Source organism: Variovorax sp. P1_H12_2 (assembly GCF_056405335.1).
Map to the genome: position 1 here is coordinate 1 of NZ_JBFUCI010000004.1, position 56,029 is coordinate 56,029.

Annotated in this window: 55 protein-coding genes (1 of these 55 cut by a window edge); 16 read left to right on the plus strand and 39 right to left on the minus strand. The window is 68.4% G+C overall.

Going from position 1 to position 56,029, the window contains the following annotated elements:
- Positions 1-175 precede the first annotated feature (175 nt).
- Together AC1D2K_RS01020 and AC1D2K_RS01025 are read left to right on the plus strand one after the other, a co-directional pair.
- A complete protein-coding gene (locus AC1D2K_RS01020) occupies positions 176-559 on the plus strand; it encodes a hypothetical protein (RefSeq protein WP_478085597.1) in 384 nt (127 codons plus the stop codon).
- A gap of 12 nt (positions 560-571) precedes the next feature.
- Positions 572-808 carry a hypothetical protein gene (locus AC1D2K_RS01025; RefSeq protein ID WP_478085598.1) on the plus strand — a complete coding sequence of 79 codons (237 nt, stop codon included), beginning with the start codon at positions 572-574 and terminating at the stop codon, positions 806-808.
- A 1-nt stretch (position 809) separates the two neighbouring features.
- Here AC1D2K_RS01025 and AC1D2K_RS01030 read toward each other — a convergent pair whose 3' ends face one another.
- On the minus strand, positions 810-1,628 hold the full coding sequence (locus tag AC1D2K_RS01030; RefSeq protein ID WP_478085600.1) for an META domain-containing protein: 819 nt from the start codon (positions 1,626-1,628) through the stop codon (positions 810-812).
- 124 nt (positions 1,629-1,752) lie between these two features.
- On the opposite strand from AC1D2K_RS01030, the gene AC1D2K_RS01035 reads away from it, so the two are divergent.
- Entirely contained in the window at positions 1,753-3,078 is a 1,326-nt protein-coding gene (locus AC1D2K_RS01035) for an NAD(P)/FAD-dependent oxidoreductase (RefSeq protein ID WP_478085601.1), read from the plus strand.
- Positions 3,079-3,121: 43 nt separating this feature from the next.
- On the opposite strand, the gene AC1D2K_RS01040 is transcribed toward AC1D2K_RS01035, so the two are convergent.
- Both AC1D2K_RS01040 and AC1D2K_RS01045 read right to left on the minus strand, forming a co-directional pair.
- Entirely contained in the window at positions 3,122-3,622 is a 501-nt protein-coding gene (locus tag AC1D2K_RS01040) for a hypothetical protein (RefSeq protein WP_478085603.1), read from the minus strand.
- Positions 3,623-3,810: 188 nt separating this feature from the next.
- Positions 3,811-4,317: an H-NS family nucleoid-associated regulatory protein gene (locus tag AC1D2K_RS01045; protein WP_478085604.1), complete on the minus strand. Its 507-nt coding sequence runs from the start codon at positions 4,315-4,317 to the stop codon at positions 3,811-3,813.
- Between the two features lie 198 nt (positions 4,318-4,515).
- Here AC1D2K_RS01045 and AC1D2K_RS01050 point away from each other — a divergent pair, with 198 nt between their 5' ends.
- On the plus strand, positions 4,516-5,013 hold the full coding sequence (locus AC1D2K_RS01050; protein WP_478085606.1) for an SET domain-containing protein: 498 nt from the start codon (positions 4,516-4,518) through the stop codon (positions 5,011-5,013).
- 114 nt (positions 5,014-5,127) lie between these two features.
- Here AC1D2K_RS01050 and AC1D2K_RS01055 read toward each other — a convergent pair whose 3' ends face one another.
- A complete protein-coding gene (locus AC1D2K_RS01055; RefSeq protein ID WP_478085685.1) occupies positions 5,128-5,742 on the minus strand; it encodes an ABC transporter ATP-binding protein in 615 nt (204 codons plus the stop codon).
- Between the two features lie 26 nt (positions 5,743-5,768).
- Positions 5,769-6,893 carry a 3-deoxy-7-phosphoheptulonate synthase gene (locus tag AC1D2K_RS01060; protein WP_478085608.1) on the minus strand — a complete coding sequence of 375 codons (1,125 nt, stop codon included), beginning with the start codon at positions 6,891-6,893 and terminating at the stop codon, positions 5,769-5,771.
- A 153-nt stretch (positions 6,894-7,046) separates the two neighbouring features.
- Between AC1D2K_RS01060 and AC1D2K_RS01065 the strand changes: the two genes are divergently transcribed.
- Entirely contained in the window at positions 7,047-7,328 is a 282-nt protein-coding gene (locus tag AC1D2K_RS01065) for a hypothetical protein (RefSeq protein WP_478085610.1), read from the plus strand.
- On the opposite strand, the gene AC1D2K_RS01070 is transcribed toward AC1D2K_RS01065, so the two are convergent.
- From AC1D2K_RS01070 to nhaR, 3 genes are all read right to left on the minus strand, one after another.
- The gene (locus AC1D2K_RS01070) at positions 7,300-7,545 is read right to left on the minus strand and encodes a hypothetical protein (RefSeq protein ID WP_478085611.1); all 246 of its coding nucleotides are present in this window, start codon (positions 7,543-7,545) and stop codon (positions 7,300-7,302) included. The genes AC1D2K_RS01065 and AC1D2K_RS01070 overlap by 29 nt on opposite strands.
- Positions 7,546-7,641: 96 nt before the next feature.
- Positions 7,642-10,839 (minus strand): bifunctional cytochrome P450/NADPH--P450 reductase, encoded by a 3,198-nt coding sequence (locus AC1D2K_RS01075; protein WP_478085612.1) that lies wholly within the window; start codon positions 10,837-10,839, stop codon positions 7,642-7,644.
- A gap of 24 nt (positions 10,840-10,863) precedes the next feature.
- A complete protein-coding gene (gene nhaR, locus AC1D2K_RS01080; protein WP_478085613.1) occupies positions 10,864-11,772 on the minus strand; it encodes a transcriptional activator NhaR in 909 nt (302 codons plus the stop codon).
- Positions 11,773-11,904: 132 nt separating this feature from the next.
- On the opposite strand from nhaR, the gene AC1D2K_RS01085 reads away from it, so the two are divergent.
- Positions 11,905-12,600, plus strand: coding sequence for a Bax inhibitor-1 family protein (locus tag AC1D2K_RS01085; protein WP_478085615.1), 696 nt, complete (start codon positions 11,905-11,907; stop codon positions 12,598-12,600).
- A 2-nt stretch (positions 12,601-12,602) separates the two neighbouring features.
- The gene (locus tag AC1D2K_RS01090) at positions 12,603-13,535 is read left to right on the plus strand and encodes a TerB family tellurite resistance protein (protein ID WP_478085686.1); all 933 of its coding nucleotides are present in this window, start codon (positions 12,603-12,605) and stop codon (positions 13,533-13,535) included.
- A gap of 25 nt (positions 13,536-13,560) precedes the next feature.
- On the opposite strand, the gene AC1D2K_RS01095 is transcribed toward AC1D2K_RS01090, so the two are convergent.
- From AC1D2K_RS01095 to yccS, 14 genes are all read right to left on the minus strand, one after another.
- Positions 13,561-13,818 (minus strand): hypothetical protein, encoded by a 258-nt coding sequence (locus AC1D2K_RS01095; RefSeq protein WP_478085616.1) that lies wholly within the window; start codon positions 13,816-13,818, stop codon positions 13,561-13,563.
- Between the two features lie 103 nt (positions 13,819-13,921).
- Complete coding sequence (locus AC1D2K_RS01100) at positions 13,922-14,848, minus strand: dimethyl sulfoxide reductase anchor subunit family protein (RefSeq protein ID WP_478085617.1); 927 nt, start codon at positions 14,846-14,848, stop codon at positions 13,922-13,924.
- Positions 14,845-15,645 (minus strand): 4Fe-4S dicluster domain-containing protein, encoded by an 801-nt coding sequence (locus AC1D2K_RS01105; protein WP_478085618.1) that lies wholly within the window; start codon positions 15,643-15,645, stop codon positions 14,845-14,847. Before AC1D2K_RS01105 ends, AC1D2K_RS01100 begins: the two co-directional genes overlap by 4 nt.
- The gene (locus tag AC1D2K_RS01110) at positions 15,642-18,569 is read right to left on the minus strand and encodes a molybdopterin oxidoreductase family protein (protein WP_478085620.1); all 2,928 of its coding nucleotides are present in this window, start codon (positions 18,567-18,569) and stop codon (positions 15,642-15,644) included. Before AC1D2K_RS01110 ends, AC1D2K_RS01105 begins: the two co-directional genes overlap by 4 nt.
- A 163-nt stretch (positions 18,570-18,732) precedes the next feature.
- Complete coding sequence (locus AC1D2K_RS01115; protein WP_478085622.1) at positions 18,733-19,713, minus strand: quinone oxidoreductase family protein; 981 nt, start codon at positions 19,711-19,713, stop codon at positions 18,733-18,735.
- A gap of 120 nt (positions 19,714-19,833) precedes the next feature.
- Complete coding sequence (locus AC1D2K_RS01120; protein WP_478085623.1) at positions 19,834-20,091, minus strand: hypothetical protein; 258 nt, start codon at positions 20,089-20,091, stop codon at positions 19,834-19,836.
- 99 nt (positions 20,092-20,190) lie between these two features.
- Positions 20,191-21,141 (minus strand): 2-hydroxyacid dehydrogenase, encoded by a 951-nt coding sequence (locus tag AC1D2K_RS01125; RefSeq protein ID WP_478085625.1) that lies wholly within the window; start codon positions 21,139-21,141, stop codon positions 20,191-20,193.
- On the minus strand, positions 21,138-21,473 hold the full coding sequence (locus AC1D2K_RS01130; RefSeq protein WP_478085626.1) for an NIPSNAP family protein: 336 nt from the start codon (positions 21,471-21,473) through the stop codon (positions 21,138-21,140). Before AC1D2K_RS01130 ends, AC1D2K_RS01125 begins: the two co-directional genes overlap by 4 nt.
- Positions 21,474-21,483: 10 nt before the next feature.
- Positions 21,484-22,470: a tripartite tricarboxylate transporter substrate-binding protein gene (locus AC1D2K_RS01135; protein ID WP_478085627.1), complete on the minus strand. Its 987-nt coding sequence runs from the start codon at positions 22,468-22,470 to the stop codon at positions 21,484-21,486.
- 87 nt (positions 22,471-22,557) lie between these two features.
- Positions 22,558-23,343 carry a hydroxypyruvate isomerase family protein gene (locus AC1D2K_RS01140; RefSeq protein WP_478085628.1) on the minus strand — a complete coding sequence of 262 codons (786 nt, stop codon included), beginning with the start codon at positions 23,341-23,343 and terminating at the stop codon, positions 22,558-22,560.
- 16 nt (positions 23,344-23,359) lie between these two features.
- Positions 23,360-24,256 (minus strand): NAD(P)-dependent oxidoreductase, encoded by an 897-nt coding sequence (locus tag AC1D2K_RS01145; protein ID WP_478085630.1) that lies wholly within the window; start codon positions 24,254-24,256, stop codon positions 23,360-23,362.
- A gap of 71 nt (positions 24,257-24,327) precedes the next feature.
- Positions 24,328-26,040, minus strand: a complete 1,713-nt coding sequence (ilvD, locus tag AC1D2K_RS01150; protein WP_478085631.1) for a dihydroxy-acid dehydratase — start codon at positions 26,038-26,040, stop codon at positions 24,328-24,330.
- 77 nt (positions 26,041-26,117) lie between these two features.
- A complete protein-coding gene (locus AC1D2K_RS01155; protein WP_478085632.1) occupies positions 26,118-26,846 on the minus strand; it encodes a GntR family transcriptional regulator in 729 nt (242 codons plus the stop codon).
- A 239-nt stretch (positions 26,847-27,085) separates the two neighbouring features.
- The gene (gene yccS, locus AC1D2K_RS01160; RefSeq protein ID WP_478085634.1) at positions 27,086-29,329 is read right to left on the minus strand and encodes a YccS family putative transporter; all 2,244 of its coding nucleotides are present in this window, start codon (positions 29,327-29,329) and stop codon (positions 27,086-27,088) included.
- Positions 29,330-29,413: 84 nt separating this feature from the next.
- Here yccS and AC1D2K_RS01165 point away from each other — a divergent pair, with 84 nt between their 5' ends.
- On the plus strand, positions 29,414-30,202 hold the full coding sequence (locus AC1D2K_RS01165; protein ID WP_478085636.1) for an enoyl-CoA hydratase/isomerase family protein: 789 nt from the start codon (positions 29,414-29,416) through the stop codon (positions 30,200-30,202).
- On the opposite strand, the gene AC1D2K_RS01170 is transcribed toward AC1D2K_RS01165, so the two are convergent.
- Complete coding sequence (locus tag AC1D2K_RS01170; protein ID WP_478085637.1) at positions 30,144-30,734, minus strand: DUF6306 domain-containing protein; 591 nt, start codon at positions 30,732-30,734, stop codon at positions 30,144-30,146. The two genes, AC1D2K_RS01165 and AC1D2K_RS01170, sit on opposite strands and share 59 nt — an antisense overlap.
- A gap of 165 nt (positions 30,735-30,899) precedes the next feature.
- Here AC1D2K_RS01170 and AC1D2K_RS01175 point away from each other — a divergent pair, with 165 nt between their 5' ends.
- The 4 genes from AC1D2K_RS01175 (at position 30,900) to AC1D2K_RS01190 (ending at position 33,606) form a co-directional block, all read left to right on the plus strand.
- Entirely contained in the window at positions 30,900-31,799 is a 900-nt protein-coding gene (locus tag AC1D2K_RS01175; RefSeq protein WP_478085639.1) for a LysR family transcriptional regulator, read from the plus strand.
- Positions 31,800-31,901: 102 nt separating this feature from the next.
- The gene (locus tag AC1D2K_RS01180; protein WP_478085641.1) at positions 31,902-32,615 is read left to right on the plus strand and encodes an RNA polymerase sigma factor; all 714 of its coding nucleotides are present in this window, start codon (positions 31,902-31,904) and stop codon (positions 32,613-32,615) included.
- 20 nt (positions 32,616-32,635) lie between these two features.
- On the plus strand, positions 32,636-33,205 hold the full coding sequence (locus AC1D2K_RS01185; protein ID WP_478085643.1) for a ferritin-like domain-containing protein: 570 nt from the start codon (positions 32,636-32,638) through the stop codon (positions 33,203-33,205).
- A complete protein-coding gene (locus tag AC1D2K_RS01190; protein ID WP_478085645.1) occupies positions 33,202-33,606 on the plus strand; it encodes a c-type cytochrome in 405 nt (134 codons plus the stop codon). The genes AC1D2K_RS01185 and AC1D2K_RS01190 overlap by 4 nt, the downstream gene beginning before the upstream one ends.
- An 86-nt stretch (positions 33,607-33,692) precedes the next feature.
- Here AC1D2K_RS01190 and AC1D2K_RS01195 read toward each other — a convergent pair whose 3' ends face one another.
- The 8 genes from AC1D2K_RS01195 to AC1D2K_RS01230 form a co-directional block, all read right to left on the minus strand.
- The gene (locus AC1D2K_RS01195; RefSeq protein ID WP_478085688.1) at positions 33,693-35,171 is read right to left on the minus strand and encodes a M81 family metallopeptidase; all 1,479 of its coding nucleotides are present in this window, start codon (positions 35,169-35,171) and stop codon (positions 33,693-33,695) included.
- A gap of 65 nt (positions 35,172-35,236) precedes the next feature.
- On the minus strand, positions 35,237-36,622 hold the full coding sequence (locus tag AC1D2K_RS01200) for an amidase (RefSeq protein WP_478085646.1): 1,386 nt from the start codon (positions 36,620-36,622) through the stop codon (positions 35,237-35,239).
- A gap of 62 nt (positions 36,623-36,684) precedes the next feature.
- Positions 36,685-37,674 carry a P1 family peptidase gene (locus AC1D2K_RS01205; RefSeq protein ID WP_478085648.1) on the minus strand — a complete coding sequence of 330 codons (990 nt, stop codon included), beginning with the start codon at positions 37,672-37,674 and terminating at the stop codon, positions 36,685-36,687.
- A gap of 16 nt (positions 37,675-37,690) precedes the next feature.
- On the minus strand, positions 37,691-38,464 hold the full coding sequence (locus tag AC1D2K_RS01210) for an ATP-binding cassette domain-containing protein (RefSeq protein WP_478085650.1): 774 nt from the start codon (positions 38,462-38,464) through the stop codon (positions 37,691-37,693).
- Positions 38,461-39,438 carry an ABC transporter ATP-binding protein gene (locus AC1D2K_RS01215; protein WP_478085652.1) on the minus strand — a complete coding sequence of 326 codons (978 nt, stop codon included), beginning with the start codon at positions 39,436-39,438 and terminating at the stop codon, positions 38,461-38,463. The genes AC1D2K_RS01210 and AC1D2K_RS01215 overlap by 4 nt, the downstream gene beginning before the upstream one ends.
- Positions 39,435-40,274, minus strand: coding sequence for an ABC transporter permease (locus AC1D2K_RS01220; protein WP_478085653.1), 840 nt, complete (start codon positions 40,272-40,274; stop codon positions 39,435-39,437). Before AC1D2K_RS01220 ends, AC1D2K_RS01215 begins: the two co-directional genes overlap by 4 nt.
- Before the next feature lie 20 nt (positions 40,275-40,294).
- The gene (locus tag AC1D2K_RS01225; protein WP_478085655.1) at positions 40,295-41,227 is read right to left on the minus strand and encodes an ABC transporter permease; all 933 of its coding nucleotides are present in this window, start codon (positions 41,225-41,227) and stop codon (positions 40,295-40,297) included.
- Between the two features lie 40 nt (positions 41,228-41,267).
- Positions 41,268-42,713 carry an ABC transporter substrate-binding protein gene (locus tag AC1D2K_RS01230; protein ID WP_478085657.1) on the minus strand — a complete coding sequence of 482 codons (1,446 nt, stop codon included), beginning with the start codon at positions 42,711-42,713 and terminating at the stop codon, positions 41,268-41,270.
- A gap of 237 nt (positions 42,714-42,950) precedes the next feature.
- On the opposite strand from AC1D2K_RS01230, the gene AC1D2K_RS01235 reads away from it, so the two are divergent.
- From AC1D2K_RS01235 to AC1D2K_RS01245, 3 genes are all read left to right on the plus strand, one after another.
- Positions 42,951-44,072: a DmpA family aminopeptidase gene (locus tag AC1D2K_RS01235; protein ID WP_478085659.1), complete on the plus strand. Its 1,122-nt coding sequence runs from the start codon at positions 42,951-42,953 to the stop codon at positions 44,070-44,072.
- Positions 44,069-44,935 (plus strand): MurR/RpiR family transcriptional regulator, encoded by an 867-nt coding sequence (locus AC1D2K_RS01240; RefSeq protein WP_478085661.1) that lies wholly within the window; start codon positions 44,069-44,071, stop codon positions 44,933-44,935. Before AC1D2K_RS01235 ends, AC1D2K_RS01240 begins: the two co-directional genes overlap by 4 nt.
- 162 nt (positions 44,936-45,097) lie before the next feature.
- Positions 45,098-45,481 (plus strand): glutaredoxin domain-containing protein, encoded by a 384-nt coding sequence (locus AC1D2K_RS01245; RefSeq protein WP_478085663.1) that lies wholly within the window; start codon positions 45,098-45,100, stop codon positions 45,479-45,481.
- 2 nt (positions 45,482-45,483) lie between these two features.
- On the opposite strand, the gene AC1D2K_RS01250 is transcribed toward AC1D2K_RS01245, so the two are convergent.
- The 8 genes from AC1D2K_RS01250 to AC1D2K_RS01285 all read right to left on the minus strand — a co-directional run bounded on the left by AC1D2K_RS01250 (position 45,484) and on the right by AC1D2K_RS01285 (position 55,149).
- Positions 45,484-46,788: an NAD(P)/FAD-dependent oxidoreductase gene (locus tag AC1D2K_RS01250; RefSeq protein ID WP_478085665.1), complete on the minus strand. Its 1,305-nt coding sequence runs from the start codon at positions 46,786-46,788 to the stop codon at positions 45,484-45,486.
- Positions 46,785-48,416: a GMC family oxidoreductase gene (locus tag AC1D2K_RS01255; protein WP_478085667.1), complete on the minus strand. Its 1,632-nt coding sequence runs from the start codon at positions 48,414-48,416 to the stop codon at positions 46,785-46,787. The genes AC1D2K_RS01250 and AC1D2K_RS01255 overlap by 4 nt, the downstream gene beginning before the upstream one ends.
- 25 nt (positions 48,417-48,441) lie before the next feature.
- Positions 48,442-49,263, minus strand: coding sequence for an ABC transporter permease (locus AC1D2K_RS01260; protein ID WP_478085669.1), 822 nt, complete (start codon positions 49,261-49,263; stop codon positions 48,442-48,444).
- Positions 49,260-50,192: an ABC transporter permease gene (locus tag AC1D2K_RS01265; RefSeq protein WP_478085670.1), complete on the minus strand. Its 933-nt coding sequence runs from the start codon at positions 50,190-50,192 to the stop codon at positions 49,260-49,262. Before AC1D2K_RS01265 ends, AC1D2K_RS01260 begins: the two co-directional genes overlap by 4 nt.
- Positions 50,189-51,283, minus strand: a complete 1,095-nt coding sequence (locus AC1D2K_RS01270) for an ABC transporter ATP-binding protein (protein ID WP_478085672.1) — start codon at positions 51,281-51,283, stop codon at positions 50,189-50,191. Before AC1D2K_RS01270 ends, AC1D2K_RS01265 begins: the two co-directional genes overlap by 4 nt.
- Positions 51,284-51,366: 83 nt before the next feature.
- On the minus strand, positions 51,367-52,434 hold the full coding sequence (locus AC1D2K_RS01275) for an ABC transporter substrate-binding protein (RefSeq protein WP_478085674.1): 1,068 nt from the start codon (positions 52,432-52,434) through the stop codon (positions 51,367-51,369).
- A gap of 115 nt (positions 52,435-52,549) precedes the next feature.
- Positions 52,550-54,046, minus strand: a complete 1,497-nt coding sequence (locus AC1D2K_RS01280; protein WP_478085676.1) for an aldehyde dehydrogenase family protein — start codon at positions 54,044-54,046, stop codon at positions 52,550-52,552.
- Positions 54,043-55,149, minus strand: a complete 1,107-nt coding sequence (locus AC1D2K_RS01285; protein WP_478085677.1) for a mandelate racemase/muconate lactonizing enzyme family protein — start codon at positions 55,147-55,149, stop codon at positions 54,043-54,045. Before AC1D2K_RS01285 ends, AC1D2K_RS01280 begins: the two co-directional genes overlap by 4 nt.
- A gap of 120 nt (positions 55,150-55,269) precedes the next feature.
- Between AC1D2K_RS01285 and pdxR the strand changes: the two genes are divergently transcribed.
- A protein-coding gene (gene pdxR / locus AC1D2K_RS01290) for a MocR-like pyridoxine biosynthesis transcription factor PdxR (protein WP_478085678.1) crosses the window boundary here: on the plus strand, positions 55,270-56,029 show its beginning. It continues 761 nt past the right edge of the window; only the first 760 of its 1,521 coding nucleotides appear in the window; its start codon is at positions 55,270-55,272; the stop codon falls past the right edge of the window.

Sequence of the window (56,029 nt, forward strand, 5' to 3'; positions counted from 1 at the left end):
CGCGCGAGCAACTCGCCTTCACGATGACCCCGATCGGTCTTCGCATGCGGCTGCGCGTGCGCGTCTGAGCACATCGCGCCCGCGGGCCCGTCTTCGATGTGTTTGACATACGCCGCAAGCCACGCTCAATATCCACCGGCGACTCGATGCAAACGACTTATCGATGGAGAAGGCGATGACAATGAAACTGCAGATGCGCACCGCCGTGATCGCGGCGTGCATGACGCTGGCGATGGCCGCGATCCCGGCCCGGGCCGCCGAGCTTCCGCTGGTCACGGGCGAGCAATGGACCACCTCGAGCGAGGCCGTGAAGAAGGCGTACCTCATCGGCATCGCCAACCTGGTCCAGGTCCAGACCGCCTACTTCGCGGAGAACCCGCCGACGGACGCCCAGAACTTCGTGCCGCGCATGGCCAAGGGCATGCAGGGCCAGACACTGGACTCCGTTCGCGAAGGCCTCGACCGCTGGTACGCGGCCAATCCGGCCAAGCTGAAGCGGCCGGTGCTGGATACCTTGTGGTTCGAGACGGTTCTGCCCGGCCTGCAAAAGAACAAGTGAGGGAGATCGAACATGAAACGACTGGAATGGGTGTTGATCGTTGCGGCCATGACGCTCACGGCGAGCTGCACGGACATGACCCCGCGGCAGCAGGGAACGATGAGCGGCGCCGCCATGGGTGCCGCGGGCGGGGCTGGCATCGCGGCGATCTCCGGCGGCGACGCCTGGACGGGAGCGGCGATCGGCGGCCTCGCTGGCGGTGTCGCCGGGAACATCAGGGGCGGCAGGCAACAGCAGTCCGGATGGTGAGCTAGTCGGCCTCGCGGCTGCCGATCAGCGTGCGCGCGCCGTCGGGGCGGTGCATGTCGAGGAATGCGCCGCTGAAGGCCCAGGTCGTGGTCGACTTCAGGGCCGCGATGAACTCCCTCTCCTGCTGCATCACGCCCTCCGCGGGGCAGGCCCTGCGGGTGGCGGCCACGGGCCCCACGGCAATGCGGTCGCCGTCGGTGGTGTAGCTGGCGCGGAACGTGTTGCAGCCGCCGAAGCCCTTCACGATGCCGTCGCCGAACGACAGCGAGAGCGTGGTGCCGAGCAGCGGACTCACGACCGCCTGCCGGCCGTTGTTGAAGCCGGTGATGTTCGACCGCAGTCCGGCGAGCACCGGCACAGGCTCCGCCTTGAAGGCGAGCACGGCCTCGCCGCCATCGGCCAGCAGGCTCAGACGATCTTCGGCGAGCACAGGGCGAAATGCGCCCGACAGCGCCCGCTTCACTGCCGTCTCGACCGCCATCGACGCCTCATCGCAGGCCATCATGGACCCGGCCAGCGGGCCGATGACCRGCCGGTCTTGCTTGAAGGTGTAGGAGCCGAAATACCGGTTGCAGCCCGAGAAGCCGTCGACCCGGCCCCCCTTGAAGCGCGCCGTGACCGATCGCGGTCCGGCGGGGAGTGCCGCGGCGTCGAATCCCCGGACGTCGGTGAGGCGCCAGGTCGGCCCCTCGATCGCTGCGGGCGCACCCGGCGACGCCGTGGCCGGGCCGCGGAGCGGCTCGGCGGCACCCGCGGCGCCCACGGCACCCGCGACAACAACCCCTGCCGCCAGCCTCATCAGCATCGGTCCGGTCTTCATTCCACATGTCCTCTCACAGTTCGGGGCCGCCATCTTAGTCATTCGCGCCCCGGGATCTCGGCGCCTTGCCGAAGGCACAATGCGGGCCCCGTTCGGRTCAATCTGGAAAAGGAATATCGAACCCATGGAAGCAGCCCACGAATGCGATGTCCTGGTCATCGGCGGCGGACCGGCCGGCTCGACCATCGCCACGCTGCTCGCGCGCGAAGGGCGGCGCGTGGTGCTGCTGGAGAAGGAGCATCACCCGCGCTTCCACATCGGCGAGTCGCTGCTGCCGGGCAACGTCGARCTGTTCAGAAGGCTCGGGGTGCTCGATCAGGTCGAGAAGATCGGCATGCCCAAGTTCGGCATCGAGTTCGTTCCGCCGGACCTCGACTACCGCAGCTATGTGGATTTTTCCGAGGGCTGGGACCCATCCAAGGAATCGGCCTGGCAGGTTCGACGCTCGGAACTGGACGAACTGCTGTTCCGCCACGCCGCCCGCGAGGGCGCGTTGACGATCGAGGGGGCGAAGGTACGGCAGGTGGACTTCGACGACGCGGGTGCGACAGTACACGCGRCGCTGGACGACGGCAGCGCTCGCCGCTGGCGTGTGCGCTTYGTGGTCGATGCCAGTGGCCGCGACACGCTGCTGGCGAGCAAGTTCGGGTCCAGGAAAAGGAATCCGGAGCACAACAGCACGGCGCTGTTCGGTCACTTCCGCAATGCGCGGCGGCTCGAGGGCCGGCGCGAGGGGAACATCAGCATCTGCTGGTTCGAGCATGGCTGGTTCTGGTTCATTCCGCTGGCCGACGGCAGCACCAGCGTCGGCGCGGTGTGCTGGGCCTACTATCTGAAGGCGCGCGACAAGCCGCTGAGGGAGTACTTCCGCGACACCATCGCGCTGTGCCCCGAGCTGCACGACCGGCTGAAGGACGCCACGCTGATCGATGACGTGGTGCACGCGACAGGCAATTTCTCCTATTCGAGCACCCATGGCACCGGCGAGCGCTACCTGATGGTCGGCGACGCCTTCACCTTCATCGACCCGATGTTCTCGTCGGGCGTGTTCCTCGCGATGCAAAGCGCCTTCGACGGCGCCGACCTGGTGGCGACGGCGCTCGACCGGCCGGCCGAGTTGCCGGCCGCGCGCAAGGCATTGGAAAAGCGCATGCGTGTGGGGCCGCGGGACTATTCATGGTTCATCTACCGGGTCACCAATCCGACGATCCGCGACATGTTCATGCACCCCAACAACCTCTTCAAGGCCAAGCAGGGCCTGATGTCGCTGCTGGCGGCCGACATCCATCACGGAGCGGCCTACCGGCGCTCGCTCCGGATGTTCAAGGTGCTGTACTACTTCATTTCGGTCGTGAACCTGCGGCGCACCTATGCCGGCTGGAAGCGGAGGCGCCACAACATCCGCGACTGGGGTCCGATCAAGGGCGAGACCATCCTGAAGGCCGATTGAAGGCGCGCCGCACGGCCGGATGATCAGGGCCTGTGAACAGGCCTCAGTGCCCGGCGCGTGGCTTCAGGGTGGTGAAGTCCAGGAACGCCGTCGCTTCGAAGGACTCCTCGGGCGCTTCGGCCGGCTTGGCGAAGTCCATGAAGTCGGTCGGCTCGAAACTGATGTCGCGCCGGACCGGCACCAAGGCCCGTGCATGGCGCTCCTTCGCGCTTTGGCGCAGCCGGGCCAGATCGGCCCGGACCTCCTCGAGCGAACGCATCGTCCGCGCGGGGGGCTGAGCTGCGGCCGTGGCCTGGACTTGCACCTGGACCGCCGCGGGCTCGGATCGCACCGCCACGGCCACAGCCCGCATCGGCGCGGCGGCCGGCGTCGTCAACTGGGGGGCGTCCTGAATCGGCCTCGGCGCCGCGACCCGGGGGAACGGCGCCACGGGCAGGGGCACGGACGCCACCGCACGCGGCATCGGGCGCATCGGCCGGCCGACCAGGCGCCGAAGGCGACTGCGGATTCGATTCAGCGTTCCGAGGAAGAGAGATGCTTTCATGCGTGGAGAGCGAGGCTTGGCGCGATTGTCGAGGGGTCGCAATGAGGCCGAATGGACTACAGCCTGAGGTATCTCGCGAATTGCGTACAAATGCACGGAACCGTTCAATGCCGACGCCCTGATCGGCCGACCTCGCCTCCGCCGCGGCCGGCAAGCCGGCGCACGCCCGGCTCGCGCCCGCGGGCCCGTCAACTGGCCGTCAGATCGCTCAGGGTCTTGCCTTGCGCCAGAGCTTCCTTGAGCCAACGAGGCTGCGGACCGCGACCGGTCCACGAATGGCCCGCGTCGTCGCGGTACAGCGCGCTCGATGGACGCCGCTGCTGCCGAGCCGCATTCTTGGCGGGACGCGACGCCTTCCGGGGCGCAGCGCCAACCCTGAAGTCGTCGAGCGATTTTCCGGCCGCCAGCGCTTCGCGCAGCCAACGCGGGCGAGGTCCGCGGCCCGACCAGCCGTTGCCGGCACCGTCGCTGTACTTGGCCGTCGCCGCGACGGCCACCTTCCTACGAGCTACGGCGCCGGGTCGCGCTCGCGCTGTATCGGCCCCGAAGCCCAGGTGCTGTGCAGTCAAGCCATAGTGCGCAATCGCCACCTTGATGCGCTCGATCACACCAGCGACTTCTTTCTCGCGCAGCGAGTCAGCCTGTCGCTGCAGCAGGGCGATCTTCTTCTGGATTTGGGCGTATGTCGAAGTCATGGGAATCACCGCGTTGTTTGGAACAAGGCTATAGCTTAGTCGGAGTGCCGGGTCTTTTTCCTATCGCCAATGCCCCGCATGGGCACCAGGAGCGGCCTCCGCGGCCGATGTACGATGCGAGCCCGCCCGCCTGCGCGCCCGCGATGGCCACCTCCTGGGCGCCTCGTTCGCCTCCCCGCATTCCGTTTCCTCCCTGCCATGACCGCCGCCAGAAGATCCGATTCCTCCACCCCCTGCCTGCGGGTGTCGCCCAGCGGCGTTCACGGGCTGGGCGCGTTCGCCACCCGGCCGCTGCCCGCCCACGCCCTGCTGGGTCTCTACGAAGGCCGCCGCTACACGGCCGAGCAGGTCGCCGGCCGGAAATGGGACGGCCAGCTGACCTATCTGTTCAAGCTCTCCAACGAGGAAATCATCGACGCCGGCAAGGGCGGCAACGCCACCCGCCACCTCAACCATTCCTGCGACCCGAACTGCGAGGCGGTCGAGGAGTACGACGCCGCCGGCCGGCTGGAGCTCAGGTTCCAGACGCTGGTGCCGGTCGAGGCCGGCGACGAGCTTTTCATCGACTACGGCCTCACGGCCGACGACGGCTCGGCACCGTCCGACTATCCCTGCCATTGCGGCGCAGCGAACTGCCGCGGCACGCTGCTGGATGTCGAGCCGAGGACCGAGCCGCAGCCCTCCCTTCTGGCATAACACGGACCCCCACGTTCCACACTCCGTGTCGTCGCTGCCCCCGAGGGGGCAGCAGCAGGCCGCCCGTCCGTGCGAAGCGCGGACTTCGCCGCGCTGGCGGCCCGGCCGCCGGCCTCAGCGCAGCGGCAGCTCGAGGGTCGCGGCCAGCCCAGGCATCTCAGTGCGCTCGCCGCTGGCCACCACCACGGCCTGCAGCGAGCCCCGCGCCTTCTCGGCCAGGGCGCGCCAGAGGCAGCGGATCGATGCGGCGTCGAGTCCGCCGGTCGGTTCGTCGAGCAGGATCAGCGGCCGTCCGGAAGCCAGCGCGGCGGCCAGCCAGACCTTGCGCTTCGACCCGGTGGACAGCATGTACATCGACTTGTCGAGATGCGGCGCCAGCCCGAAGCCGTCGGCCAGCGACTGCCACGCGGCCTCGTCGAAGCGCGCGTCGCCGACGCGCAGCGCGGCCGTGCAGGCGCGCACGGTGAGCGGATCGAATGCGTCGGTGGCCGGATCGACGAAGAAGACGCCGCTCCCGTAGGCCCGCGCGTCTTCGTCGAGGCGCGCACCCACCAGCGCCAACTCGCCGTCAGCGGCCAGAGCCCCGGCCATCACGCGCAGCAGGGTCGACTTGCCGCTGCCCGTGTCGCCATGCAACAGCGTCACGCCCGGGCCGATGGCACCGGTCCAGCCGAACGCCAGCGGCGGCTGCCCCGGGTAGGCGAAGCGCAGATTCCGGACCTGGAGCACCGGGGACAAGGCAGCCCGCGCGCCCATCACGCCGTCGCCAGACGCCGCCGCGCCTTGACCGCGGAGGCCAGCCCCTCGAGCACCGGCACCGTCTGCGCGAAGCCGATGCAGGCATCGGTGATCGAGACGCCGTGCCTGAGCGCCACCCCCGGCAACAGGTCCTGCCGCCCCTCCTCGAGGTGGCTCTCGATCATCACGCCGGTGATGCGCGCTTCGCCGGCCGCGATCTGCGCCGCCACCTCGGCCGCGACCACGATCTGGCGCTGGTGCTGCTTGCTGCTGTTGCCATGCGAGACGTCGATCATCACCTGCGGCCTGAGGCCGTTGGCGGCCAGCGCGTCGCAGCTCGCCGCCACGTCCGCGGCGGAATAGTTGGGCGCCTTGCCGCCGCGCAGGATGACGTGGCAGTCGTCGTTGCCACGGGTCTCGAAGATCGCCGCCATGCCCATCTTGGTCATGCCCATGAAGGCGTGCGGCGCACGGGCCGCGAGGATCGCGTCGGCCGCGACCTTGACGCTGCCGTCGGTGCCGTTCTTGAAGCCGACCGGGCAACTCAGGCCCGAGGCCAGCTGCCGATGGCTCTGGCTCTCGGTGGTGCGCGCGCCGATGGCGCCCCAGGCGATCAGGTCGGCGATGAACTGCGGGCTCAGCAGGTCGAGGAACTCGGTGCCGGTCGGCAGCCCCAGCGTGGTCAGCTCCAGCAGCAGGCGCCGTGCGCGCTCCAGCCCTTCGTTGATCGCGAAGCTGCCGTCGAGGTGCGGATCGTTGATGTAGCCCTTCCAGCCCACGGTGGTGCGCGGCTTCTCGAAGTAGGCGCGCATCACGATCAGCAGGTCGTCCTGCAGCCGGTCGGCGACCGACTTCAGGCGCTGCGCGTACTCGATCGCCTGGTCGTGGTCGTGGATCGAGCAGGGCCCGACCACCACCACCAGGCGGTCGTCGCGGCCGTGCAGCACGTCGGCGATCGCGGCGCGGCTGCTTTCCACCAGCGCCAGCGTGTTGTCGCGCACCGGCACGCGCTCCTGCAGCAGCGCGGGGGTCATGAGCGGGCGGACCGCGCCGATGCGCACGTCGTCGATCCGGGTGGTATCGAGCGTGCTGTCGCGGGAGCCGACCTCGGCATCGTGGAAGGGGTCGTCGAGTGGGGGCATGTTCGGGTTTTCAGGGTTCGAGCGGGAGATTCCCCGATTGTCCTCCGGACGGCGGGGGCCCCGTCCGGCCGGGATCGGGGCAAATAGGGTTCCCCGGCGTGATCTATTTCCTTGGCGCGCCCGCGCGCCTTCGATTCAATGCCGGCTCAGCACATGAGTTTGAACTCGCAGCACATGAAGCCTGACCTGAGCCTCGTCATCGAAGAACCCATCGCCGGCCACTATTACTGGCTGATCGTCCGACCCGGCGGCTGGCTGCGGCTGGGCCCCTGTCAGGTGATCGATTCGGCCAGCGGCCCGCTGCCTTCCTATCAGGCCGCGCAGGCGGCAGGCAGCCAGGTGCTGGCCAGCTTCCAGCCCGTGGTCGAACGCCCGACGCCGAGCGGCTTCGGCGGCGCCTGGGACATCATGACGATCCCTGGCGCCCTGGTCTGAACCGACCTTCCACGTGCGCGGCGTGCAGCGCATTGACCGTCTGCTTCCACGCCTGCACCGCGGCGCGCTGCTCGGCGTCGGCGTCCCGCTCCTCCTGCGGCACCCTGGCGCGCATGTGCAAGTGACGCTCCTGCAGCGGCAGGCGGCGGGCCGGAAACGGCGGCACCGTGATRCCGGCTTTGCGAAGGATCTTTTCTTTCCGACTGAGAGTGAGCATGGGTCGACCGAGAAATCTGGGCCACAGTCTCGCGGCTCCGCCCGGTCGCCCGAATAGTGCATTTGCACTATTGCGCGACACGGCCCAGGTCGTCACTCAAGCAAACACATCCGACACGTAGCGCCCGTGCTCGTGCTCCATGCGGTCGACCCAGGCCTCGGCCGCGGCATCGTCGCTGCCGGTCGCGCGCTGGTAGATGTGGATGAAGGTCTCGCGCACCGCCGGCGCCATGTGCCTGCCGTCGCCGCAGACATAGAACTGCGCGCCCTGGCGAAAGAACGCGCCGATGTCGGCCCGGTCCTGCCAGACGCGGTGTTGCACGAACATGACATCGCCCTCGGGCCGGGCCGAGAATGCAGCCCGCAGCTCGACCACGCCCGCCGCCTCCCAGGCCGCGAACTCCTCGCGGTACAGGTAGTCGACCTCCGGATCGTCGATGCCGAAGAAGAGCAGCGCCGGGCCGACCTCGCGGCCGGCCGCCTTCTGCCAGGCGCGCTCCTGCAGGAAGCCGCGAAAGGGCGCGACGCCGGTGCCGGCGCACACCATCACGATCGGGGTCTTCGGATCGGCCGGCGGACGGAAGCCGGATTGCGAGGGCCGCACCGCGACCGACACCCGGTCGCCGGCCTGCAGGCGCGCCAGGTAGGTCGAGGCCACGCCCTGGAATTCGCCCTGCCCCGACAGCGCGGGCGCATCGACCACCGCGAAGGTCAGGCTGGCCTCGGCCTCATCGGCGAGCGGTGACGAGGAGATCGAGTACTGGCGCGCCCTGAGCGTGGGCAGCATGCCGAGAAAGYCTGCCAGTCCGATGCCGCAGGACGGCGTGCGCTCGAGCAGGTCGAGCACGCTGACGCGCCTTGCCAGCACTTCGTCGGCATACGCCTGCTCGCCAGCCAAGCGTTCGAGCGCCTGGCGCTCGGGCGGGCACGGCGTCGCCTCGGCGAGCTGGCCGACCTGCGCGCGGGTCGCGGGCTGCGCCAGCTCGACATAGCCCGCCAGCACCTCGGCGGCGCCGATCGGGTAGTCGCCGGGCAGCGCGGAAGCGGTGCCGGCCTGCTTGCGGATCACGATCTGCGTGTCGCCGGCGAGGCCGAAGCGCGCCAGCGCGCGCGCCACGCTGGCGTCCGGGTTGCGCGGCAGCACTGCGAGGTAGTCGCCGCTGCGGTAGCGCATGCCGGCCGGCAGCGCGATCTGCAGATGGCGCTTGGAGCGCGCACCGGCGGCGCCCATGTTCACCAGCTGGCGGTTCTCGACCACGGTGCCGAGTTCGAGTTCGTTGAGTGCCAGCGCGCGCTCGCGGGCCGACTTGAGGACCTCCACATCGAAGCTCGGCGCCGATGGCTTGTCGGCCACCGTGCGCCCGAGCGCCACGCCCGGGTCGTCCCACAGCGCGCCGGACCACTCCTCGAAAGCGCCGAAGAAATCGCCGCCGGCATCGGCCTCGCCGCGCGGCCGCAGGCGCACGGCACCGGCCGCGGCGAGCGCGGCGTCGACCCGCTTGGGCACCGCCTGGTAGGTCCGCGCCCATTGCCGGTTGCCGCAGCCCAGCAGCGCGAAGCGGACGCCGTCCAGCGTGCCCGGCGCGCAGCCCTCCAGCCATGACAGGAACTTCTTCGCGTTGTCCGGCGCCTGGCCCTCGTAGGAGGCCGTGACCACCACCACCGGCGTGCCGCCCTTCAATGCCCCTGCGTACTCGTCGAGCGTGGCGACCGTGGCGGCGTAACCCTGCCGCGGCGCTTCGGCCGCAATGCGGCGGGCGAACATCTCGCAGGAGCCGGTGTTGCTGCCGTACAGCACCAGCAGCGTCGGTGCGTCGGGCGGCAGCGCGACCTCGTCCACCGGCTCCTTCACCAGCCGCTGCGGCACCGACGGAATGGCGCTGCGCAGCGCGAAGCCATTGGCACCCCCCCGGCTGCGGGCGCGGATCTTCAGGCCGTGCGGCTTGATGGTCAGCGTTTCGGCGATCTCGAGCTGGTAGGACGGATCGTCCATCACGATGTCGAAACGCTGCAGCAGCATCGCGATCACCAGCTGCGCCTCCTGCATCGCAAACGGCCGGCCGATGCAGGCCCGGGCGCCGTTGCCGAAGGGCTTCCAGGCATTGGGCGGCAGCTTCTCGGCCGTGTCGGGCTCGAAGCGCTCGGGGCGGAAGGCCTCGGCGTCCTCGCCCCACACGGCCGGGTCGCGATGCAGCGCCGGCTGCAGCACCAGCAAGGTGTCCCGGGTCGTGAGCGGATAGCGGCCCGCCAGCACCGTGTCGGCGACCGGCTTGACGCCGAAGGCCGGCGCGGTCGGCCACAGGCGCAGCGACTCCATCAGGATCTGCTCGATGTAGCGCAGCTGCGCGAGATGCTCGACCCTCGGCATCTGCTCGCCGAGCACCTCGTCGACGATGGCGCGCGCCTTCAGCATCGCCTCGGGGTTCTTCAGCAGCAGGTAGCAGGCGAAGGACAGCAGGCCGCTGGTGGTCTCGTGGCCGGCGATCAGGAAGGTGACCATCTGGAAGCGGATGTTCTCGTCCGACAGCTTCTCGCCGCTCACCGGGTCGACCCCGTTGAGCATCACGTTGAGCAGGTCGTCCTTGCCCGCGCCCTGCGGGTCGCTGCGGCGCTCGGCGATCAGCTGCTCGGCCACGCGCGCCAGCATCTGCTGGTCGGCCTCGTAGCGGCGCCGGGTGCCGACCATCAGGTTGGACACCATCGCGGGCCGCCGGCCGCGCTGGCCGGCCTCCTCGAGCGCGTCGACCATCGCCGCGACGAAGGGATGCATCTCGTTCTGGTAGAAGCTGTTGAAGCGGTAGTCGAAGGCGCACAGCGCGATGGTGTCGAGCGTCAGCCGCGTCATGTTGTCGGCCACGTCGACGACCGCCGACGGGCCGAAGCGCTCCCATTTGACGAACATCTGGTGCGCGATGTCGACCATGCGGTCGAACATCGAGCGCACGCCCAGCGGGCCGAAGGCCGGCATCAGGAGCCGGTGCGCCTTGGCCCAGTTGGGCTCGCTGTTGTAGGCGGTGAAGAGGCCGTCGCCGGCGAAGGCGCGGATCTCCTGCAGCGGGCCGTGCACGCGCTTGACGAAACGCGTTTCGTCGCAGAGCTCGTTGACCAGCGCCTGCGAACTCACCACGTAGACGTCGCGGCCCAGCAGCGTGAGCTTGAAGATCGGCCCGTAGATGCCGGCCAGCCGCATCATGCTCTGGATCGGCGCCTTCGAATCGAGCTCGCCGAGATTGCCGACGATCGGCTTCAGCGGCGGCTGGGGAACCCGGGGCCGGTCGGCCGGATGTGCGTTCATGGGGGTCCTTGGAGAGACGGCCGATTATGCGGAGCTGCGGCCCCGATGGAAGCGCCCGCGCGCCGCCCTCGTGATGGCGACCACGCAGGGATGGGTGATGCGGCGCTCGACCGAGATCGCGAAGAACTCCTCGATCAGCTCGGCGGCGCGGCCGATGACCTCGACCCCGTACTGCGCGCAGGTCTCCTCCTCGAGCACCGTGGGCGTCATGAAGACGCCGCGGCCCTCGCCGCCGAAGGCCTTCAGCAGCGCGGCATCGTCGAACTCGCCGATCGGCCGCGGCCTGAGCCGGTGCTCCGCCAGCCACAGGTCGAGCCGCTGCCGCGCCGCCGAGGACGCGCCCTGGATCAGCATCGGCGCACGGTCGAGGCAGGCCGGGAACTCGCCCTGGAGCGTCTGCTTCAGCGCCGCGGTGGCGAAAAAGCTCATGGCGGTGGTGCCCAGCGTGTGGTTGAAGGCCTTGACGCCGATCTGGCGGCCCATCGGCTCGTCGGCGATCACGAGGTCGATGCGCTGCACCGAGAGCTGGCCGAGCAGGTCGCGGAAATTGCCCTCGTGGCAGATCAGCCGCACCGGCTCCGGGATGCCGAGCGCCGGTTCGAGCAGCCGGTAGGCGATCGACTTCGGCACGGCGTCGGCGATGCCGACCCGGAAGTCGAGCGCGCGGGCGCCCTCCCCGCGGCTGCCGAGCGCGGCCTCGAGTTCGGAGCCGAGCGCGAAGATCTGGTCGGCATAGCTCAACGCGGTGCGGCCCTCGGGCGTCAGCTCGAGCCCGCGGCCGCGCTTCTGGAACAGGCTGCAGCCCAGGCTTTCTTCGAGCAGCTTGATCTGGCCCGACAGCGTCTGCGGCGTGATGTGCAGCTGCTCACTGGCGCGCACGATGCCGCCGGCCTTGGCGGCGGCCCAGAAGTAATGCAGGTGCTTGAAGTTCATTCTCAGCACACGATACTACGTAAAACTCGAATGAATGGTGTCAAAAATTCGACTTTTCCCGAAAGCTATCGCAGTCTAGAGTGGGCCCCATGCGCGTGCACACGCGCGGTTTCTCAACCCACAAGGACATTCATGAACGAGAACATCCAGGTCTACGGCTCCCCGCATGCGGGTTCTGCGGCCGTTGCCGAACGCAATCAGGTGCTGCGCAACACCTACTGGCTTCTGGCCCTCTCGATGGTGCCGACGGTGCTGGGCGCCTGGCTCGGCCTGTCGACCGGCCTTGCACGCGCGATGTCGCCCGGCATCTCGATGATGGTCTTCCTGGCCGGCGCCTTCGGTTTCATGTTCGCGATCGAGAAGACCAAGAACTCGGCCGCCGGCGTGCCGGTGCTGCTGGGCTTCACCTTCTTCATGGGCCTGATGCTGTCGCGCATGCTGGGCGTGGTGCTCGGCATGCAGAACGGCGCCAGCCTCGTGATGACCGCCTTCGCGGGCACCGGCGCGATCTTCCTCGGCATGGCCAGCCTGTCGTCGATCATCAAGCGCGACCTGTCGGCGATGGGCAAGTGGCTCTTCATCGGCGCCATCCTGCTGCTGGTCGCGGGCATCGCCAACTTCTTCATCCAGTCGGGCGCCCTGATGATCACGCTCGCGGTGCTGGCCATCGGCATCTTCTCGGCCTTCATCCTGCACGACCTGAAGCGCGTGAAGGATGGCCACGAGACCAACTACATCACGGCCACGCTCGGCGTCTACCTGAGCCTGTACAACGTGTTCCAGTCGCTGCTGATGCTGCTCGGCCTGGGTGGAGGCCGCGAGGAATGAACATCTCGCCACAAGAATCCCGCGCCATCGTCACGCTGAGCCTGATGGCGGCCTTCGTCGACGGCGAGAAGCACGAGCGCGAACGCGAGGAGATCAAGCGCATCGCGGAAGGCCTCTCGCAAAGCGATGGCCTGCATCTGCCCACGCTCTACCAGGACGTACTGATGAAGCGCGTCTCGATGGCCGAGGCCGGCGCGCAGCTCGGCAGCAGCGGCGCCAGGCAGCTGGCCTACGAGATGGCGGTCTGCGTGTGCGACGCCGATGGCGCGCACTCGGAGGCCGAGCGCGCCTTCCTTGCCGACCTGCGCACCTCGCTCGGGCTCGATGCGGCGGCCGCAAGCCAGTTCACCGCGCAGGCGCAGGCGATCGCGGCCGTGCCGCTGGCTTCGGCGGGCGCGCCCGCGGCCGCCGTCGCGCCCGACCAGGCCGAACTCGACCCGGCGATCCTCAACGCCGCGATCCTGAACGGCGCGCTCGAGCTGCTGCCCGAGACGCTCTCGACCATGGCGATCATTCCGCTGCAGATGAAGCTGGTCTATCGGATCGGCAAGGCCTACGGCTTCGAGCTGGACAGCGGCCACGTGAAGGACTTCATCGCCACGGTCGGCGTCGGCCTGACCTCCCAGTACCTCGAGCAGGCCGGCCGCAAGCTGCTCGGCGGCCTGCTGGGCAAGGTCGGCGGCGGCCTGCTCGGCGGACTCGGCAAACAGGCCGTGAGCTCCGGCATGAGCTTTGCCACCACCTACGCGCTGGGCCATGTCGCCAAGCGCTACTACGCAGGCGGGCGCAAGCTGTCGACGCAGATGCTCAAGGACGCCTACGCGGGCGTGATGCAGGAGGCACAAGGCCTGCAGGCACGCTACCTGCCGGCCATGCAGGACAAGGCCCGGACGCTGGACGCCCGGCAGGTGCTGTCGATGGTGCGCGGCGCCTGAGCGCGACCGCCGCCCGGCGCCGGACTCAGCGAACGGAGAGCGGGACGGCCTTGTCGCTCCAGAACTTCCACCAGGGGCGCGCCGGCGGCGGCGGTTCGGGCGGCAACTGGTGCAGTTGGCTGGTGCGCAGGCGACGCCGGCACTCGACCTCGAGCGCGTGGGCGACGCCGAAGGCATCGCGGTCGCCACGCGAGGCTTGCGCGCGCCAACTCACGGCGAGGCGCACGAGTTCGTCGTCGTCGATGGGGGCGARTTCACTCGGCGTGGGTACGCTGGAACTCATGGCAGGTCGCGCCAGGATGCGCTTTTCGCGAGATGCATGGCGTGGATTATTGCGCATCCTCCCGGGCAGCGTCCGCGCGACGGCGCCGGCGCAGGTGACGGATTCATGAGACGACCTGGTAGTAGAGGTTTTGCGGATGCCTGGCCTGCGCAAAGAACATCCACCGGTCCGCGACGAGCCCCGGAAGCTGCACCGCCCAGGCCAGCACGAAGGCCATGCCCGACGCCGCCGCGAGGCCCCACAGCAGCAACACCGCCGGCACGGCGAAGCCGAGCACGATCAGCGCCCGCTTCAGGTGCTTCATCGATGCCGGTCCGGCGCGATGAAAGAACTCCCGCGTGTTGAATGAACCGGCCGACATGCCCATCGACGTCTGCGCCAGCTGTGGCGCGCGGATGCCGGTGGCGGACTGCAGGGTCGACTTGTGCTTCAGCAGGGCGTTGCGGCGCAGCGCCAGCGAGCGCGTGATGCCGGCCACGGCGGTCACGGCCGCGGCCGCCGGGCCGAAGGCCTGGAGCAGTTGCGGCTGCCCCGCCAGGACGGCGAGCGCGCAGGTCAGGACCAGGCCGGACGACAGGCCGGTGAGCGCGAAGTTCACGAGGGTCAGCGGCTGCGCCCACTCCTCGATGAAGCGCAGGCAGGCGTAGATCATCGCGGTGCAATACCAGAGCAGCGCCGCCGCGACGATCGCCGCGGCGGGCAGCAGCATGCTGTTGTCGATGCCGCGGTACAGCGCCAGCCACCAGAGCCCGACGATGCCGATGAAAGCGGGAAGCACGATCACCTCGCGCGAGAGCCAGGAGGTGCGCCACATCAGGACGGCGCGCCACGCCCGCCCGGGCCGGCCCAGATGGGCGAAGGAGGCGCCGAGGCCGATCAGCAGCWGGGCCTCGGCCACGAGCAGCGCCGTGGACAGGAACGAGGGCGCGAGCGCCAGGCCCGCCAGGCGGGCCAGCGCCAGCGCGACCACCATGCCCTGCGCGGCACCGGCAACGACAGTGAAGATGACGACGGAGAAGGCCGGATTCACAGCGGTCCTCCGAGGGTCGGCTGCACCTTCGACGCGCCACCCGCGACCTCGGTCACCCGCCGCGGCAGGTACTGGTTGGCCGGCCGAGTCTCCCACTCGGGCATCAGCGAATAGCCGCCAYGCTCGCGGATCGCGATCGATGCCTCGGAATTCGGATCCTTCACGTCGCCGAAGATGCGCGCGCCGGTCGGGCAGGCCTTGACGCAGGCGGGCTTGCGATCTTCCTTGGGCAGCTTCTCGTCGTAGATGCGGTCGACGCACAGCGTGCACTTGGTCATGACCTGGCGCTCCTCGTCGAGTTCGCGCGCGCCGTAGGGGCAGGCCCAGGCGCAGTACTTGCAGCCGATGCACTTGTCGTAGTCGACCAGCACGATGCCGTCCTCCTTGCGCTTGTAGCTGGCGCCCGTCGGGCACACGGGCACGCACGGCGGATCCTCGCAATGCAGGCAGCTCTTGGGGAAGTGGATGGTCTCGGTAACCGGGTACGCGCCGGCCTCGTAGGTCTGGACGCGATTGAAGAAGGTGCCGGTCGGATCGGCGCCGTAGGGCTTCTCGTCGGCCAGCGGGCCGGCGCTGCCGGAGGTGTTCCATTGCTTGCAGGAGGTCACGCAGGCGTGGCAGCCGACGCACACATTGAGGTCGATCACCAGCGCCAGTTGCCTGGCCAGCGTCTCGCCCTGGTCGGCGCGCACGCGCACCTCGCCGCCGCGCGAGATCGACACGGGCCGCACGCCCTCCTCCACCAGCGCCATCGGCTGCGCGGCGCCCTTCATCAGGTCCTTGAGCCACTGGATCATTTCAGGCGCCCCGCGAAATAGGTCAGCACGCTCGCGGCCTTGCCCACCACGCCCGGCGTGGACGGCATGCTCGCCATCTGCGGGAAGCTCTCCTTCGGATCCCCCGGATCGGCGGGCCGTATCCGCACGCGCACGTCGTACCAGCCGGCCTGGCCCGTGATCGGGTCGGAGTTGCTGATGGTGGTGCCGCCATGCGAATTGGCAAAGGGCAGCTCCTCGGTGATCAGGTGATTGAGCAGGAAGCCCTTGCGCGCCTCGTCCGCGCCAGGCGCCAGCTGCCAGGCGCCGTCGGCCTTGCCGATCGCGTTCCAGGTCCAGACGGTGCCGGGCTCGACCGTCTCGCTGTAGCGCAGCATGCAGCGCACCTTGCCCCACTGGCTTTCGACCCAGCACCAGCCGCCGTCCTCGATGCCGGCCGCCTTCGCGGTGGCCGGATTGACGTGCAGGTAGTTGTGGCTGTGGATCTGCCTCAGCCACGCATTCTGCGAATCCCACGAGTGGTACATCGCCATCGGGCGCTGGGTCAGCGCGTTGAGCGGGTAGGCCTCGCGATCAGTCACGCCGTCTTCCAGCGGCGGATACCAGAACGGCAGCGGGTCGAAGTAGGTGTCGATGCGCTCGCGCAGTTCCTCGGGCGGCCGGCGGCCCTTCGTCTTGCCCTGGGCCGCCAGCCTGAAGCTCTGCAGGGTGTCGGAATACAAGGCGAGCTGCACCGGGTCGTTGCGTTGCCGCCAGCCCTTGTCCATGGCGAAGTCCAGGTACTCCCGGTTCCAGTTGCGCATGTAGTGCATGGTCTGCGGCATGTGGTAGCGGAACACGCAATTGTTCTTCGCATAGGCCTCCCACTGCTTCGGGTTGGGCTCGCCCTTGAGGTGTTCGGTGCCGTCCTTGCCGCGCCATCCCATCAGGAAGCCGATCCCGGGCGCCGGCTGGAAATTGACGACGAAGTCGGGATAGCCGCTGAACTTGCGCCCGCCTTCGGGCGTGGTGAAGGCCGGAAACTTGAGCCGCGAGGCCAGCTCGATCAGCACCTCCTGGAACGGCTTGCATTCGCCGGTCGGCGGCACGACCGGGACCCGCACCGAGTCCACCGGCCCGTCGAACTCGGAGATCGGCCGGTCGAGCATGCCCATCACGTCGTGGCGCTCGAGGTAGGTGGTGTCGGGCAGCACGAGGTCGGCGAAGGCCACGGTCTCGCTCTGGAAGGCATCGCACACCGCCAGGAAGGGAATCATGTACTCGCCCTTCTCGTCCTTGCGGTTGAGCATCTCGCGCACGCCCATGGTGTTCATGCTCGAGTTCCACGCCATGTTGGCCATGAAGATCAGCAGCGTGTCGATGCGGTACGGATCGCCCTTCACCGCGTTGGTGATGACGTTGTGCATCAAGCCGTGGGCCGACAGCGGATGCTCCCACGAGAAAGCGTGGTCGATGCGGATCGGCGAGCCGTCGGGGTTGATGGCCAGTTCGTCGGGACCGGCCGGAAAGCCCAGCGGCGCCGCGTTGAGCGGCGTGTCGGGCTGGATCATTTCGGGCGAATTGAAGGCCCGGTAGTTGGGCACGATGTGGCGCGGGTACGGCGCCTTGTGGCGAAAGCCCCCGGGCGCGTCGATGGTGCCCAGCACGCTCATCAGCACCGCCAGCGCGCGCACCGTCTGAAAGCCGTTGGAATGCGCCGCCAGTCCGCGCATCGCATGGAAAGCCACCGGGCGTCCCTGCGTGGTCGGATGCTTCTTGCCCCAGGCGTCGGTCCACGGGATCGGCAGTTCGAAGGCCTGCTTCAGCGCCGTCTCGCCCATCTCGCGCGCGAGCAGGCGGATGCGCGCGGCCGGGATGCCGGTGATGGCTTCCGCCCATTCGGGCGTGCAGTCCGCGACGCGCTCGCGCAGCAACTGGAACGAGGGCGCCACCCGGGTGCCGTCGGCCAGTGTGTAGCGACCCTCGAGCGCCGGCTCGCAGCCGTCGGCGATGCCTTCGGGATAGGCCGGCCGCACGCAGCCGCCGGCCGCATCCCACACCAGCTTGTTGTGCGGATGGCGGCCGTCGCCCGGCGGTCCGCGCTCCGGGTCGAAGGCGAACAGGCCCTCGCGCTCGCCCTCGTCCAGCACCACCAGCTGCGGCGCGTTGGTGAATCGCCGAAGGAAGGCGTGGTCGATCAGGTCGCCCGCGATCAGCTCGTGCAGCAACGCCATGAAGAGCGCGCCGTCGGTGCCCGGCTTGATCGGGATCCACTCGTCGGCGATGGCCGAATAGCCGGTGCGCACCGGGTTGATCGAGATGAAGCGGCCGCCGTTGCGCTTGAACTTCGACAGCGCGACCTTCATCGGATTGCTGTGGTGGTCTTCGGCGGTGCCGATCATCACGAACAGCTTGGCCCGGTCGAGGTCGGGGCCGCCGAACTCCCAGAAGCTGCCGCCGATGGTGTAGATCATGCCGGCGGCCATGTTGACCGAGCAGAAGCCGCCATGCGCCGCATAGTTGGGCGTGCCGAACTGGCGTGCGAACAGGCCGGTGAGCGCCTGCATCTGGTCGCGGCCGGTGAAGAGCGCGAACTTCTTCGGGTCGGTGGCACGGATCTTCGAGAGCCGCTCGGTCAGGATGTCGAACGCGCGCTCCCAGCTGATGGGCTCGAACTCGCCGGCGCCGCGCTCGCTGCCGGCCTTGCGCAACAGCGGACGCGTGAGCCGCGCCGGCGAGACCTGCTTCATGATCCCCGCCGAACCCTTGGCGCAGATCACGCCCTGGTTCAGCGGATGGTCCGGATTGCCGTCGATGTAGCGCACCTCGCCGTCCCGCAGGTGCACGCGGATGCCGCAGCGGCAGGCGCACATGTAGCAGGTGGTGGTCTTGACTTCGGTCTCTGCGACCGGCGTCGGCGACGCCAGCGGATCGTGAAGCGGCTCGCGGGATAGGAATTTGAACACGGCGGGTCTCATCGTTGGCGTTGTGACACCAGGCGCTGGGCTCGCGCCGGCTCTTCTCGCGCGTCCATGGTAGGCAGTTGCGCTAAAAAGCAAAACCGCACAATTTCGATCAGTGTGATCTGGCAAACAGATCAACGAATGGGGCGGGACGCACCCCGCCGCCTCAGGGCAGCATCACGATCGCGCCGGTGCTGGCCCGGTTCTCGGCCAGCCGGTGCGCATCGGCCACCTGCTCCAGCCCGAAGCGTGCCCCGATGCTCGCGCGCACCGCGCCGGTGGCCATCGCGTCGAAGACGTCGGCGGCGTTGGCGCGAAAGGTCGACGTGTCGGCGTTGTGCGGAAAGACCGAAGGCCGCGTCAGGAACAGGCAGCCCTTCTTGTTCAGCAGCTCGGGCTCGATGGCCGGTGCCGGACCCGAAGCGGCGCCGTAGAGCACCACCATCCCGAAGGGCGCGGTGCAGTCGAGCGAGCCCATGAAGGTGTGCCGGGCCACCGAGTCGTAGACCACGCGCGCCTTGCGCCCGCCGGTGGCCGCGATCACCTGCGCGACCCAGTCGGGTTGCGAGTAATCGATCGCGGCGGCGCAGCCCGCGGCCCGCGCGACCTCGCACTTGGCGGCCGATCCCGCGGTGCCGATGACCGTCGCGCCCAGCGCACTGGCCCAGCCGCTGAGGATCTGGCCGACGCCGCCGGCGGCTGCGTGCACCAGCACGACGTCGCCGGGCTGCACCGGGTACGTCCGCTTGAGCAGGTACTGCGCGGTCATGGCCTTGAAGAACACCGCCGCCGCATCCTCGTCGGAGATGCCGGGAGGGATCTTCACCAGCTTGGCCGCGGGCACGTTGCGGCGCTCCGCATAGGCGCCGGCGCCGGCGTTCATGTAGACCACGCGGTCGCCCGGCTGCAGCTCGGCCACACCCTCGCCCAGCGCCTCGACGACACCGGCCGCCTCGTGGCCGAGGCCGGTCGGCGCCTGCAGCGGGTACTTGCCGGATCGCTGGTAGATATCGATGTAGTTGAAGCCGATGGCGGTCTGGCGCAGTTGCACCTCGCCGGGACCGGGAGCGGGAACGTCGATGGATTCGACCCGCATCACTTCGGGACCACCGAATTCGTGCAGCTGCACCGCGCGCGCCTGGGTCATGGTCGGGTCTTCCTGTCGAGTGGCCGAAAGCGCCAGCCCCACGCGATCAGGTCGCGCGCAAGCCGCTGGCTGCGCGCAGTATGCACGGACCCGCTGGCGCCCGTCGGGCGCCGTGCCTTGCTAGCGGGCGATGCGCTCGTGGCGGTCGGCGGCCGCGAACAGGTCGTCCGAGAAGCTGCGGTCAGTGCGCGCGAAGGTCGAGGCCCATTCGCGGAGCGCGTCGGCTTCGGCCTTGCGCGACAGCGGGGCTTCGGGGGCCGCCGCCTTCCAGCCGGTCAGCAGCCGGAGGCCGAAGGCCAGCGCGCGCGACAGGGGGTGGGCCGCGGGTGCGGAACCGGGTGCATCGATGGAAATACCGTTGGCGAGGGTGATGGACATGGCGAGGGTTCTCCTGGGTCGGACTCGATTATAAGGGTTAACCCTAATCGTCTGCTCCGGCCCGCAGAATGCCCCCCGCTCGCCATGCCGAAGGCACGCTCAGGCCCTGACCTCGGTCTCCAGCCGGCCCGATTCCACGAAGCGGCGGACATTGCGCAGCACGAGGTCCGCCATCGCCTGCCGAGTTTCCACCGTGCCGCTGGCGATGTGCGGCAGCACGACGACGTTGTCCATCGCCAGCAGGGCGGAAGGCACGTGCGGCTCCAGTTCGAACACGTCCAGCGCCGCGCCGCCGAGTTGGCCGGATGCCAGGGCCTCGACCAGCGCCTTCTCGTCCACCACCGAACCCCGGGCGATGTTGACGAGGAAAGACCGCGGTCCCAATGCCCGCAGCACCTCGCCGGAGACCAGGTGATGGGTGGCGGGGCCGCCGGAACAGGCGACCACCAGAAAGTCGGCCCAGGTGGCGAGCGCGACCAGCGAGGGCTCGTGGCGCCAGGGCGCATCGGGCAACGCGAAGCGCACGTGGTAGCGGATGTCCATGTCGAACCCGGCGCAGCGGCGGGCGACCGCCTGCCCGATGCGCCCCATGCCCAGGAAGCCGAGCCGCTTGCCGCTGAAGCGCGCGCCCAGCGCGGGCGGCCCCTTGGCCACCCAGTCGCCGCGGCGCACGTGGCGGTCCGCAGCCGAGACGCCGCGCGCCACATCGATCAGCAGGCCGACGGCAAGGTCGGCCACGCAGTCGTTGAGCACCTCGGGCGTGTTGCTGACGACCACGTCCCGGGCCCGGGCGGCCTCCAGGTCGATCGCGTCGGTGCCGACGCCCAGGCTGCAGATCGCCCGCAGGCGCGGCAGCCGATCCATCAATGCGGCATCGGCGCCGGCCGTGGCATGGGTCACCAGCACCGAGAACTCGGCGCCGCGGGCGGCCAGGAATTCGTCGGGGGCGGCCTCGCGCCACAGGGGGTGCACGTCATGGCCCTGCTGCAGTTGCGCTTCGAGGCCGGGCGGCAGCCGTCCGAGCTGGAGGATCCGCAGCGCACCGGTCATCGCGGCGGCTCCGCTGCCAGGGCGGCCAGATCGACGCTCTTCAGGAGCGTGATTTCCTGCCGCACCACGTGCCCGTCGGCCAGGCTCCTGCCCTTGTAGGCGAGCCACTGCGGATCCGCTTCGAGGGCGCTGCGCCGCTGCTCGCGGTCGGCCATGCTCTCGTACTGCCACAGGTGGACGACCTGGCTGAGGACACCGACTTCCGTCGTGTAGTAGCCCACCGGTGCACCCAGGTGGCGCTTCTGCACCGGCAGGCCTTCGCGGGCATAGCGCTTCAGGAAGGCCGGCACGGCGCCGATCCCGAGGGTGTAGGTTCTGAGATCCACGATCATCTTGCGGTCCTTACTGGGGCTGGAAGCCGGCGTTCTTGACCATCGTGGTCCAGGCCTTGTTGGTGTCCTTGACCCGCGTCGCCAGCTGGGCCGGCGTGCTCGACGTGGCCGTGACGCCCATGTTGGCGAGCGTCTCGACGAACTCCGGCGAGCGCACCAGCTTGGCCAGCGCCGTGCTGTACGACTGCATCAACGCGGCGGGCGTGTGGGCCGGCGCGAACAGGCCCGTGAAGATGACTTCCTCGTAACCCTGGATGCCCAGTTCGGCGTAGGTGGGCACATCCGGCAGGACCGGCAGGCGCGTGGTCCCGTTGACCGCCACGATGCGGGTCTTGCCGGCCTTCGCGGGTGGCAGCATTGCCCCCACCGAGCCGATGCCCGCGGGGATCTGGCCGGCGATCAGGTCCTGGAGCATCGGGGCATCGCCGCGATAAGGCACCGACTTCAGGTCGGAGCCCAGCACGCGCGAGACGATGTCGACGGCGAACACCGGCGCACTCGCGGGTGCCGGCACGCCGACGTTGCCCCGGCCGGGGTCGGCCTTGGCCCAGCTGGCGAACTCGCGCAGCCCGGCGTCGCTGTTGCCGATGGTCGACGGATTGATGACGAAGACGTCCGGATGGATCGCCACCAGGCCCACCGGCGCGAAGTCCTTCAGGGCATCGAATCCCGGATTGAGCGTGGTCAGCGGGATCATCGACACCGTGTGGCTGTTCGAGAGGAACAGCGTGAGCCCGTCCGGCCGCGCGGCCTTGAGCGCCTGCGCCGCGATCTGGCCGCCCGCGCCCGACCGGTTGTCGACCACGAACGGGCGCTTCAGCTCCTGCTGCAGGCCGAGCGCCAGGTGGCGCGCGATCACGTCCGTGCCGCTGCCGGCCACCGACCCGACCATGATCTTCACCGCGGCATCTTCGGCGAACGCACAGGCGGCCGAGGCGGCGAGGGCCGAGGCCACGGCCAGGCGGGTGAATGTCTTGAAGGCACGAGGAAACGTCATGGGGCGAAGCTTTCGTAGGGTTGATGAAGAGAGGAAGCAGGAGACCGCGGAAACCGAATGCGCAAGGAGATAGGGGCACCGTGCGCCTCAGGCGATGACGCCTTCGGCGCGCAGCGGCGCGCACCACCGCAGGCCTTCGAGGGGGTCGCCGCGCGGCCGGTATTCGCAACCCAGCCAGCCCTCGTAGCCCAGCGCGGCGAGCAGGGAGAGCGCGGCGGACTGGTCGTTCTGCCCGAGGTCCGGCTCGTGCCGGTCCGGCGTGCCGGCGATCTGCACGTGGCCGATCCAGGGTGCGGCTTCGCGCACGGCCGCTCTCAGGTCCAGCCCCTCCTGGGCGCAGTGATAGAAGTCGAACTGCAGGCGCAGGTGCGGCGAGTCGACATGCCGCACGATGTCGATCGCCTGGCTCGGCAGGTGATAGAAGTACCCCGCCATGTCGATGCGGTTGAGCGCCTCGAGCGTCAGCACCCGTCCCTGCCTCTCGGCCTGCGGCAGCGCATGCGCGAGGTTCTCCAGCAGCGTCTGCCGGCAAGCCTGGGGGTCCAGGCCGACGGTGTTGCCAGCCATCACGTGAATGTGGCTGCATCCGGTGGCCTGGGCCACCTCCAGGGCGCGCGCGAAGCCGCGGCGAAAGCCGGCCTGCTGGCCCGCCACGGCGGCGAGTCCCCGGTGGCCCGGCGCGGGCCCGATGGGCGTGTTGAACAGCACCAGCTGCAGGCCGTGCTCGCGCAGCATGCGGCCGTACCACTCGGCGGGCTGCTCGTAGGGCAGCAGGATCTCCACACCCGTGAAACCGTCCCGGGCCGCCGCGGCGAAACGCTCGGGCTCGGGCAGCTGGCCGTAGAGCCAGCTCAGGTTGGCAGCCAGTCGCATCGGGGCTCCGGCGCGGTCAATGGCCCACGGTCCGCGCGAAAGCCGCGCGGCGCTCGGGCAGCATGATGCTGACGACAGCGGACAGCTCGGCCGCGCCGAGGCCGAGCGCCGACGCCGCGCGCAGGACCTGCTGCACCGAACTGGTCACCGGCATCGGCGCGTCGCTCTTCTGTGCCAGCGCGGCGACGGTGTCGACGTCCTTCAGCATGGTCGAGAGCGCGCCGATCGATTCGCTCTGGACCTCGATCATGCGGGGCACGAAGACCTGCAGCGGCTTCGAGTCGGCCCAGCCGCCCGCCAGGGCCTCGGCCAGCTTGCCGACGTCGATGCCGTTGCGCTGCGCCAGGCCGATCGCCTCGGCGATCGCCACCACGGTGGTCGCCACGATGGCCTGGTTGCACAGCTTGGTGGCTTGCCCGGCACCGCTGGTGCCCATGTGGGTGACGCGCCCGGCATAGGCGCGCATCGCCTGCGCCGCCAGCGCCACGCGGTCCGCGGGGCCGCCGGCCATGATCGCCAGCGTCCCGGCTTCCACGCCCGCGATGCCGCCCGACACCGGGGCGTCGATCCAGACCGCGCCGCAGGCCGCTTCGAGGCGCCGGGCGTAGCCGCGGGTCGCCTCGGGCGGAATGCTCGAGTGGTCGGCGAGCCATTTCAGGCCGGCGCCGTGGACCACGCCCTCGGCGCCGAACACCACCGACTCGACCGCCTCAGCGTCATAGAGGCACAGCAGCACGGCATCGACGTCGCTGGCGGCCCGCGCGGGCGTGGCGACCGCCTCGGCGCCAAGGGCCGCCAGCGGCGCGATCTTCTCGGGCGAGCGGTTCCACACCTTCACGGCATGGCCTGCCGCCAGCAGCTTGCGAACCATCGGGGCGCCCATGAGCCCCAGACCACAGAAACCGATCTTCATGTCAAACGACTTTCTTCTTGCGCAATTGGAGGAAGGCGGCCGCGGCCACCGGGCCGCGGCTTCGCAGCCGCTCAGGCCTTCTCGGGTTCTTCGTAGGCCCAGATGACCCGGCCCGCGTGCGTGACCGCCCCTTCATGGGTCGGCCCGACCAGGCGCGCATACTTTTCGAGCGCGCCGGCCAGGCGCTCGGAGGCCTGCGGCTTCCAGGCCGCCTGGCGCGCCGCCAGTTCCCGGGCGTCGACGTCCAGCTCGATGGTCCCGGCCGTGGCGTCGATGCGGATGCGGTCGCCCTCGCGCACCAGCGCGATCGGGCCGCCGGCGGCGGCTTCCGGGCTGACGTAGCCGATGCACATCCCGCGCGTCGCGCCGGAGAAGCGGCCGTCGGTCAGCAGCGCGACCTTCTCGCCCATGCCCTGGCCATAGATCGCGGCCGTGACGCTGAGCATCTCGCGCATGCCCGGCCCGCCCTTGGGCCCTTCGTTGCGGATCAGCAGCACGTCGCCTTCCTGGTAGGCGCGTTCGGTCACGACCCGCATGCAGGCCTCTTCGTTCTCGAACACCCGGGCCCGGCCTTCGAAGCTCAGCGACTTGAGTCCGGCGATCTTGAGCAGCGCGCCATTGGGACAGAGGTTGCCCTTGAGCACGACCAGGCCGCCGGTCGGGTGCAGCGGGGCGTCGCTGTGGCGCACGATCTTGCCGTCGGCCCCCGGGAAGGCGGCCAGTTCCTCGGCCAGCGTGCGGCCGGTGAGCGTCAGCGTGTCGCCGTGCAGGTGGCCGCTGCGCAGCAGCGCATTCAGCACGGCGGGCACGCCGCCGATGACGTCGAGATCGCGCGCCAGATAGCGCCCGCCCGGCTGCAGGTCGGCGATGAGGGGCGTGTGATTGAAGACCTCGGCCACGTCGTCCAGCGTGAAGCGGATGCCCGCCTCGTGCGCGATCGCGGGGATGTGCAGCGCGGCGTTGGTTGATCCGCCCGTGGCGGCGACCGCGGCACAGGCGTTCTCGATGCTCTTGCGGGTCACCAGGTCGCGCGGCAGCGGGCCGCCGCTGCGCAGCATCTCCATGACGCGCCGTCCGGCCCGGCGCGCCAGCGCGTAGCGTTCGCTGTAGACCGCGGGCATGGTGGCCGAGCCCAGCATGGAGAGGCCCAGCGTCTCGCCCACCATCCCCATGGTGTTGGCGGTGAACTGGCCCGGGCAGGCGCCGACCGTCATGGCGCAGCTGCGCTCGACCTGGTCGAGTTGGGCGCGCGTGATCTCGCCGGTCTGGTAGCGCCCCACCCCTTCGATGGCGGTCAGCACGGTGTTCTCGCCGCCTTCGGGCGTGCGGCCCGGCAGCATCGAGCCGCCGTAGACGAACACCGACGGCACGTTCAGGCGCACCATCGCCATCATGGTGCCGGGCAGGGTCTTGTCGCAGCCCGCGAAGCCGACCAGCGCGTCGTAGGCATGGCCGCGCACGGCCACCTCGATGCTGTCGGCGATCAGCTCGCGCGACAGCAGGCTCATGCGCATGCCGTCGTGGTTCATCGAGGTGCCGTCGGACACCGAGATGGTGGAGAAGGAGACCGGAAAGCCGCCGCCCTCGGCCACGCCCAGGCGGGCGCTGTCGGCCTGCGGGCCGAGCGACTTGGAGCACGGCGTGTTGTCGCCCGCGGTGCTGACGATGCCGACGAGCGACTTGTCCATGTCCTCGTCGCCCATGCCGGTGGCGCGCAGGAAGGCGCGGTGGGCGGCCCGGCTGGGGCCCTGGGTAACCATTTTCGATCGGTGCTTGTGCAACATAGGTCGTGGGTGCTGGAGTCAAGGGTCGGCGGGAGCGACGTGCGCAGACCGCCGGTTCAGTGGGGTGAGAGAAACGATCAGCTGGGCTGCGGCTGGGCGGGAAGATCGATGCCGAGCGATTCCAGGCTCAGGCGGTCGAAGATCCACGAGACGTCGAGTTCGATGCACTGGCGCGCCCGGGCGTAGTCGCCCTGCCGGATCGCCTCGACGGTGGATTCGTGCAGCTGGTCGGCGGGCTCCTGATCGGTGTGCAGGAACTCGCGCGTCGCGCGCAGGTAGGCGCCCGACTGCAGCCAGAGGCTTTCGATCACGGCCATCATCACGGGCGACTCGGCCGCCTGGTAGATCGTGAAGTGGAAGACGCGGTTCTTCTCCAGGCTGGTCGCGATGCCGTCGCGGCTGCGGCGAGCGCGCGTGATGTCCTCGGCCAGGCGCGCCAGCGTGTCCAGCGTGGCCGGCGTCAGGCGCGCGGCGGCCCACTCCGTGATGGTGCCCTCGACGAGGATGCGCGAGCGGCGGATGTCATCGAGCCGCGCCTTGGTGATCAGGGGCACCCGCGTGGTGCCGTTGGGCATGGGCTCCAGCCCTTGCTGGGCGACCAGCCGGCGCAGCGCCTCGCGCACCGGCATCGTGCTGGTGCCCAGCGCATCGGCCAGGTACTGGATGCCCAGCAGCTGCCCGGCTCGGTACTCGCCATGCATCAGCTTGTTGCGCAAGGCCTGATAGACGGACTCATTCACCGACGAGCGGACGATCGGTTCCAGGGCCGCGAGGGGGTCGAACGGGGTCGGAGTCGGATCCTTCATGGGTGCTTGGTCTTCAAAATCTTGATGTTTGATGTTTGATCAAACATCAAGGCGAATCAAGGCAATCGAACGACTTTCTTATGAGTGTTTGCCCGAAGCTGGGCGGAAAATGAAGCCAACGAGCGCCAAAGCAGGGCATTTTGTTCCGTATGGGGAACAAAACCTGTCTCACGCATGCCGTCGCCAGGCCACGCACACATGCGACTGAACGGCCGGCGGGCCGTTCTCGCCGGATCGCCCTACCCGCCTTCCGACGCGCCAGCCTCCAGCCGCAGCCATCGGACGGCGTAGCCGCGCAGGGCCTCGATCTGCAGCCCGATCAGCCGGAGTTCGGTGCGAAGCAGTTGCACCGCAGGGTCGGCCTCGTCGTCCGAGCCGAACAGGCCGGCCAGCGCCTGGGGATCGGCCAGGGGCGTCGCCGCCATCGCCTCGACAGCAGCCGCGGACGCCTGCTCGATATTCGCCGCCAATGCATCCACCGCCTCGCCTGCGACGTCTGCCGCGGCGCGCAACGCCTCGGCATGCGCCGGACTCTGCAACGCCACGCGGTGCGCGCCGAGCGCCGACAGATAGCTCAACAGGGTGTGCGATTGAATCAGGAAGCGCAGCGCCACGCCGGCGCGCGGCCGCACGACGGCCGGCTCGCGGAACATCTCGGACACCGCGACCGCCAGCGCGGCGTCGGCGTTGTGGGCGTTGCGCCTGGCCAGCCGATAGGGCAGGTCGTCGCGGGCGCCGGCGCGGTACTGGGCGGCGATCTCCCGCAGATAAAGGGCCTGGTAGCGCATTGCCGCGGCCGCCAGTTCGTTGAAGCGCCGCGCCTGCCAATGGGGCAGCACCAGCACCATGGCGAGCCCCGCGATCGCGCTGCCGATGGCGGTATCGACCAGCCGCGGCACGATCAGCACGCCGCTGTCGCCCACCTGGTTGAAGCACATCAGCACCAGCACCGTCATGCAGGCCGTCGCCAGCAGGTAGCGCGTGGCGCGCGTCGCGAAGAAGAGCACACCGGCCGCCACCGCCAGCAGCGCCTGGAGCAGATGCTGGGGAAACAGCTCCAGCAGCGCCCAGCCGATCACCACGCCGAGCGCCGTGCCCGCCATGCGCTGGCCCATGCGCGACACGGTGTCGCCCCAGGTCTGCTGGCAGACGAACAGCGTCGTCAGCAGGATCCAGTAGCCCTGCGCCGGATGGATCAGGCGCATGACGCCATAGCCGGCCACGAGCGCGACCGCCAGCCGTAGCGCATGGCGAAACAGTGGGGAACGCGGCGCGAGCTGGCGTCGAATGCGCTCGGCCGCGTCGCGCCATGAGTGGGGCGAGCGATCGAGCAGGCCCATGTCCGTGCGCCCGGCCCGCGCCGTGGGCTCGCTGGCGCCGGCCAGTTGCCCGTCGAGCTGCTCCAGGTTGCGCGCCAGCGCCTCCACCGAGGCGAGCAGCGCCAGTCGCCCGGGCTCGTGCGCATGCTGACGCTCGTGCTCGATCGCGCTGCGCAATTCCGCCAGCGCCTGCACCGTCGCGGTGTCGGCGGCGAAAGGCTCGCGCCGCTCGATCGACAGCGCGAGTCGCCGGCAAGCCTCGCCTTGCAGGTGCAGCACGCGCTGGCAGCGATAGAGCAGGTCGCTGTGAAAGAAGGCGTCGGCCAGCGCGTTGTAGTCGTCATGGGACGAACTCGCGCGCTCGTGCACATCCTGCGCGATCAGGTAGAGCCCGCGATAGCGCGCGATGCGCCCCGTGGGCGCGCGCGCGCCGATGCGCCGGAAGATGCTTTCCTTGGCGGCATTGAGCTCGACCACCACCTCCGCATTGAGCTGCGAGAGCGACAGCCTCTTGCGCTCGATGTCGATGCCGCGCAAGGGCTCGAACAGGGAGGCCTTGAAGCGCACGTAGTCGCCGAGCACCGCGTACAGCCTGGCCAGCCGCGCTTGCACCGGCTGGGCCGGGAAGGCCAGGCACCAGGCCACCGAGAACACCCCGTACCAGGCGGCGCCCGCGAGCAGGAGCCACAGCTCGCGGTAGCGCTCGACAGGGTCCGCCTGCGGCTGGTTGTCGATGCCCAGGGTGGTGTACATCGCAAGGATCAGCGTGGCGTAGCCGATCGCCTTGTAGCGCGCCTCGACCGCCCCGAGCATGGTGAGCCAGAACGCCGCGAGGGCGAGGCTCGTGATGAAGAGGTAGGGGCGATCGATCAGGGCCGCGACGGCGAAGGCGGCCACCGCGAAGCAGACCAGCGTGACGACCTGGGCCCGATAGCGCCCGCGCCAGCTGTCGTCGGTCTCGGCCAGTGCGCTGGCGATCGCACCCAGGAACAGCGGGGTCACGGCCTCCATCCGCCCACTCGCGCCGCACGCCGCCATCAGGCTTCCCAGGGTGAGCAGCACCCGCAGCGCCTGGGCCTGGCCCGCGCCCCATCTACCGAGTTGTTGGGGGAAAGTCTCGATCACGAGGGGCAGCATGCCATCGTTGTGCACGATGTGTGCCATGCCCGCTCTTGCCGGTGCGCGGTCTGGGGTCTACTCGGGCTTCTCGCCCCAACAATCTGAACCCCGAACCCGGAGCCCCACCGCATGACCACCGACCTCAGCAGCCCCGATATCGACGTTCGCTTCGACAAGCACGTCGCCATCGTGGAGATCCGCCGCCCCCCGCACAACTTCTTCGACGCGCCGCTGATCGCCGGCCTGGCCAGCGCCTTCGAAGCACTGGAAGCCGATGCGAACTGCCGCGCGATCGTGCTGTGCGCGGAAGGCAGCGCGTTCTGCGCGGGCGCCGACTTCGCGAAGGCCGACGACAGCGCCGGGCGCAAGAGCCCGCGTGCCGTCAACCCGATCTACGACGAAGCCCTGCGGATGTTCGCATGCACCAAACCGGTGGTGGCCGCGGTGCATGGTCCCGCCATCGGTGGCGGGCTCGGCCTGGCCCTGGTCGCGGACTTTCGCGTCACCTGCCCGGAAGCGCGCTTCTCGGCCAACTTCAACCGGCTCGGCTTTCATCCGGGCTTCGGTCTGTCGACCACCCTGCCCCGCCTGGTCGGCACCCAGAAGGCGGCGCTGCTGTTCTACACCGGCCGGCGCATCGGCGGCGAAGAGGCACTGGCCATCGGCCTCGCCGACGTGCTGGTGGCACAGGCCCAGGTGCGCGCCGAAGCGCTGAAGCTCGCGGCCGAGATCGCGACCTCGTCGCCGCTGGCCGTGGTCTCGACCCGGAACACGCTGCGCGCCGGACTCGTCGAGGCGATCCGGCAGGCGGTCGCTCGCGAAAGCGTCGAGCAGAACCGGCAGTTCGGCACCGAGGACTTCAAGGAAGGCGTGGCGGCGATGGCCGCCCGGCGCGAGCCTGTGTTCCAGGGAAGGTAGCCTCCAGGGCGCGGCGGTCCAGGAAGCCGCCGACGTGCGCGATGTTGTCCGCATGCCGCGCGCACATCTCGGCGAGCTGATCGCGCAGCGCGCCTTCGCGCAGGCGCGGCAGCAGCGCCGTCAGCTTGTCAACCACCCAGGCCTGGCCGCGATTCAGGAACGCCAGTCGCTTGCCCAGGTCGTCGATCGCCATCGCCTTGTCGTAGAAAGCGCCGGTGCGGGTGCTCGGTGCGCCGTCGATCGACTGGATCGCCCGGATGAGCATGCCGCACCACTTGACTTCGTCGCGTCGGATCTGCTCGCCGAGCTGCCCGAGCGCACCATCCCCGCCCGCCTTGATGAACTGCATCGCGACGCGGGCACCGGCCCGCTCCGCTTCGAGCAGCTCGTTGAGCGAGGCGAGCAATTCCTCAGGGCCGATGGGCGGAACACAGGCCGCATCCAGCTCTTCGGCATAGCACACCGGCGACGACACTTCGATCCTCTCGTGCCACGCTCCGGGCGGCGTAGTCATGACGTCGTTGGCTTTCATGGTGCGCTCCTTTCGGGTTGGGGCGCGGAAAGCGCCTTTCGATGCAGCGGCCTCGCCTTTCACGCGGGGCCCATGGACATCATGATCCCTCCGGGCTTGATCAAAGTAAAATGAGTTTTATTGCCGTTTCACTGCAATTATTTCTCATCCAAACCAGGATGCCGGATGGATCTCACGCTCGCCCAGACCTTCCTCGAGATCGTGCAGACGCGCAGCTTCCTGCGCGCCGCGGAACAGCTGCATGTCACGCCGACCTCGGTCAGCGCACGCGTGCGGACGCTGGAAGAGTTGCTGGGCCGCGCCCTGTTCGTCAGGAACAAGTCCGGCGCCACGCTGACCCCCGCGGGCGAGCAGTTCCTGCCGCATGCGACCAGCCTGGTGCAGGTCTGGGAGCGCGCGCGCCACCAGGTGGCGGTGCCCGCCGGTCGGCGCGCCGCGCTCGGCATCGGCTGCGAGCTCAGTCTCTGGGATCCGCTGTTGCTGCAGTGGATGCTGTGGATGCGCTCCGCCGCGCCGCATCTGGCGATCCGCACCGAGGTCGGCTTTCCGGGCCATCTTCTCGACAAGACGGCCGACGGCGTGCTGGACATCGCGATCGTCTATGCGCCCCAGCATCGTCCCGGGCTGCGCGTCGAACTCCTGATCGAGGAGAAGCTCGTGATGGTCACCACCGCCAAGCGCGCACGCGCGCCGCGCGCCTCGGACTACGTGTATGTCGACTGGGGCCCGGAGTTCGCCGCGCAGCACGGGCTGGCCTTTCCCGAACTCTCCAATGCCGCGGTGAAGGCCGGCCTCGGCCCGCTGGGACGCGAGTACCTTCTGGCAGCCGGGGGCACCGGCTACTTCCGGCTCGACGTCGTCCGCGCCCATCTCGAATCGGGGCGCCTGCGCCGCGTGCCCGACATGCCGGAATTCCTCTATCCCGCGTATGCGGTCTACGCGGCGGATTGCGACCGCAAGCTCGTGGACCCGGCGCTGGCCGGCCTCAGGCAAGTGGCGAGTCCGCGCGCCATCCAGGGCAAGCCCGCATCGCAGCGTCCGCGGCGAGCGGCGAAGAAGCGCTGAGCGCGCAGCCATCGTCCTGATCGGGACGCAGGCGCGAGATCCGCGGCGTCGAAAGTTGAAACGTGCCGCGCAGTCGCCCCGTCTAACGGGTGAAAGGCCTACATGCACAACGCACACCATCCCTCACGCACCGTGGCGCTCGAAGGCACCAGCGACGCCGAGCTCGCGCTACGCGCCTCGCAGGGCGACGCGGCCGCCTTCGAAGCCATCATGCGGCGCCACAACCAGCTCCTGTTTCGCACCGCGCGCAGCGTTCTGAACAACGACGCCGACACCGAAGACGCCTTGCAGGACGCGTACCTCAAGGCCTGGCGTGCGCTCGCCGGCTTTCGTGCCGATGCGAAGCTCTCCACCTGGCTGGTGCGCATCGTGGTCAATGAAGCACTGACGCGCCTGCGCCGACGCAGCGCGCGGGTGATTCCCCTCGACGCTTCGGCGCCGGGCGACGAACCCACCGAGGAGCCATGGATGGAGGACGACATCGACCGGCAGCCCGACCGGCTCGCCATGCGGGAGGAAATGCGCCGGCTGATCGAGACCCGCATTGATCGCCTGCCGGATCTCTACCGCACGGTCTTCATGCTGCGCGCCGTCGAGGAGATGAGCGTCGAGGAGGTCTCGGTCGTTCTCGAACTGCCCGAAGCCACCGTACGGACGCGCTTCTTTCGCGCACGCAGCCTGCTGCGCGAAGGCCTGTCGCGCGATGTCGACCTCGCCGTCGGCGACGCGTTCTCGTTTGCCGGCGACCGCTGCGATCGCATCGTCGGCGGCGTGCTGGCAAAGCTTGCAACCGAGCGGGAAATTCCCCGCGACTGACCACCCACGAGGAGATCACCATGTCGTTCTTTCTGATGCCGACCCCGATGGCGGCACGCCGCCTGTTCCTGGGCCGATCCGGGCTGGTGCTGTCGGCGGCGGCCGTCGCGCTGCTGGCCGGCAAGGATGCGCTGGCCGCCAAGGCCGGCGGCGCGAGTGCCGCCGACACCCGGATTCTCAACACCGCGCTGGGCGCGGAGCTCGAAGCAATCGCCGCCTACCAGCTCGGCGCCGAGAGCAAACTGTTGGAAAAGCCGGTGCTCGAGCTGGCCGTGACATTCCAGGGCCATCACAAGGAGCATGCGAGCGTGCTGGCGAAGACCATCGAGAAGCTGGGCGGCAAGCCGGTGACGGCCAGAGAGGCCTATGGCTTTCCGTCCGAGCAGCTGAAGTCCCAGGCCGACGTGCTCAGGTTCGCGGCCAAGCTGGAACAGGGCGCCGTGAGCGCGTACCTGGGCGCGGTGCCGCTGTTCGGCGACCGCGACCTGGCCAAGGCGGCCGCCAGCATCCTGGGCGACGAAGCGATGCACTGGGCGGTGCTGCGCCAGGCGCTCGGCGAAGCGCCGGTTCCGTCGGCCTTCATGTCGTGACCCGCGCGCGCTGGCTCACGGCGGCCGCCGCGCTGGCGCTCGGTGCCGCCGGACCCGCGCTGGCCGCGCCCGACGCGGTGCGCGGCGAGCAGGTCTATGCGCGATGCCAGGCCTGCCACGCGCTGGCCGTCGATCGCGTCGGACCGCGGCACTGCGGGCTCTTCGGCCGGCTCGCGGGCAGCGTGCCCGGCTACGGGTACTCGCCGGCGATGAAGGCGTCCGGCATCACCTGGAACGACAAGACGCTCGACCGCTTCCTGACCAAGCCGCTGAGCGTGGTGCCCGGCAGCACGATGACCTACGACGGCATCGCCGACCCGAAGGACCGCGCCGACCTGATCGCCTACCTCCAGCATGCCGACGCCAGCGCCGAGTGCGGCAAGCAGGCAGCGGCGAGGTGACCGCGCTGTCGGTGGGTCTCAAGGGCAAGGGCGAGATCGTAAACATGTGCCTGTCCGGCCTGCTGACAAAGCCCTGGCGTGCTCGTTCAAAGCGCATCCAACGGATAGATCGGACGCCGCACTCGCTCGAAGCGCAATTTCGAATAGTCCGAGGTCGTCACGCCGACGCTATCGCATTCGACCACGACGTCAGCCAGGCTGCCGAACCCCGCTCGCCAATGCACCCGGCTTTTCAGAATCAGATATCTCACACGGTCGAGATCAATGCCGAGCGAGGTCAGGTACGCCAGGTCGTGGGGTTCAGTGGCCAAGGACGTCACCACGACCTGGATGCCTCCGGCTTGAAGGACGACGGTCTTGCCGGCCGTGACGACCACCCCGGCCATCATCGGACCACGCAAGCGGAGCACGCCGTCACTGATGGTGCGCACACGCGCCGAAAGGGTGATCGGCTCGTTGGCGTCACCGGTTGCGGCCAGCTCGCTCAAACCACCGAGAGTGAGCGTGAGTTCGTTGCCAACGCCTGCGGCAATGGCTCGCTCCACCGCCTGCGGATCGCGAATCGCGTAGAACACCGCGTCCTGAAGGTCTTGGCGCAGCGCCTCTGCCAGCACGCGCGTGGTGTCCATCGTGCCACCAGACGCGCTGTTGTCGCAATGATCCAGCAGTACGACCGGCCGCCCGGGGGCCGACTTGGCCTGTGCGACCGATTGCTCCAGCGGTTGCCCCTCGTACAAGAATGCCGAACGATTTTCCCAGGCCTGATCCAGCAGTTCGTCGCGCACCCGCCTTGCTTGAACTTCGTCCGCGTCCGCGCACACCACGGCCGACAAACCGGCGTTTCGGATGTCGGCATGCGGGAAGCCTGTGAACACCGAGGCGGCAAGCACGGCTTCGCTTTGCTCGAGCTCGATGCAACGCGCCTGCAGTGACCGGTTGGGTTGCGCGTGTGTGCCCTGGCGCATGATGTGCGGCAGCATCGGCCGGTTGTCCCAGGCCAGGACGGGATGAATTTCCCCGCGGATCGTGCGCATCAGCAGCTCTGCGGCCCGTCGCCCCGCTGCGGCCATGTCGGTATGCGGATAGGTGTGGTAGCCGCTGAGAACAGTCAGGCGTCCGACCATCTCGGGATAGAGATTGGCATGCATGTCGAGCGCCGCACCGATCGGCACGGTCGGTTGCAGTTCGCGAAGCCGGCGCAGAAGCTCTCCTTCCCCGTCTTCATGGTCGGCCGTGACCATCGCCCCATGCAGATCGAGCAGGATCCCGTCGAAGATCTTGCCTCGGGCTGCGTCAAGAATCAGTCCCGTGATCCTTTCGTAGGCCTCGGTTTCGACCAGCCCGCTCGGGCTCGCTTCGGCGACCACGGCAACCGTGATCTCGCAACTCTCGCGATCGGTCACTTCAAGGAATCCACCCATGCCTGTCCCCGTACCTCGCCGGGCCGTCACCGCAGCCTCGCCGACGAGCGGAATGTCACTGTTGCGGAAGAACTGGCGCAGCGGCGTTGCCGCGGGAGAAAAGGTATTCGTTTCGTGCTTGAAGCAAGCCAGAAGCAGGCGAATGGGAGCTTGGTGATTCATCGTTTTCCTCGGAGTCGATTGATCAATGGGGTACAGGTAAAAGGTGCTCAGGTCACCGTCGGCCAAGGCGTCTGAGCCGGTCGCATTTCCTCCCAGGCACGCGCCATCTGCAACACCCCGAGATCGTCGAAGCGACGGCCGACGATCTGCAGCCCGATGGGCAGGCCACTCTTCGAATGACCGCAGTTCACCGAAGCGGCAGGCTGCTCCGACATGTTGAAGGGGTTGGTGAAATACACATCACGTCCCGGCATCGACGCGTTGCTGCTGGTGGCCTCCGCCTCGAAAGGCAAGCAGGGAGAGACCGGCGACAGCACGAAGTCATACGGCTGCGTCGCGGCCACCGTGGCGGCGCGCATCGCCTGCATCTGCGCGAAGGATTGAAACACTTCGTCATGGGAAAGCGTCGCGGCGAACGCAGCAAGCTGGTGCAACACGGGCGCCGCCAGTGCGCGCCGTTCTTCAGGCATTGCCGCCAGATCCGTGCGACTGCGCATTGCGAAAGACTGCACGAAGCCCAAGCGCATTTCGTAGGTGCTCCAGTCCGTGAGCGGTTCGACGATGGCGCCGGCCGCTTCAAACGCCCTGGCCGCGTTCACCACCGCCGACTTGACCTCGGGATCCAGCTGGATCGGCATCGCAGGCTCGATGAAGAGACCGATGCGCAGACCCTTCAGGTCACGCCCAAGCCGTTGCCAGTCGATGGCTTGGTAAGGCAGACTGGAGTAGTCGCGTCCATCTGACAGCGAGAGGACCTGCATCATCAACGCAGCATCGCTCACGGTTCGCGTCATCGGTCCGGCGCAACGACCCGCATACGGAGGGGCGACCGGCACGCGGCCTTGCGACGGCTTCAGTCCGAACACGCCGCAGAAGCTCGAAGGAATGCGGATGGAGCCACCGATGTCGGTACCGACATGCAGGGGCCCGTATCCCGCGGCCGCTGCTGCGCCAGCGCCGGAGCTGGAGCCGCCCGTATTCTTGCTGGTGTCCCAGGGGTTTCGTACCAACGGATGAAAACTCGACGGCGCTGCCGCCAGAAAACCGAAGTCCGGCATGACGGTCTTGGTGACGATGATCGCACYGGCCTCACGCAGGCGCGCGGCCACGGGCGCATCTTCCGCGGCGGGTTTCAGCACCGTGGCCGCACTGCCCAACGGAACGGGTACGCCGCGCGTCGCGATGTTCTCCTTGAGTGTCACCGGCACACCGTCCAGCGGACCTTGAGGAATCTGCGCTTGCCATCGCCGTTCGGATTGACGCGCGGCCTCGAGCGCGGCCTCGGCATCCAGTGCGTACGTCGCGTGCAGGCGCGGTTCGCACAGCGCGATGCGCTCGAGCACGGCCCGGGTCACATCGACCGGGGTCAGCGTACGGTTTTTGTAGCGCGCATGCAGCTCGCCTGCGCTCAATTCGTTGAGATTCGATTCCATGATCGTTCGAGTACTGGAGTGATGGGGGCAATGGCGTGCGATCTCGAGAAGACGCAAAACGGCTAGGGGGCCGCCGCTTCCAGAACCGCGTCCCAGGCAAGGTCCGATGCAGCTTCGGCGAGCACGAATGGATCCACCGACGCAGTCCCCGTTCCCGTGGAGAGGGCGAAGAGAATGTCGCCGTCGTGCGGCGTGTGAAATGGCTGGATGGCGCGGGCCATCGACGAGTGGACCTGCCTGCCGAGTTGCCGCAACAGCAACGACGGCATGGGCTGATCGGTCACGAGCACGGTGAGCGTGGTGTTCTCGGTGGTCGCAATGGTGTTTACGGGTGTGACGGGTACATCGGCTGCGGCCGAGGCGGCGGGCACGAGCACCTCGCGCGGGTGATGGCGCACGCCGGTACGCCGATGACGCAGGCCGCGCACGACGCGGCCTTCGCGGTCGACGATCACGCCCAGCGCATTGACCACGGTGGCAACGAAAACGCGCGCTCCGCCGACGAGCGCGAATGCGGCGCCCTGCCCGCCAGCTTCGCGCTCGTAATCCGGGTAGGCCGGGAATTTACCGACCGCAGCCGAGCGCCCCGCTCCGCGCGCGCCCAGCGGGAACTCCCCCGCCCGCGCCGCCCGGTAGGCGGCCGCGCCGAGCGCCTTGTCTGGATAGATCGCATTGGCGCGCCCGCCGAAGTCGTAAATGATGGCGCCGGAGACCAGCGCGATCTTTCCCCAGCCCACGGCGCCATCGCGTTCGCCCAACAAGGTCGATGCCACGCCGGTGGCCGCCTCCAGCCCGTACAGAGAGCCTCCCGCGAGACTGATCGCGTCCACGCGTGGGTAGCCCCCCAGAAGGCCCGGCGCGCCGCCACGTACGTCGACCTCGCAGTCCGCCCCTCCCTCGACGTGAAGGACCGTGCAGCCGGTCGGCCCCTCGTCATACTCCGCAATTCCAACCCTCAGTTGAGGAAAGTCGAAGGACAGCGCTCGACCGTCCGATGCGCCCTGCCACAGGCGCGGAACAAGGTCTTGGGCGGTTTTCAAATCATTCTTCATTGTTTGCCTTTCGCATTCACGCAGCGGCCTGCCAGAGCGCCCGGCTGTACGCATGGTGAGGTTTCTCGTAGAAACGTGCGGCATCGCCGATTTCGACCACTTCGCCCGAGCGCATCACCGCGATCCGGCTGCATACGTAGCGCGTGGCTGCCAGATCGTGGGAAATGAAAAGCGCAGCAAAGCCGTGACGCTGCTGCAAATCTCGGATCAGATTGAGAATCTGCACCTGCACAGAGACGTCGAGCGCACTCACCGCCTCATCGAACACAAGGAACCGAGGCTGCGTGATCAATGCCCGCGCGATGGCAACCCTTTGACGCTGTCCGCCAGAGAGCTCGTGCGGGAAACGCTCGGCAAAGCCGGGGTTGAGGCCCACCAGCGAGAGCATCTCCGCCACGCGGGCGCGGCGCGCTCCTGGCGTTCCTGTGCCCGTGACCGCCAGCGGTTCCTCCACCGACAGGCCGAGACGAAGTCGGGGATTGAGTGCCCACTCCGGCTGCTGCAAGACCACCGACATGCGTCCCGCCAGCAGGGTCTGCCGGGCTCGGCGCGACGCGGGGATGGCATCGCCGAGGAAGCGCACAACGCCTCGCGTCGGAGCCTGCAAACCCAGCAGAAGCCGGCCCATCGTCGTTTTTCCCGACCCGCTTTCTCCGACCACGCCGAGTGTTTCGCCGGCGCCGATGCTCAAGGTCACGTCGCGCACCGCATCGACGCGGCGCCGGTTCCAGGCCGGGCCGGTCGTGAAGGTCACGCCCACGTTCTCGAGCGACACCACCAGGTCCGTCATGCGGCCTCCTTGAATTGGGCCCGTTCACCGGCGCGGTGGCATGCGACCGAACGCCCCTCGACAACCCGCAGCTCCGGCCGCAGCGAGCGGCAGTCGGCGCTGGCGTATGCGCAACGATCGGCGAAGGCGCAATCRTCGCTGCGCCCGCTGAGCGCCGGCGGTGCGCCGGGAATCGATGCCAGGACCTCGCCCACTTTTTCCTTTCCGGGTGCCACGGCGAGCAGCGCCTCGGTGTAAGGATGCGCAGGCCGTGCGAACACCAGCGCTGCCGGCCCATACTCGACCACGCGGCCGGCATACATCACCGCCACGGTGTCGCAATGGCGGGCCACGGCGCGCAACTCGTGGCTCAACAGCACGACGCCGGTCTTCATCGAGTCTCGCAACGAGACCAGCAGCGCAAAGATCTGCTCGCGCAGAGTCGCGTCCAGAGATGCCGTGGGCTCGTCGGCCACCAACAACAGCGGTCTCCGTGCGATGGCCATCGCGATCACAACGCGTTGCGCCATGCCACCCGACAGCTGGTGCGGAAAACTGCGTTCGACCCGCTCGATGTCGCGCAGCCCGACGCGCGTCAGCAGATCGCGCACCGGCGCCTTGCTGCCAGCCGCCAGCGCGACTTGCTTGCCGACGCGCATGGTGGGGTCGAGCGCAACCATGGGGTTCTGGAAGATGAAGCCCAACGTGCGGCGTCGCACTTCGCGCATGGCTGCGTCCTCCAATTCGAATACCGGTTGCCCATTGACCTTGAGATCGCCACCGGATCGGCGAGCGTTGTCCGCCAGCAGGCGTCCCACGGCCAGGCCCAGCGTGCTCTTTCCTGAACCGCTCTCCCCGACCAGCCCCAGCACTTCGCCAGCGCGCACCGTGAGCGTGGCACCGTCCAGTGCGCGATGGGCGGCGCCTGGCGTGTCGCCATACTCGATGACGAGATCCGTGACCTCCAGCAAGAGCGGTGTGGTGATCTCATTCATCGCAGCCTCCTTCCACGCAAGGGTTCCAGAGCGTCACGCAGCCCGTCGCCCAGAAGATTCACTGCCACGATCGACAGGGCCAAGACCACACCCGCCGAAAGAGCCAGCCAGGGTGCGATCGTCAGATACACGGAGCCGAGACGCAGCAGGGCGCCGAGCGAGGACTCCGGCGGCTGGGAGCCGAGCCCCAGAAAGCTCAGCCCGCTCTCGATCAGGATCCCGATCGACACCGCGTAGGTGAACTGCACCAGCACGGCGCCCAGCACATTGGGCAGCAGGTGCACCAGCATCACGCGCAAGCGCGAGGCGCCGGCCACCTCGGCCGCCGTGACGAAGCCACGGCCCACCATGCCGAGCGTGACCGAGCGCACCACCCGCACGAACAGGGGCAGCGTGGCAAACAGGATCACGGCCAGCGCGGAGATGCTTCCAGGCCCGATCACGGCGGCCACCAACAGGCCGAGCATCAGCGCCGGAAAGGCGAACATGATGTCCATCACACGGGCAATCACGGTGTCGGTCCAGCGCCCGACATACGCGGCGTACAGCCCGATCAGTGTTCCGAGAATGGCGGTCCCGCAGACCGAGGCCAGCGCGAGCACGAATGTCGCACGGATGCCGCGCACGACGCGCGGCAACAGGTCGCGGCCCAATTCGTCCGTGCCGAAAKGCATCGCCCACGAGGGCGCCGCGAAGCGTGGACCCGCGCCGATCTGATCCGGATCGCCCAGCGGCAGCCAAGGGCCCAGGGCTCCCAGCAACAGCAGCGTCAAGAGGATCAGCCCGCCGACTGCGGCCAGATGATCGTGACGCGCGAAACGCAGGATGGTTGTCATGGCTTGCTTCATTCGAGACCTCACCCGCGGCGACCCGCATCGATGCGAGGATCGAGCACGGCATATCCCAGATCTGCCAGGGTATTCACCGCGATGAACACAGCGGCCGCGAGCAACACGCCGGCTTGCACGACCGCGTAGTCGCGGTTGCCCAGCGCGCTGTAGATGTAGAGCCCGATCCCGGGCACGGAAAAAAGGATCTCGGCGATCAATGCACCGCCGAGCAGGTGACCGATGTAGGTGGCCGTCACGGTCATCACAGGGATCGACGCGTTGCGCAGCACATGGTGCCGCACGATGTGCCAACGGCTTTGACCCTGCGAGATGGCGGTGAGAACGTGACCATCGGTCAGCACGCGCTGCACCGAATCCCGCGTCGTGCGAACCAGCAGCGCAATACCGAAGATGCCCAGGCTCATGCCGGGCAGAAGCGTGGCACGCAAGCTGGCACCGGGGTTTTCGGTGAGCGGCACGTAGCCCCCCACCGTGGCACCGAGGCTCCATCTGGAGAATGCATACACCAGCACACTGCCCAACACGACCTCGGGCACGCTGGCCCCCAGTGCACCCACCATGCGGCCCACAGACCGCCATCTGCCGGCGCCCAGGCCGGCCAGCAAGCCCAGCGGCAGCCCGACAAGCAATGCGGTGGCTGTCGCGATCAGGGCGACCTGGATCGTCGCGGGCGCACGGCGCAACATTTCGTCGGCCACCGGCTTGCCGGTCGCCATGGAAACGCCGAGGTCTCCGCTCGCAGCGGCGCCCAGCCATTTCACGTACTGCATCGGTCCTGGCTGATCGAGCCCGAACTTCGCGGCCAGTTCGGCGCGCGTCTCCACCGAGGCATCCGGGCCCAGCACCATCTGCTCGAAGCCTCCGGGCAGCAAGCGCAATCCGGCGAAGACGAGGATCGATGCCCCGGCAAGGGTCAACGCCGCGATGCCCAGGCGCAATGCAAGGTAATAGACGATTCGCATCTTTCGGACCTGTGACTCAACGGCGCTTGAACTCGGCAACGTACTTGAAGACATCGAAATTGCCTTCAAGCGGGCCGAAGCGCGCGTCGATCTGGTCGCGTCGGAAGCCGATGTAGTCGGGCTTGCCCACCAGCGGGATGATGTTGGCCGAGCTCTCGATCAACTCGCACGCACGCGCCATCAGCTTGTCGCGCTCGGACCCGTTGGGCGTCTGCCGAACCTGCACCATCAGATCGCCGTATTCGGCCACTGGCTCGAGAAATGTCGTGAAGACCGGCGAGAAGCCGGAAGTCCACCAGTTCAGGACGATTCCCGGGTCCGAGAAGCCCGCAAACCAGGACAGGGAGGCATCGAAGTTCGAGTCCTTCGGGTTGGTCGTCAGAACGCGCTTGTACCAGTCGGCCACGGGCACTTGCTGCACTTGAACGCTGAAACCCGCCTCCTGCAACTGTGGCTGCAGCACTTGGGCGATCAATGGATAGGTGACCAGCACCGACGAGGCGATGAGGCTGATGCGCGGATTGGGATTGCCTGCTTCCTTCAACAGTGCCTTGGCCTTGGCCACCCGTTCCTTGCGCGGCAGCGTGTAGCTTGGCAGTCCCTCGCAGGACTTCTTTCCGAATGCACTGGGCACGGCGTATTCCACCGCCGATTCGCCGCCGAACACCGCGTTCACGATCGCAGGACGATCGATGACCAACTCGGCCGCCTGGCGCACACGACGATCCTTGAAGACCGAGTTGCCATGGAGACCACTCAGGTCCAGGTGGAAGTAGTTGGGCGTTTTCTGAACCACCGACTGCACGCTTGGGATGGCACCCAGCAGGCGCGGTGTGTCGGGGTTCTCGAACGTCGCGACGTCGATGCTGCCGTCACGCAGGCCCGCAAGGCGCGCCGCATCGTCGGGCATGACGCGGATCGTCATCCTGTCCATGACCGGCTTGCCGCTTTGCCAATAGTACGGATTGCGCTCCAGCAGCCAAGCTTCGTCCTGGCGGTGTTGTGCCACCTTGTAGGGACCTGAGCCGAGCATTCCCTTGGCCGGGTCGAAGGTGCCAGCCTCGATTTCCTTCATCGGCAGGATCGACGTGGTCGCGACGGCGAGGATGGAGAGCAGGGAGGTATTCGGCTTGACCAGGTCGATGCGCACGGTGTGCGCATCGATCGCGACCACATCGCTCACACCACCGATCTGTTTGCCCCAGCCGCGCGCCTTCTGCGGATCTGTCAGCCGCTTCAAGCTGCCCACCACATCGGCGGAGGTCAGCGGCCGACCGTTGGAGAACGCCGCGTTCTTGCGAAGGTGAAAGACATAGGACGTGGGCGAGACCTGCTCCCAGGATTCGGCCAGCCTGGGGGTGACGTTGAGCTTGTCGTCCGTGCTCAGCAATGGGTCGTAGATCAGATAGAAGACCGTCCACGATGAGCCGTCGCCCGACGAATGCGGATCGGTGGAAAGCACCTCCGACGGCTTGCCCCAGATGAAGGGCTTCTGGGCTTGCGCGAGGGAAAGGCTGGGCAGGACCAGAAGGGACGCTGCCGCAACCACCGCGGGCAGCCACGCCCGACCACGCCTGAACGCACACGAAATTCCAGTCACTTGAACTATCCATCCTTCCGATTGATGACACACAAATGTTATTTGACTACCATTGAACACGTCAATGCAATTTTGATACCACCATCTAGGAGTAATCCCTTGCCCCTCACCACCCCACAGACAAGAGCGAGAGATCTGGGCTTGCGCTTTCCCGGCAAGACCGGCCTCGCCAACGCCATCACCGACATACCAGGCGTCGAAGTGGGGCAGACCACGCTCATTCGGGGGGACGGCGCGCTGCATGTTGGTGCGGGCCCGGTGCGCACGGGCGTGACGATCGTTCTGCCGCGAGGCCGATCAGGCGTGCTGCAGCCCGTCAAAGCCGGCGTCCACGCACTCAACGGCAACGGCGAGATGACCGGGACACATTGGATTGAAGAGGCCGGCATCTTTCGCGGCCCCATTGGCCTGACGAACACGCACAGCATCGGCATGGTCCATCACGCACTCGTGCGATGGCTCTCCCGTGTCGATGGCGACCGCGGTGCATATCCGTGGTTGATGCCGGTGGTCGCGGAGACCTGCGACGCCGTGCTCAACGACATGGATGGGCTGCACATCGACGAATCCCACGTCTTCGAAGCCATCGCAGCAGCAGCGTCCGGCCCGGTCGCGGAAGGCAATGTCGGCGGCGGGACCGGCATGATCTGCTACGGCTTCAAGGGTGGGACAGGCACAGCGTCGCGCATCGTGAGCGTCGCGGGTCAGGACTACCGCGTGGGCGTGCTGGTCCAGGCCAACATGGGCATTCGCCCATGGCTGAACGTGCTGGGCGTGCCCGTCGGCGAACTCATGCCGAGTTCGAGCAGTCCATGCAGCGGACCGACCGAGCGCGAGCAAGGCTCGATCATCGTCCTTGTGGGAACCGATGCCCCGCTTCTGTCCAGCCAACTCCAGCGACTCGCAAGGCGTGCCGCACTTGGCGTCGGTAGAACGGGCACTCCGGGGGGCGACGGCTCCGGCGATATCATGCTGGCATTCACCACCCACTCGGACCAGCCGCTCGGCAACCATGGCGTCTGTCGAACGGAGTACCTGGCTCAGCACACACTCGATCCGCTCTTTCTCGGCGTGGTCGAAGCCGTGGAGGAAAGCATCTTGAACGCATTGATTGGCGCCCGGCCCATGGTGGGCCGAGACAACACGCGCGTCGAAGCGCTGGATCACAGCACGCTCATGGAATGGATGCGGCGCTATGGCCGTGTCACCGACATCCGATGAATCCTTCCCAGTCACTTTTCGAACGCATTGAGTCGGCGTCATCCGGGATGACACGCTCGGAGCGCCTTCTGGCCGCCTATCTGACCGCGAACGCTCGCGAGTTGACGCTGGAGAACGCGGCCTCTGTGGCGCGCAAATCCGGCGTCAGCCCGATGACCGTTGGGCGCTTTCTGCGCACATTGGGCTACGACAGCTTCGACGCGCTTCGGCGGGAAGCCAGCCGCTTGAGTGCGCCTGCAGAGCTTCGACTCCCCGGTCGCTTCGAGCAATTCCGTCGTGACCACAGCGCCGAGCCCGGTACGCGCAGCGCGCAACTCTCCCAAGAAATCGAAGCCATGGTAGGTGCGTACGATCTAGCCGCGGGCGAACACTGGGATGCCATGGTGCAGCAGGTCGCGACATCGCAGCGAGTGTTCGTTGCCGGCTACCAGACCGTGCGCGGCATCGCATCCGATTTTGCGGCGCGACTCGACTACGTGCGCGAAGGCGTGCGCGTTCTCGACGGGGCTGACGGCACCTATTCCGAACTGTTCGGCGCTGCAAAGAGCCCGACGCGCTGCCTGATCCTGGTCGACATCCGTCGCTATGCGCATCAGGCCGAACTGCTGGCGTCGGCTGCCGCGGAATCCGGCGTTCCCGTGTTCGTCATCACGGATGCCTACTGCCACTGGGCGCGCAGCCACACCCCGCATGTGTTTCATGTACAGACAAATGTGGGCTTTTTCTGGGACTCCACCGTTCCTATCGTGAGCTTGTTCAACCTCCTGATGGACAGCGTGGTTCAACAACTTGGGAAGAAGGTCGGCGAGCGTGTGAACCGGCTCGAGAAGTTGCAAAGCAGATTTGGCGCGTTCCGCGATTGACACGCGCCACGACGCGTGGCGCTTCCATTACGCATTTCCGCCGGAATGGGGTCGGGGGGCGAGATTATCGACAGCGGTGGGGATAGCGCAGAATCCTCCGCGCCCCCGTGGCCCAAGTGGTCCAGAACGGATCCCGTCTTCGCAACCCAGAGAAAGTCATCGATGTCCCGTCCCGTCCTAGACGAAGCCCACATTCATCCCGCCATCCGCACCAAGCTGGCCGAGAACCGGCAGGCCATCGTGCGCGAGGTCATGGATGCGGTCCAGGCCAACGACATCGTGGTGGTCGGCATGGCGATGAACCCGTTTCCGAAGAAGGCGCGCAAGATCCTGGAGCAGGCGAAGCAACCGTTTTGCTACCTCGAATACGGCAGCTATCTGAGCCGCTGGCGCGAGCGCAACGCGCTCAAGATGTGGACCGGCTGGCCGACCATCCCGATGGTGTTCGTCAGGGGTGTGCTGATCGGCGGCTCGACCGAGCTGCAGACACTGGTCGACAGCGGTGAGCTGAAGACCCTGCTCGGGCGCGGCGCCGCGGCCAGCTGATATCAGACGGGCCGGCGGTCGCGCCAGCGGTAGTAGAGCACCGACGGCGCCAGAAACCAGGGGTTTCCGCGGTACAGCGGCCGGGTCTGGAAGGCCAGGCCGTCGAGCGCGGTGCGCCCTTCGGCGAGGCTCAGCACCTGCTGGCCCACGCGCATGCCGAAATAGCTCGAGGTGCCGACGCCGGCGCCGCAGTAACCCATCGCGTAGTGCATGCCCTCGTGCTTGCCGACATGCATCAGCTCGTCGAAGGTGTAGGCCACGAACCCGCACCACGAATGGCTGATGCGCGTGCCCGCGAGTTCGGGGAACACCTTCACCATGTCGGCGTGCAGCCTGGGCGCGCTGGCGCGCGGGTCGGTTTCCTGGTGCGAGACGCGGCCGCCGAACAGGATGCGCTTGCGGTCCGGCGAGGCCCGGTAGTAGTAGACGACCTTGCGCGTGTCGCTGACGATCCGGTTCTTCGGGATCAGGCGGTCCATCAGGCCCGGCGGCAGCTCCTCGGTCGCGATCATGTAGCTGCCGATCGGGATCACGCGGCGCTGCAGCCAGGGCGTGGCGGCGCCGGTGTAGCCGTTGGTCGCCACCGCCACGTCGCGCGCCAGCACGGCGCCGCGAGCGGTATGCACGAGAAAGCGCTCGCCCTGCCTTTCGATGCGCGCCACCGGCGTGCGCGGCGCCACCTGCACGCCGGCGGCCAGCGCGCGTTCCAGCAAGCCCTGGTGATAGCGCGCGGGGTGCACCGAGCAATGCTGCGTGTACACCGCCCCGCCCCAGTACACGTCGGAGCCGAGTTCGCTGCGCTGTTCGGCCCGCGGCACCATGTGGGCGTCGACCTCCAGGCCCCGGGGCTGCTCGCCGACCCTGCGGGCCAGGGCCTCGTACTGCGCGGCGTTGTGCGCCGCATGGAAGCGGCCGACGGCGCCGAAGTCGCAGTCGATCTGCTCCCGGCGGATGAAGTCGCCGATGAAGGCCAGCGAGCGCTGCCCTTCCTTCAGGATCTCGAAGGCGCGCTGCGCCCCGTGCCGGCGCGCCAGTGGGTCGAAGCCGGGCTTGATGCTGGTCGACACCTGGCCGCCGTTGCGCGTGCTGCAGCCCCAGCCGGCCTCCTCCGCATCCAGCACCAGCGTGGAGCGCTGGCCGCGCGCGGTCTGCAGCGCCGCATGCAGGCCGGTGTAGCCGGCACCGACGACCGCCACGTCCACCGTGCCGGGCAGGGGCGCCTCGGCAATCGCCGGACGCGGCACGTCGTCCCACCAATAGGGCGCCAGCTTGCAATCGGCCAGGAGATCGGTGGCGGCGTGGTTCATCGAAGGCTCTGTTCCTGGTGATCGGCCAGCACCCCGGCGGCGGCCTTCTCGGCCAGCATGAGGGTCGGCGCATTGGTGTTGCCCGAGGGCAGCGTCGGAAATGCGGAGGCATCGATCACGCGCAGCCGCTGCACGCCGTGCACCTGCAGGTGGCGATCGACGACCGAATCCAGCGGATCGGGCCCCATGCGGCAGGTGCCCACCGGATGAAAGACCGTGGAAGCGCGCTGGCGGATGTCTTCGATCAACTGCTCATGCGACCGGACCTGGCCTCCCGGCATCAGCTCGCTCTCGATCACCGCGCTGAGGGCCGGCGTGGCCGCCAGCTTGCGCAGGAACAGGGTCGCCTCGAGCATGTCCCGGCGGTCGCTCTCGGTGTCCAGCGAACAGGGCGCGATGACGGGCGCCGCCAGCGGGTCGGGCCCCTGCAGCCGCAGATGGCCCCGGCTGGTCGGCTTGCACGGCTGGGCGCCGAGCAGGAAGCCAGGATAGGGGTCGGGACGCATCAGTTCGCGCTTGCCGGCACGGGCCCGCAGATAGCTCAACGGAGAGAAATAGAGCTGCAGATTGGGACGATCCAGCCCCTGGCGCGAGCGCACGAAGCCCCCGCCCTGGTTCACGCTGAGGGCCAGCGGCCCGTTTCGGGCCGCCAGGTAGCGCAGGCCCGCCCAGAGCTTGGCGCCCCAGGGCCCGAGTTCGGTGTTGAGGGTCGGCACGCGCGAGCGATAAAGATGGTCGATGCACAGGTGGTCCTGCAGGTTCCGCCCTACCGCGCCTCGGTCGGCCACGACGGGGATGCCGTGCGCCTGCAGCTGCGCGGCCGGGCCGATGCCCGACAGCATGAGCAGCTGCGGGGAGTTGATCGCGCCCGCCGACAGGATGACCTCGCGCCGCGCACGGACCTCGTGYGCCTGGCCGCCCATCAGGTAGCGCACGCCGCAGGCCTGCGTGCCGGAGAAGAGGATGCGCGTCGCCTGCGCACCGGTTCGCACGGTCAGCGCGGCGCGCTTCATCGCCGGATGCAGGTAGGCCGTGCTGGCCGATTCGCGCAGCCCGTTGCGGGTCGTGATCTGATAGGTGCCGACACCCTCGATGCTGGCCCCGTTGAGGTCGCCGTTGAGCGCCAGGCCGAGCTCCGAGCCGGCGCGCAGATAGGCCTGGCACAGCGGATGAACCGCCTGCGAGACGTCGCTGACATGCAGCGGCCCGCCGACACCGCGCCAGGCGCTGGGGCCGTGCTCGCTGTCTTCGAGCTTCTTGAACCAGGGCAGCACGTCGTCCCAGCCCCAGCCGGCGTTCCCCATGCCGGCCCACTCGTCGAAGTCCGCCGGCTGGCCGCGCACGAACACCATCGCGTTGATGCTGCTGGAGCCCCCGAGCACCTTGCCGCGCGGCCAGTAGCCTTCGCGCCCGGCCAGGCCGGCATCGGGCGCGGTGCGGTACATCCAGTTGACCGAGGGGTTGTAGAACGAGGTGCCGTAGCCGATCGGCACCTTGAGCCAGAAGCGGCGATCGCTGCCGCCGGCCTCCAGCAGCAGCACGGTATGGCGCCCCGAGGCCGTGAGGCGATTGGCCAGCACGCAGCCCGCCGAGCCCGCGCCGATGACGATGAAGTCGAATTCCGTCACGAAGCGGCAGTGCCTTCAGTGCGCATCAAACGCGCTTGCCCACGAACTGCGTGAACACCAGCAGCAGCGAGGTCACGGCGATGATCAGCGTGGAGATCGCGCCGATGGTCGGGTCGACCTGGTCGCGCAGCGCATTGAACATGTTGCGCGTCAGGGTCGAATGGTCGCCGCCCGAGACGAACAGCGACACGATGACCTCGTCGAACGACGTGAGGAAGGCCAGCACGGCCGCGGTCACCACGCTGAAGCGGATCTGCGGCAGGGTCACCAGCCAGAAGGCCCGGGCGCGCGAGGCGCCCAGGCTGCGCGCCACCAGCTCCTGGTTCAGGTCGAAGGACTTCAGCGCCGACGCGACGACCATCATCACCACCGGCACCGCCAGCATGCTGTGCGCGAGCGCCAGGCCCAGCAGGGTGTTGACCATCTTGAGCTTCACGTAGGCGTAGAACACGCCGATGCCGATCAGGATCACCGGCACGACCATCGGCGTCAACAGCAGCATCGTCATCGGCCCCGCGAAGCGCCAGCGCGAGGCGTGCAGGCCATAGGCCGCCATCGTGCCGAGCGGCGTCGCCACCAGCGTGGTCAGCGCGGCCGCCTTGAGCGAGGTGGCGGTCGCCTGCATCCAGGACGACGAGGCGAAGTAGCTCGCGTACCAGCGGATGGACCATTCGCGCGGCGGAAACTCCAGGTACTGCGATGCCGAGAACGACATCGGGATCACGATCAGGGTCGGAATCACCAGGAACAGCATCACGAGCGCCGCCAGCGCGTAGAGCCACAGGCGCTGGCCACGGGTGACCTGGGTCTGCGTGACGGGATGCCTGAGCCAGTCGGGCATGCTCATCGCACCTCCTGCCCGCCGAGCAATCCGCGCGCGCCCATCAGCCTGGATGCGACCAGGATCACCGCCACCGTGAGCACCAGCAGCACCACGCCCAGCGCGCTGGCCGCGCCCCAGTTGAAGAACACCTCGATGTCGTTGGCGATGCGGCTCGACACCATGATCACCTTGCCCCCGCCGAGCACGGCCGGCGTGATGTAGAAGCCCAGACACAGGATGAAGACGATCACGGCGCCGCTGGTCAGCCCGGGCAGCGAGAGCGGCAGGAACACCAGCCAGAAGCTGCGTGCCGGCGAGGCGCCCAGGTTGGCCGCGGCCTTGAGGTAGTCGCGATCGATGGCGCGCATGCCCGAGTACAGCGGAAGAATGAGAAACGGCAGCATCACGTGCACGGTGCCGATCAGCGTGCCGGTCAGGTTGTGCACCAGCGCCAGCGGCTCGTCCCACCAGCCCAGCGCGATGCCCCAGCCGTTGACCAGGCCCTTGCGCTGCAGCAGCACCAGCCAGGCATAGGTGCGCACCAGCAGCGAGGTCCACAGCGGCAGCAGCACCGCGATCATGCAGAGGTTGGCCGCGCGCCTCGGCAGCTCCGACAGGCAGTAGGCCAGCGGATAGCCGATCAGCATGCACAGGCCGGTGGTCATCAGGCTGACCTGGAAGGTGGTGGCGAAGGTGCGCCAGTACGAGGGCTGCTCCCACATCCGCTGGTAGTGCTCGAAGCTCCACTGGCCGTCGTCGGACAACAGCGACAGGTAGAACAGCCAGCCCACCGGCGCCAGCATCGTGACGGCGATCAGCAGCAATGCCGGCGCCACCAGCCCCAGCAGCCCGAGGCGTTCCCATTGCGCGACGCGGCGCAGCGCTTGCGCGTTCGGCGTCGCGATGGGCTGCGCGTGGGTCGGCCCGGCACGCGCCGCGGTCAATGCCGTCATGCGGCCGAACCTTCGGCCGGCAGCAGCACGGTGTCCTGCGGACTCAGGCCCAGCCGCACCGCGGCGCCCGGCTCCGGTGCGGCCTTGCCCGTGCCGTGCGTGGCATGCCGCAGCCAGACCATCGTGCCGCCGTCCAGTGCCACATGCAGCAGGGCGCTGTCGCCCTGGTAGACCTGCGCCACCAGCCTGCCGTCGAAGACATTGAGCCCGTCGGGGGCCTGCGTCGGCCCCGCGTCCAGCAGTTGCAGCCGCTCGGGCCGCAACATCAGCAGCCGCGCGCCATCGACGCCCGGATGCTCGGCGGCGCGCAGCGTGCGCTCGGCCAGCCGCACGTGCCCCTGCACCACCGTCACCGGCACGAAGGTCGATTCACCGATGAACTCGGCCACGAAACGATGGGCCGGGCGCTCGTAGATCGCACGGGGCGTGTCGAGCTGCACGATGCGGCCGCCATTCACGACCGCGATGCGGTCCGACATGGTGAGCGCCTCGCGCTGGTCGTGGGTCACGTAGACGGTGGTCATGCCGAGCTTGTCGTGCAGTTGCCGCAGCTCGATCTGCATGTGCTCGCGCAGCTGCTTGTCGAGTGCCGACAGCGGCTCGTCCATGAGCATGATGCGCGGCTCGAACACCATGGCCCGTGCCAGGGCCACCCGCTGGCGCTGGCCGCCCGACAACTGGTCGATGCCGCGGGCGCCGAAGCCGCCCAGGCGCACCATCTCGAGCGCCTTCGCAACGCGCTCGGCGCTTTCGCTGCGCGCGACACCGCGCAGCCGCAGCGCGAAAGCCACGTTCTCGGCCACGCTCATGTGCGGGAACAGCGCGTAGTTCTGGAACACCATGCCGACACCCCGCTTGTGCGGGGGCGTGGTGATCATCTCGGCATCGCCGAACTTCAGGCTCCCGTGGTCGGGCCGGGTGAAGCCGGCCAGCACGGTCAGCAGCGTGGTCTTGCCCGACCCCGATGGCCCCAGCAGCGTGAGGAACTCGCCGCTGCGAATGTCCAGGTCGACATGGTCCAGTGCGAAGACATTGCCGTACTTCTTGGTCACCTGCCGCATCGAGATCGGCAGCGACGAATTGCGCACCATGCATCAACCTGCTTTCTGGAAGAGAAGTCTCCGCCCGTCGGGCGGGCCCCTGGTCGAGTATCGCGGAGCCGAGGCCGCAAGCGCTATTCGGTGAGCATGTTCTGGTACAGCTGCGCGGCCCGGGCCTCGTTCTTCAGGTACCAGCCCGCGTCGAGCAGCATCTGCTTCGAAACATTGTCCGGATAAGTGGGCAGTCCCTTGGCCACGACCGGATCGATCGCGCTGCCTTCGAAGGCCTTCTTGTTGGTGGGCCCGTAGTTGATGAATTTCACCAGTTCGGCCTGGTACTGCGGCTTGCCGATCTCGTTCAGGAACTTCATGGCCAGCGCCTGGTTCGGCGCCCCCTTGGGCACGGCATAGCAGTCGACGTCCAGGATCGCCTGGTTGTAGCCGTACTTGACCTTGCCGCCGTCCTTGATGACGCCGTCGAAGCGGCCGTTCCAGCCGGTCACCATGTCGACCTCGCCGTCCTTCATCAGTTGCGCGTGTTGCGCACCCGACGACCACCAGACGGCGATGTGGGGCTTGAGCTCCTTGATCTTCTTGAGGGCGCGCTCGATGCCGCCCGGGGCGGACAGCACTTCATAGACCTTCTCGGGCGGCACGCCGTCGGCCATCAGCGCCGGTTCGAGCGAGCCCGCCACGGCGTTGCGGTACGAGCGCTTGCCGGGGAATTTCTTCACGTCCCAGAAGTCGGCCCAGGTCTGCGGCTGCGGATGGCCGTCCGGATAGGTCTTGGTGTTGAACGCGAACACGTTCGAGAACACCGTGCCGCCGACGCAGAACTCCGACGCCAGGCCGGGACCGAAGGTCGAGACGTCCACTGTCTTGTAGTCGATCGGCTCCAGCAGGCCTTCGGCACCGGCGCGCGCGGCGCTGCCCGCGCCGCTGCCGACGATGTCCCAGGTCACGGCGCCGGCCTTGGCTTTCAGGCGCAGGTCGGCGATGCCGGTGTAGGTTTCTTCCTTGAGCGTGATGCCCAGGGCCTTGGCGGCGGGCGCCCACTTGGCCTTCATCTGCGCTTCCTGGAAGGCGCCGCCGAAGGACACGATGGTCAGTTGCTGCTGCGCGGCGGCCGGGTGCGCCAGCAACGCGCCCATCACGGCCAGCGCTCCCAGCGTCAGGCGCCTGCGAATCAAAGGGCTCTTCATTGCTTCACTCCTTGTCAGTCGATCTTGCACGGTGTTCCCCCATCGTGGCGCAGTCTAGAAACCGGGTGGTCGGCCGGACAGTGCCATTCTCGAAACTTCGTCATACCAGTTCCATTCAGGAAATCCTTGCCGCCACGGACTTGATCCGGCTGTAGCTGCGCAGGGCTTCCAGGCCTTTTTCGCGGCCGAAGCCCGATCGCCTGTTGCCGCCGAACGGCACCGCGATGCTCCCCGCGAAATACTCGTTGATGAAGATCTGCCCGGCATCGATGTCGCGCGCCAATTGGTGCGCTGCCGCAAAACTGCGCGTGTAGACGCCTGCGACCAGGCCGTAGGCCGTGCCGTTGGCCAATGCCACCGCCTGCGCCAGGTCGTCGAACACCTGCACCGCCAGCACCGGGCCGAAGATCTCCTGCTGCACCGCCTCGTCCATCGCCGGCACGTCGTCGAGGATGGTGGGCGGGTAGAACCAGCCGCGTCCGGTCTGCGGATCGGCGCAGGCCTGCCCGCCCGTGCGCACCCTGACGCCCCGTTCGCGAGCCCGGTCCACGTAGCCCGCGATTCTTTCGCGGTGCGCCAGCGAACTCACCGGCCCCATGCCGCAGTCGCGCAGGCCGTGCCCCAACGGCATGGCCTGCGCGCGCGCCTGCAGCCGGTCGACGAAGGCCTCGTGGATCTCGCGCGCGATCACCAGGCGCGAGCCCGCCGAGCAGATCTGCCCCGCGTTCTCGTAGATCGCGCCCAGCACGCCTTCGATCGCCTGCTCGATGTCGCAATCGGCCAGCACCACGACCGGCGACTTGCCGCCCAGTTCGAGCACCAGCCGCGTGACGTGCGGCGCCGCCGCCTGCATCACGTCGATGCCGGTCGCGACCGAGCCGGTGAAGCTGATGTGCTGCACGCCCGGATGCCGGACCAGTGCCGCGCCGGCTGCCGCACCGGTGCCGGTGACCACATTGCAGACCCCCGCCGGCAGCCCGGCCAGCGCGCACAGCTCGGCCAGCATCAGCGCGGTCAGCGGCGTCTGCTCGGCCGGCTTGGCCACCACCGTGCAGCCGGCCGCCAGCGCCGGCGCCATGCCGCGCGCCGCCGTCGACAGCGGGTAGTTCCACGGGATGATGTGCGCCGTCACGCCGGCCGGTTCGTTGAGCGTGAAGGCCAGGTGGTCGGTGCCCAGCGGGATGCTGTCGCCCTGGTGCTTGTCGCAGGCCCCCGCGTAGTACTCGAAGGTGGCGGCGGCGCCGGCCACGTCGCCCAGCGCCTCGGACAGCCGCTTGCCGGAATCCAGGGTCTCGGCCACGGCCAGCCGGTTGGCCGAGGCGCGGATGCGCCCGGCGATGCGCCACAGCAGCCGGCCGCGCTCGGCCGGCGTCATGGATCGCCACGGCCCGCGCAGGGCCGCCTGTGCGGCGCGCACCGCGGCGTCCACATCGTCGGCATCGCCGGCCGCGAAGGAGGCGAAGGCCTCGCCGGTTCCCGGGTCGAAGGTCTCCATGCGCCCACCGCGGGCCGCGGGCACGAAGCGGCCGTCGATGAAGTGCTCTCCGGGCAGGTCGGCAATGCGGCCGTTGGCCTGTGCCTCGCGCACCAGCGCCTGGAGCCCGGCGTTCACGCGGCGCGCTCCGACACCTGGTAGCGCGACCGCGCCAGCCATTCGGGATCGATCTCGACACCCCAGCCGGGTTCGTCCGGGACCGCGACATGCCCGTCGCGCACCTCGTACGGCGCGTGCACGAACAGGCCCTCCTGCCACGGGTAGTAGTCCGGGCCCTCGATCGAGTACTCCAGGTACTTGCCGGCGTTGGGTATCGCCCGCAGCAGGTGCATCGTGAACACCGTGACCATCGACAGGTTGGCGCTATGCGGTGTGCACGGCAGGCCCGCTTGCGCCGCCATCGCAGCGACGCGCAGGGTCCGCGCGAGGCCGCCGACGTAGCAGACGTCGGGCTGGACGATGTCCACCGTGTGCGTGGCGATCATGTGCTTCCACATCGGCAGATAGCAGTCCTGTTCGCCGCCGGTGACGTCGAGCTTCAGCGCCTCGCGCACCTGCTGCGTCTGATCGAGCTCCCAGTAGGGACAGGGCTCCTCGAAGTGCTCGATGCCCTGGTCTTCCAGCAGGCGTCCGACCTCGATCGCACGCGCGGGCGAGAAGCCGCTGTTGCYATCCACCAGCAACGCGGCCGTGTCGCCCAGCGCGCGGCGCATCGTGGGCACGATGGCCTCGGTGCGGCCGGGCCATTCGTCGACGTCGTGCCCGCATTCGGCGCCGACGCGGAACTTGAAGGCGTCGAAACCGTGCGCGTCGCGCAGCCGCAGCATGCGGCGGGCCTCGTCCTCGGGCGTGATGTCGCGCTTCATCGACGAGGCATAGGCGCGCAGCCGGCCGGGCGTGCCGCCCAGCAGCTCGCACACGCTCCTGCCTTCGCGCTTGCCGCGCAGGTCCCACAGCGCGGTGTCGAGGCCGCCGATCGCGCGGTACAGGTAGGCGCAGGGAAACTTGTGTTCGCGCTCGGCGATGCGGTCGACCAGCGCATCCAGGTCCTCGCCGCCCTGCCCCAGCGACCAGGGCGCGACCTGCCGGTGCAGCACCTGGGCGGTGACGTCGGCGTTGTAGGGCGACACCTGGCCCCAGCCCTGCGCGCCGTCTTCCGCGGTCACGCGCACGAAGCCGACGTGCAGGTTGCAAAAGGTCTCGATCTTCTGGATCTTCATGAAGCTGCGTGCCTGTGCCGGGACTAGAAAAGCCGGATGGTCCGCGTGAAGTGGCCTTGGAGACAGGTCCATTCTGATGTTTGGCTGATACCATTTTGAAAACCACAATCAGGAGACGCGATGGTCAAACGTGCCGGCGGATCGCTGCTGCTGTCCTTGCGCATCGACCCCTCGTCCCATCAGCCGGTGAGCACCCGGGTCTGCGTGGCGCTGCGCGAGATGATCCTGACCGGCGGTTTCCAGGCCGGCGACCGCCTGCCGGCCAGCCGCACCCTGGCGCGCGACCTCGGCGTGTCGCGCACGACGGTGATCGAGGTGTTCGACCGGCTCACCGCCGAAGGACTGGTCGAGTCGCGCACCGGCGCCGGCACCTTCGTCAGCGCCGCCCTGGGCGCGAGCCGCCCGATGCCCGCGAGATCGCAGGCCGCGGCCCTCCGGGCAGCGTCGCCGGTGCTGTCGACGGTGATGACGCAGGCGGTGCAGCGCTTCGGCACGCGTCAGCGGCTGCCGCATGTGGCACGCGCCTTCACCACGGCGCTGCCGGCCTTCGACGCCTTCCCGGTCGCGCAGTGGGCGCGCCTGTCCGCCAAGTACCTGCGCGGCGGGCGCGACGAGCTGATGGGCTATGGCGACCCGAACGGATCGCCGCAACTGCGGCGCGCCATCGCCTCGCACCTGCGCGCCAATCGCGGCATCACCTGCGACCCGGAGCAGCTGTTCATCGTCGGCGGCGCCCAGCAGGCGTTTCACCTGATCGGCTCGACGCTGCTGAATCCGGGCGACAAGATCTGGTTCGAGAACCCCGGCGCCATCGGCGCGCGCAACAGCCTGATCGCCACCGGTGCCGAGCTGGTCCCGGTGCCGGTCGACGACGAAGGCC

Excerpts from the sequence above, each read along its gene's own strand:
- AC1D2K_RS01020 (WP_478085597.1), top strand. The coding sequence starts at position 176 with ATGACAATGAAACTGCAGATGCGCACCGCCGTGATCGCGGCGTGCATG.
- AC1D2K_RS01025 (WP_478085598.1), top strand. The coding sequence starts at position 572 with ATGAAACGACTGGAATGGGTGTTGATCGTTGCGGCCATGACGCTCACG.
- AC1D2K_RS01040 (WP_478085603.1), bottom strand. The coding sequence starts at position 3,622 with ATGAAAGCATCTCTCTTCCTCGGAACGCTGAATCGAATCCGCAGTCGC.
- AC1D2K_RS01045 (WP_478085604.1), bottom strand. The coding sequence starts at position 4,317 with ATGACTTCGACATACGCCCAAATCCAGAAGAAGATCGCCCTGCTGCAG.
- AC1D2K_RS01050 (WP_478085606.1), top strand. The coding sequence starts at position 4,516 with ATGACCGCCGCCAGAAGATCCGATTCCTCCACCCCCTGCCTGCGGGTG.
- AC1D2K_RS01060 (WP_478085608.1), bottom strand. The coding sequence starts at position 6,893 with ATGCCCCCACTCGACGACCCCTTCCACGATGCCGAGGTCGGCTCCCGC.
- AC1D2K_RS01065 (WP_478085610.1), top strand. The coding sequence starts at position 7,047 with ATGAGTTTGAACTCGCAGCACATGAAGCCTGACCTGAGCCTCGTCATC.
- nhaR (WP_478085613.1), bottom strand. The coding sequence starts at position 11,772 with ATGAACTTCAAGCACCTGCATTACTTCTGGGCCGCCGCCAAGGCCGGC.
- AC1D2K_RS01085 (WP_478085615.1), top strand. The coding sequence starts at position 11,905 with ATGAACGAGAACATCCAGGTCTACGGCTCCCCGCATGCGGGTTCTGCG.
- AC1D2K_RS01115 (WP_478085622.1), bottom strand. The coding sequence starts at position 19,713 with ATGACCCAGGCGCGCGCGGTGCAGCTGCACGAATTCGGTGGTCCCGAA.
- AC1D2K_RS01120 (WP_478085623.1), bottom strand. The coding sequence starts at position 20,091 with ATGTCCATCACCCTCGCCAACGGTATTTCCATCGATGCACCCGGTTCC.
- AC1D2K_RS01125 (WP_478085625.1), bottom strand. The coding sequence starts at position 21,141 with ATGACCGGTGCGCTGCGGATCCTCCAGCTCGGACGGCTGCCGCCCGGC.
- AC1D2K_RS01130 (WP_478085626.1), bottom strand. The coding sequence starts at position 21,473 with ATGATCGTGGATCTCAGAACCTACACCCTCGGGATCGGCGCCGTGCCG.
- AC1D2K_RS01135 (WP_478085627.1), bottom strand. The coding sequence starts at position 22,470 with ATGACGTTTCCTCGTGCCTTCAAGACATTCACCCGCCTGGCCGTGGCC.
- AC1D2K_RS01140 (WP_478085628.1), bottom strand. The coding sequence starts at position 23,343 with ATGCGACTGGCTGCCAACCTGAGCTGGCTCTACGGCCAGCTGCCCGAG.
- AC1D2K_RS01145 (WP_478085630.1), bottom strand. The coding sequence starts at position 24,256 with ATGAAGATCGGTTTCTGTGGTCTGGGGCTCATGGGCGCCCCGATGGTT.
- ilvD (WP_478085631.1), bottom strand. The coding sequence starts at position 26,040 with ATGTTGCACAAGCACCGATCGAAAATGGTTACCCAGGGCCCCAGCCGG.
- AC1D2K_RS01155 (WP_478085632.1), bottom strand. The coding sequence starts at position 26,846 with ATGAAGGATCCGACTCCGACCCCGTTCGACCCCCTCGCGGCCCTGGAA.
- yccS (WP_478085634.1), bottom strand. The coding sequence starts at position 29,329 with ATGGCACACATCGTGCACAACGATGGCATGCTGCCCCTCGTGATCGAG.
- AC1D2K_RS01165 (WP_478085636.1), top strand. The coding sequence starts at position 29,414 with ATGACCACCGACCTCAGCAGCCCCGATATCGACGTTCGCTTCGACAAG.
- AC1D2K_RS01170 (WP_478085637.1), bottom strand. The coding sequence starts at position 30,734 with ATGAAAGCCAACGACGTCATGACTACGCCGCCCGGAGCGTGGCACGAG.
- AC1D2K_RS01175 (WP_478085639.1), top strand. The coding sequence starts at position 30,900 with ATGGATCTCACGCTCGCCCAGACCTTCCTCGAGATCGTGCAGACGCGC.
- AC1D2K_RS01180 (WP_478085641.1), top strand. The coding sequence starts at position 31,902 with ATGCACAACGCACACCATCCCTCACGCACCGTGGCGCTCGAAGGCACC.
- AC1D2K_RS01185 (WP_478085643.1), top strand. The coding sequence starts at position 32,636 with ATGTCGTTCTTTCTGATGCCGACCCCGATGGCGGCACGCCGCCTGTTC.
- AC1D2K_RS01205 (WP_478085648.1), bottom strand. The coding sequence starts at position 37,674 with ATGAAGAATGATTTGAAAACCGCCCAAGACCTTGTTCCGCGCCTGTGG.
- AC1D2K_RS01210 (WP_478085650.1), bottom strand. The coding sequence starts at position 38,464 with ATGACGGACCTGGTGGTGTCGCTCGAGAACGTGGGCGTGACCTTCACG.
- AC1D2K_RS01240 (WP_478085661.1), top strand. The coding sequence starts at position 44,069 with ATGAATCCTTCCCAGTCACTTTTCGAACGCATTGAGTCGGCGTCATCC.
- AC1D2K_RS01245 (WP_478085663.1), top strand. The coding sequence starts at position 45,098 with ATGTCCCGTCCCGTCCTAGACGAAGCCCACATTCATCCCGCCATCCGC.
- AC1D2K_RS01250 (WP_478085665.1), bottom strand. The coding sequence starts at position 46,788 with ATGAACCACGCCGCCACCGATCTCCTGGCCGATTGCAAGCTGGCGCCC.
- AC1D2K_RS01260 (WP_478085669.1), bottom strand. The coding sequence starts at position 49,263 with ATGAGCATGCCCGACTGGCTCAGGCATCCCGTCACGCAGACCCAGGTC.
- AC1D2K_RS01265 (WP_478085670.1), bottom strand. The coding sequence starts at position 50,192 with ATGACGGCATTGACCGCGGCGCGTGCCGGGCCGACCCACGCGCAGCCC.
- AC1D2K_RS01270 (WP_478085672.1), bottom strand. The coding sequence starts at position 51,283 with ATGGTGCGCAATTCGTCGCTGCCGATCTCGATGCGGCAGGTGACCAAG.
- AC1D2K_RS01275 (WP_478085674.1), bottom strand. The coding sequence starts at position 52,434 with ATGAAGAGCCCTTTGATTCGCAGGCGCCTGACGCTGGGAGCGCTGGCC.